We start from the raw sequence: 55,879 nt of genomic DNA on the forward strand, positions 1-55,879 counted from the left end.
GGAGGGTGCCCTCCATGCGGCCTTCCACCACGCGCTCGGTGCCGTCGGGGAGGGCCAGGGCCGCCGCGCAGGCGAAGTGGGCCGCGCGGTGCTCGTCGGCGATGTCGGAGAGCTGGGCCAGGAGCAGGTTCAGGTTGGCCTTGTCGTCGCCGTGGGCGCCGGACCAGCGCGCGGAGAAGATGCCCGGGGCGCCGTTCAGGACGTCGACGCAGAGACCCGAGTCGTCGGCCACCGCCGGGAGGCCCGTCGCGCGGGCCAGGGCGTGGGCCTTGAGGAGGGCGTTCTCCGCGAAGGTGACGCCGGTCTCCTTGACGTCGGGGACATCCGGGAACGCGTCCGCGCCGACGAGGTCGAGGTCGAGGCCCGCGTCGGCGAGGATCGCGTGGAGTTCGGTGATCTTGCCCGCGTTGCGGGTGGCGAGGATCAGTCGCTGTCGGGTCATGGACCCGATTATCCCGGGCTGCAGACCTTCCCGAGCTCGGTGGCGGCGCTGGTGATCGGGGTGATGTCAGGGGTGGCATCGCCGTTCTTCACCGCGTCGCGGACCGTCTCGACGCCCTTGGTGAGGTCCTCGACGGCCTTGGACAGGTCGGCGTTGTCCGTCGTGTCCTTGAGGTCGCCCAGCTCCGTGGAGATGGAGTTGAGGGACTCCTCGATCTGCGTGACGTCGTTGGACGCGTTGGACACGGCGTCCTGGAGCTTGCCCACCGACTTGGCGATGGCGTCGGCCGTCGTGACGCAGTCCATCGCCTTGTCGATGGCGTCGCAGCCGGTCAGGGCGAAGGTCGTCACGGCTGCCGCCGTGGCGACGGCGAGCTTTATGGTGCGGCGGCGCTTCACTTTCGGGTCCTCCCCGGGTTGCGTACGTATCGACGGGGCGCACGGTACGGCCGTGTGCCCTTCGCCGTAAAGGACGCACCCCCGGGGAGGGCAGTTGCTCAGGGGTTTCCCCTAGGGGATCTCCCGGAGAGGGGTCGCGCGGAGCTCAGAGGGTGGCGTCCAGCGCCTTGCGCTGGAGGTCGGCCAGGTCGGCGCAGCCGGCGGCGGCCAGGTCGAGGAGGGCGTTCAGCTCGGCGCGGTCGAAGGGCTCGGCCTCGGCGGTGCCCTGGACCTCGACGAAGCGGCCGTCGCCGGTGCAGACGACGTTCATGTCGGTGTCGGCGCGGACGTCCTCCTCGTAGCAGAGGTCGAGGAGGGGGACGCCGCCGACGATGCCGACGGAGACGGCGGAGACGGTGCCGGTGAGCGGCTTGCGGCCGGCCTTGACCAGCTTCTTGCCCTGGGCCCAGGTGATCGCGTCGGCGAGGGCGACGTAGGCGCCGGTGATGGCGGCGGTGCGGGTGCCGCCGTCGGCCTGGAGGACGTCGCAGTCGAGGACGATGGTGTTCTCGCCGAGCGCCTTGTAGTCGATGACGGCGCGGAGCGAGCGGCCGATGAGGCGGGAGATCTCGTGGGTGCGGCCGCCGATCTTGCCGCGGACGGACTCGCGGTCGCCGCGGGTGTTGGTGGAGCGGGGGAGCATGGAGTACTCGCCGGTGACCCAGCCCTCGCCGCTGCCCTTGCGCCAGCGGGGGACGCCCTCGGTGACGGAGGCGGTGCAGAAGACCTTGGTGTCGCCGAAGGAGATGAGGACGGAGCCTTCGGCGTGCTTGCTCCAGCCGCGTTCGATGGTGACGGGGCGGAGCTGTTCGGGGGTACGGCCGTCGATGCGAGACATGGGACGAGCCTAGCCTCCTCCGTACCGGGTCCCGGTCCGGCCGCCGGGTGCGCACGAGGGCCCGTTCCCCTGCCGGAACGGGCCCTCGTCAGCCGGTTGTCAGCTGCTCACATCATGTCTTCGATCTCGGCGGCGATGGGGTCCGCGTCGGTGCCGATGACGACCTGGATGGCGGTGCCCATCTTCACGACGCCGTGGGCGCCGGCGGCCTTGAGCGCGGCTTCGTCGACGAGGCTGGCGTCGTTGACCTCGGTGCGCAGGCGGGTGATGCAGCCCTCGACCTCTTCGATGTTGTCGATGCCGCCGAGCCCGGCGACGATCTTCTCAGCCTTGCTGGCCATGTCTTTCTCCCTGTCCGTTCTGTTCGCGGGACACGCGAATATCGGCGCACCGACGGTCCGCTTCGTCACGGTAACCCACGGTTGGCCCAACTTCGCGAGCGCATGCCGCCGTTCTGCCGAATGATGACGATCACCGGCGGCCTGCCCTCAGTGGGCTCCCGGAGCCTACCGCAAGTGGTCTACACCAGTGTGCAACGAGACGCGGCCCCGGGTTGTTCCGGGACAGGGAGGTCGCCGATGAGTACCGACAGCGCAGCAGGCCGGTCGAGGAAGGTCTCGTGGGGCGGCTTCTTCCAGGGGCTGCAGAAGATGGGCCGCAGTCTGCAGCTGCCCATCGCCGTGCTCCCGGCCGCGGGCATCATCAACCGGCTGGGCCAGCCCGACGTCTTCGGCGCCGAGGGGCTCGGCTGGGACAACGTCGCCAAGGTGATGTCCGGCGCGGGCGGTGCGCTGCTCGACGGCAGTCTCGGTCTGCCGCTGCTGTTCTGCATCGGTGTCGCGATCGGCATGGCGAAGAAGTCGGACGGCTCGACCGCGCTCGCCGCGGTGGTCGGCTTCCTCGTCTACTACACGGTGCTCCGGCAGTTCCCGAAGGACTGCCCGACGGGGACGGCCGACATCGGCGGCGGCTGCCTCGGCGCGGACGACTCCTTCGCGGGGTACACGTACCAGAACCCGGGCGTCTTCGGCGGCATCATCATGGGCCTGCTGACGGCCTATCTGTGGCAGCGGTACCACCGCACCAAGCTGGTCGACTGGCTCGGCTTCTTCAACGGCCGCCGTCTCGTCCCCATCATCATGTCCTTCGTCGGCATCGCCTTCGCCGCGCTCTGCCTGTGGATCTGGCCGCCGATCGGTGACGCGCTGGAGAGCTTCAGCGACTGGCTGGTCGGGCTCGGCGCCTGGGGTTCGGGCATCTTCGGCGTGGCGAACCGCGCGCTGCTGGTGATCGGCCTGCACCAGTTCCTGAACGTGCCCATCTGGTTCCAGTTCGGTTCGTACACGAAGCCGGACGGCACGGTGGTCCACGGTGACATCAGCATGTTCCTGGCGGGCGACCCGGAGGCCGGCCAGTTCCTGACGGGCTTCTTCCCGATCATGATGTTCGCCCTGCCGGCGGCGGCGCTGGCGATCACCCACTGCGCGCGTCCGAACCGCCGCAAGGAGGTCGGCGGTTTGATGCTGTCGGTGGCGCTGACCTCGTTCGTCACGGGCATCACGGAGCCGCTGGAGTACTCGTTCCTCTTCATCGCGCCGGTGCTGTACGCGATCCACGCGCTGCTGACGGGCGTGTCGATGGCGGTGACGTGGGCGCTGGGTGTGAAGGACGGCTTCAGCTTCTCGGCGGGCCTGATCGACTACGTCATCAACTGGAACCTGGCGACCAAGCCGTGGCTGATCATCCCGATCGGCCTGTGCTTCGCGGTGGTGTACTACGTGATCTTCCGCTTCGCGATCACCAAGTTCAACCTCCCCACTCCGGGCCGCGAGCCCGAGGAGGTGCAGGAGGAGATGGAGCGGGACAACACGAAGTAGAACCGTCCGTTCCGGGGCTTTCGGACCCCGGATCGGAGGCGCTCGAAGGCCCCTGGACCTCGCGGTCCAGGGGCCTTTCGTCACGCCTTCATCACGCCTTCATCACTATGCCCGGGGGAGAAAAATTCGCAGGTTCCTTATCTAAGTCTCACGTGCTACAACTGGTCTACACCACTCATTGGTGTAGACCACGCGGTCCAGACCACCGCGTTCCCGAGACGCCGCCGTCACCCCCTTTCCCTGTCCTCTGGCGGCGCCTTGCCTACTGGAGGAAGTTGATGAGTACGGCCACCGCCCAGGCCGCCGCTCCCGCGAAGAAGCGCGGATCCGGCCTGTTCCAGGGCCTGCAGAAGGTCGGTCGCAGCCTGCAGCTGCCGATCGCCGTACTGCCGGCCGCGGGTATCTTGCTCCGTCTCGGCCAGCCCGACGTCTTCGGTAAGGACGGGCTCGGCTGGGACAAGGTCGCGTCGGTCTTCGCCACTGCCGGTGGCGCGGTCTTCGACAACCTGCCCCTGCTCTTCTGCATCGGCGTCGCCATCGGCTTCGCCAAGAAGGCGGACGGCTCCACCGCGCTGGCCGCCCTGGTCGGCTTCCTGGTCTACAGCAACGTGCTGAAGGCGTTCCCCGTCGCCGAGGCCGTCATCCAGCCCGGCGAGGACATCGCCGCGAAGTACAACAACCCGGGTGTCCTCGGCGGCATCCTCATGGGTCTGATCTCCGCGGTCATCTGGCAGAAGTACCACCGCACCAAGCTGGTCGACTGGCTCGGCTTCTTCAACGGCCGCCGTCTCGTCCCGATCATCATGGCCTTCGTCGGCACCCTCGTCGGCGTCGTCTTCGGCCTGGTCTGGGAGCCCATCGGCAACGGCATCTCCAGCTTCGGCGAGTGGATGACGGGTCTGGGCGCCGCCGGCGCGGGCCTCTTCGGCCTCATCAACCGCGCGCTGATCCCGGTCGGCATGCACCAGTTCGTGAACACCGTCTCCTGGTTCCAGATCGGTGACTTCACCGACGCCGCCGGCAAGGTCGTCCACGGTGACCTCAACCGCTTCTTCGCGGGTGACCCGAGCGCCGGAATCTTCATGTCGGGCTTCTTCCCGATCATGATGTTCGGCCTGCCGGCCGCCGCCATCGCCATCGCGCACGCCGCCCGCCCCGAGCGCCGCAAGGCCGTGATGGGCATGATGGTCTCCCTCGCGCTGACCTCCTTCGTCACCGGCATCACCGAGCCGATCGAGTTCACCTTCATGTTCATCGCGCCGGTCCTGTACGCGGTGCACGCGGTCCTGACCGCCGTCTCGATGGCCGTCACCTGGGCCTTCGGGGTCCACGCCGGCTTCACCTTCTCGGCCGGCGGCATCGACTACCTGCTCAACTGGAACCTGGCGACCAAGCCGTGGCTGATCATCCCGATCGGTCTCGTCTTCGCGGCGATCTACTACGTGGTCTTCCGCTTCGCGATCACCAAGTTCAACCTCACCACCCCGGGCCGCGAGCCCGAGGAGGAGGTCGAGGACCTCACCAAGGCGTGAGTCCCTCCCCCGCACGCGGCGAAGGCCCCGGAACCCTCAGGGTTCCGGGGCCTTCCCCGTGTCCGTACGCGTCCGGTCCGGCGCTCAGACCTCGTAGACCGCGCCCGCCTTCGCCAGCTCCGCCGGGCCCTCGTACACCGCGCGGGCGTCCGCCAGGTTCCGCTCGCCGTCGGTCCACGGGGGGATGTGCGTCAGGACGAGCCGCCTTACCCGGGCCCGGGCCGCGTGGGCGCCGGCCTCCCGCCCGTTGAGGTGGAGCTCCGGGATGTCCTCCTTGCCGTGGGTGAAGGACGCCTCGCAGAGGAAGAGGTCCACCCCGTCGGCGAGCGCGTGGAGCTCGTCGCAGACGCCCGTGTCGCCGGAGTACGCCAGCGAGCGGCCGCCGTGCTCGACCCGGATGCCGTACGCCTCCACCGGGTGGCACACCTTCTCGGTGCGGATCGTGAAGGGGCCGAGCTCGAAGGTGCCGGAGCCCAGGGTGCGGAAGTCGAAGACCTCGCTCATCGAGCTCGGCGAGGGGGTGTCGGCGTACGCCGTGGTCAGGCGCTGCTCGGCGCCCTCGGGGGCGTACACGGGGAGCGCGTCGCAGCGGCCGCCCTCGTGCCGGTAGTAGCGGGCGACGAAATAGCCGCACATGTCGATGCAGTGGTCCGCGTGGAGGTGGCTGAGGAAGATCGCGTCCAGGTCGTACAGGCCGATGTGGCGCTGCAGCTCGCCGAGGGCGCCGTTGCCCATGTCGAGAAGCAGCCGGAAGCCGTCGGCCTCGACGAGGTAGCTCGAACAGGCCGATTCCGCGGACGGGAACGACCCGGAGCAGCCGACGACGGTGAGCTTCATAGGAGCGTGAACCTCCGTGGACGGGTGCGGTCAGGCACGCAAAGGGGAGGGGGAGGCCGTGCGGTCTGACGAGCGTAAGGCGCACGGGGGCCGGTCGCTCCTTCGTGGCGTCCCGTTGTGGGGCAACTCACGGGCTCTGTCACCGGTTCGGATGGACGGCGGGGCGCGGCGGCGCGGTGACCCGGGCGCCGGTAACGTCCTGGGGTATGGACACGTCGTGGTGGCCCGCGCTGGTCGCGGTCGTGGTGATCGCGCTGGTGGTGGCGGTCGCGGGCGGGAGGAAGCGGACCTCGGTGCGGACCCGGCCGCCGGGACGCCCTGCGGGGCGCGTCCGCCCGCCGGCCCGGAAGCCCGGCGTACGGAAGCCCGGCGCGCGGGAGCCGCGGGCGCGGGAGATCTGGTGGGCGGAGGTGCCCTTCGAGGACGGGCCCGGGTCGAAGGACCGGCCGTGTCTCGTCCTGTCCGTACGGGGGGACAGCGCGCTCGTCGCGAAGATCACCAGCAGGTACCACGACGAGCGGCCCGGGGTGATCGCGCTGCCGCCGGGGGCGGTGGGCGACGCGCGGGGGCGGCCGAGCTTCCTGGAGACGGACGAGCTGCGGGACGTGCCGCTCGGGGAGTTCCGGCGGAGGGTCGGCGAGGCGGACCCGGTCGTGTGGGACCAGGTCCGCCACCTCGCGCGCTAGGGCGTGTCAGACACGCCCTAGGGATCGGGGTCAGGCCCAGAGCTGGCCCTGGACCGCCGCGATGGCCTCTTCCGTGGTGGCGGCCGTGTAGAGACCGGTGGAGAGGTACTTCCAGCCGCCGTCGGCGACGACGAAGGCGATGTCGGCGGTCTCGCCGGCCTTGAGGGCCTTGTTGCCGACGCCGATGGCCGCGTGGAGCGCCGCTCCGGTGGAGACGCCCGCGAAGATGCCCTCCTGCTGGAGGAGTTCGCGGGTGCGGGTGACGGCGTCGGCGGAGCCGACGGAGAAGCGGGTGGTGAGGACGGAGGCGTCGTACAGCTCCGGCACGAAGCCCTCGTCGAGGTTGCGGAGCCCGTAGACGAGGTCGTCGTAGCGCGGCTCGGCGGCGACGATCTTGACGTCGGGCTTGTGCTCCCTGAGGTACCGGCCGACGCCCATCAGGGTGCCGGTGGTGCCCAGGCCGGCCACGAAGTGGGTGATCGACGGCAGGTCGGCGAGGATCTCCGGGCCCGTGGTCGCGTAGTGGGCGCCCGCGTTGTGCGGGTTGCCGTACTGGTAGAGCATCACCCAGCTGGGGTTCTCGGCGGCGAGCTCCTTGGCGACGCGCACCGCCGTGTTGGAGCCGCCGGCCGCGGGGGACGAGATGATCTCCGCGCCCCACATGGCGAGCAGCTGCCGGCGCTCCTCGCTGGTGTTCTCGGGCATGACGCAGACGATGCGGTAGCCCTTGAGCTTGGCGGCCATGGCCAGCGAGATGCCGGTGTTGCCGCTGGTCGGCTCCAGGATGGTGCAGCCGGGGGTGAGGCGGCCGTCCTTCTCCGCCTGCTCGATCATGTGGAGCGCGGGGCGGTCCTTGACCGAGCCGGTCGGGTTGCGGTCCTCCAGCTTCGCCCAGATCCGGACGTCGTCCGAGGGCGAGAGCCGGGGGAGGCGGACGAGCGGCGTGTTGCCGACCGCCGCCAGCGAGGAGTCGTAACGCATCCGGATCAGACCATGCCGCCGGCGACGGCCGGCAGGATCGTGACGCTGTCGCCGTCGGCCAGCTTGGTGTCGATGCCGTCGAGGAAGCGGACGTCCTCGTCGTTGAGGTAGACGTTGACGAAGCGGCGGAGCTTGCCGCCGTCCACGATGCGGGCCTCGATGCCCGCGTGGCGGGTCTCCAGGTCGGCGAAGAGCTCGGCGAGGGTCGCGCCGCTGCCCGCGACGGCCTTCTCGCCGTCGGTGTAGGTGCGGAGGATGGTCGGGATGCGGACCTCGATGGCCATGGCGTGGGCTCCTGTCGGAAGGACTCTTACGTGACGTGGTGGGCGCGCTGCTGGGGCCCCCGCGCGGAGGGGGGTCGTGCGTGAGGTGCGCTCGGCCGGTCGCTCAGAGCGCAGCGCGGGACGGACAGATCGCGCTGGCGAGGCGGCACAGGTCGACGTGCAGGCGTGCCACGAGCAGGGTGCTGCCCGGAGTCTCTTCGCTCACGTCGTGGGAAACCATGCGGTCATCGTATCGATTCCCGGTCCGGGTTCCGGAATGTGATCTCAGATGCTGGATGTTTTCTGACCGAGGGCCGGACCCGGCACCTGGCTGGGCACGTAGAGCACGGTGGGGGTGCCGGTCCTGGGGTGCGGGACGACCTCGGCTTCCACGCCGTAGACGGCCGCGAGGAGTTCGGGGGTGAGGACTTCCCCGGGGGTGCCGCCGGTGACGACCCGGCCGGCTTCGAGGACGTAGATCCGGTCGCAGTGGGCGGCGGCGAGGTTGAGGTCGTGGATCGCCAGGAGGTTGGTGGTGCCCAGGGCGCGGACGAGGGCGAGGACGTCCATCTGGTGGCGGATGTCCAGGTGGTTCGTCGGTTCGTCGAGGACGAGGAGCTCGGGCTCCTGGACGAGGGCGCGGGCGACCAGGGCGCGCTGGCGCTCGCCGCCGGAGAGCGTGGGGTAGGCGCGGTCGGCGAGCCCGGTGAGGCCGACGCGGGCGAGGGCGGCGTCGGCGCGGGCCGTGTCGTCGGCGGTGTCGCCCTCCCAGAACCGCTTGTGCGGGGAGCGGCCGAGGGTGACGAGCTCGCGGACGGTGAGTTCGAACTCGGTGGCGGAGTCCTGCGGGACGGTGGCCACCCGGCGGGCGCGGGCCTTGGGGCCGAGGGCGCGCAGGTCGGCGCCGTCGAGCAGGACGCGGCCGGCGGTGGGGGCGAGGGTGCCGTAGACGCAGCGCAGGAGGGTGGTCTTGCCGCTGCCGTTGGGGCCGATGAGGCCGACGGTCTCGCCGGGGCGGGCGGTGAGGTGGGCGTCGCGGAGCCGGTGCTCGTAGGAGAGGCCCTCGATCCGCAGTCCTTCGGTAGGCGGTCCCTCGGTACGCGGTCCTTCGATCCGCAGTCCGGTCACAGGGCGGCTCCTTCGGGGCGGCGGCGCATCAGCCAGAGGAAGAAGGGTCCGCCGGTGAGGGCGGTGAGGACGCCGACGGGGATGTCCTGGGGCGCGGCGACGGTACGGGCGGCGAGGTCGGCGACGACGAGGGCGACGGCCCCGCCGAGGGCGGCGACGGGCAGCAGCCGGCGGTGCGAGGCGCCGACCACGAGCCGGGCGGCGTGCGGGACCATCAGGCCGACGAAGCCGACGGCGCCGCTGGCGGCGACCATCACGGCGGTGACGAGGGAGGCGAGGAGGAAGACGGCGGCGCGGAAGCGGGCGGTGTCGAGGCCGAGGACGGTGGCGCCCTCCTCGCCGGTGAGGAGCAGGTCGAGCGGGCGGGCGAGGACGAGCAGGACGCCGGTGCCGAGGACCAGGACGACGGTGGGCAGCACCAGGGTGTCCCAGCGGGCGGAGCCGAGTCCGCCGAAGGACCAGTAGAGGGCTTCCTGGAAGTGCTCGGGGCGGCCCGCGGCGACGAGGACGAGGGTGGTGAGGGCGGTGAGGATGTACGAGACGGCGACGCCGGCGAGGACGAGCCGGGGGCCGGTCATGGTGGAGCCGCGGCGGGCCAGCGCGTAGACGAGGACGAGGGCGACGAGGGACCCGGCGAAGGCGCCCGCGGGCAGCGCGAGGGTGGTGGTGAGCCCGCCGCCGATGCCGAGGACCAGGACGAGGACGGCGCCGGCGGAGGCCCCGGAGGAGATCCCGAGCAGGAAGGGGTCGGCGAGCCGGTTGCGTACGAGGGCCTGGAGGACGGTCCCGACGACCGCGAGCCCGGCGCCGACGACGGTCCCGAGGACGACCCGGGGCAGCCGGACGTCGAGCACGATGGTGCGGTACGGGGAGGGGGCGGCGCGCCCGGTGAGGGCGTCGAGCACCTGGCCGGGCGGGATCCGTACGGAGCCGAGCGCGAGGGAGCCGACCACGGCGAGCGCGAGGGCGGCGAGCAGCCCGGCCGTGACGAGGGCGAAGCGGCGCCGGCCGGGCGCCGCCGCCGCCGGACGCGCGGGGGCGGCGGCGACGGCGGTCATCGGCCGGCGGCCGGGTGGAGCTGGGCGGCGAGCTTGTCGACGGCGGCGGGGACGCGGACGCCCAGGACGGTGTCGGACAGGGGCATGACGGCGAAGCGGCGGTTCTTGACGGCGGGGACGTCCTTGAGGGCGGGGTCGTCGAGGAGGCGCTGCTTCTTCTGCTCGACGGTGGTGGAGCCGTAGTCGTAGATGACGATGACCTCGGGCTTGCGGGCGACGACCTGCTCCCAGGCGGCGTCGCCGAACGCCTTGGGGAGGTCGGCGAAGACGTTGCGGCCGCCGGCCCGGCTGATGAGCTCGTTGCCGATGCCCTTGCCGCCGGCGGTGAAGGCGGTCTTGTCGCCGCTGTCGTAGACGAAGACGGAGACGGGGTCGAGGCCGCCGAGGCGCTTCTCGGTGGCGGCGAGGGTGGCGCGGGCCTCCTTGTTCCACTTCTCGGCCCGGTCGGGGACGCCGAAGGTGCGGCCGACCTCGGTGACCTCGCGGTAGAGGTCGTCGACGGTGGGGGTGCCGGACGGGCAGGACTCGCCGTTGAGGCGGGTGGTGATGCCGGCCTTGGCCAGGTCGTCGCGGCTGCGGCCGTCCTTGGCGTCGAAGGCGGAGGCGTAGCCGCCGTAGACGAAGTCGGGGTTGGCGGCGAGCAGCGCCTCCTTGGAGGGGTACTCCTTGGAGAGGACGGGGACGGAGTCGTACGCCTTCTTGTAGGCGGGGAGGATCGCGTCGTCGAGGTAGGCGGTGCCGGCGAGGGACTTCTCCAGGCCGAGGGCGAGGAGGACCTCGGTGACGTGCTGGTTCATGGTGACCGCGCGCTTCGGCGGGGCCTCGAAGGTGGTGGTCTCGCCGCAGTTGGTGACGGTGTAGGGGAAGCCGGGGGCGGGCTTCGCGGTGTCCTGGGTGCTCGCGGGGCCGGCGCAGGCGGCGAGCAGGGGCAGCAGGACGGTGGCGGCGAGCAGCCGGGGGCGCCGGGTCATGGCGGAGGGCCTCCTCCGGGGATTTCCACGTCCCCGATCGGTGGTGAGAAGGCGGCAGGTCAGTTCCTGGCTCCCACACGGGGTGTGGTCACAGTGGCGGGACCGCGCCGGACTCGCACCGGCTTCCTGGTTCCTGCCGCCCTGAAGGTCGGGGTCAGACTACTCGTACGCCTCGACGACCTTGACGTCCTCCTCGGTCACGACGCCCTCGACGATCGTGTACGAGCGGAACTGGAAGGGGCCGGCGGCGTCGGTGTCGGCGGTGGAGACGAGCACGTAGTGGGCGCCGGGCTCGTTGGCGTAGGTGATGTCGGTGCGGGACGGGTACGCCTCGGTCGCCGTGTGCGAGTGGTAGATGATCACGGGTTCCTCGTCCCGGTCGTCCATCTCGCGGTAGAGCTTGAGGAGGTCGGCGGAGTCGAACTCGTAGAAGGTGGGCGAGCGGGCGGCGTTGAGCATCGGGATGAACCGCTCGGGGCGGCCCGAGCCGGCCGGCCCGGCGACGACGCCGCAGGCTTCGTCGGGGTGGTCCGCGCGGGCGTGTTCCACGATCCGGTCGTACAGGTCCCGGGTGATGGTCAGCATGCCGACAGGATAAGCAGACGGGCCGCCCCGCACCGAAGACTGGTACGGAACGGCCCGGATGCCGAGACGGTGCAGGTCAGGAGCGCTTGACGAAGGCGGCGCCCTCGGGGTTGCGGGCCTTGAGCACCAGGTAGGAGACGGTGAGGATCAGGCCCCAGACGGGGGCGCAGTACAGCGAGACGCGGGCGCCCTCGTCGACGCCCATCATGACGATGACCATGCCGATGAAGAGGAGCGCGAACCAGCTGGTCCAGGGGGCGCCGGGGGCCTTGAAGGTGGACTCGGGGAGCTCGCCCCGGTCGCACTTGCGGCGGTAGCGGATCTGGCTGACCAGGATCATGATCCAGGCCCACATGCCGGAGATGGTGGCGAAGGAGACGACGTACTCGAACGCCTTGCCCGGGGCGACGTAGTTGATCCAGACGCCGACGAGCATGAGCGCGGCGGAGAAGGTCAGGCCGAGGAGCGGGGTGCCGCCCTTGGTGAGCCGGGTGAAGACCTTCGGGCCCTGGCCGTTGAGCGCGAGGTCGCGCAGCATGCGGCCGGTGGAGTACATGCCGGAGTTGCAGGAGGAGAGCGCGGCCGTCAGCACGACGAAGTTGACGATGGCGGCGCCGACGCCGAGGCCCATCTTCTCGAAGGCGGCGACGAACGGGGAGACGCCCGGCTGGAACTCGGTCCACGGGACGACCGACAGGATCATGATCAGGGCGCCGACGTAGAAGACGGCGATGCGCCACGGCACGGTGTTGATGGCCTTGGGCAGGACGGTCTTCGGGTCCTTGGACTCGCCCGCGGTGACGCCGACGAGCTCGACGGCGAGGAAGGCGAACATCACGATCTGGAGGGTCATCAGGGTGGAGCCGACGCCGTTGGGGAAGAAGCCGCCCTGGTTCCACAGGTGGGCCACGGTGGCGGTGTCACCGGCGTCGGAGAAGCCGACGGTGAGGATGCCGGCGCAGATCAGGATCATGCCGATGATGGCGGTGACCTTGACCATGGAGAACCAGAACTCCAGCTCGCCGAAGAGCTTCACGGAGATCAGGTTGGCGCCGTAGAGGATCACGGTGAAGACGAGCGCGGAGATCCACTGCGGGATGTCCCACCAGTACGTCATATAGGTGGCGGCCGCGGTGACCTCGGTGATGCCGGTGACGACCCAGAAGAGCCAGTACGTCCAGCCGGTGACGAAGCCCGCGAAGGGGCCGACGAACTCGCGGGCGTACTCGGCGAAGGAGCCCGACACCGGGCGGTACATGAGCAGTTCGCCCAGGGCCCGCATGATGAAGAAGATGACCAGACCGGCGATCGCGTACGCCAGGATGAGGCTGGGGCCGGCCTTGTGGATGGCCTTGCCGGCGCCGAGGAAGAGCCCGGTGCCGATCGCGCCGCCGATGGCGATCATCTGGATCTGGCGGGCGCCGAGGCCACGCTGGTAGCCCTCGCCGCCGTCCACGGCCCCGTCGGTGCCGTCGTGCTGCTTGTCGACCTGCACTGAGGTCATGGTGGTGCGCCTTTCTCCATGCTGATCCGCGCGACTGCGAGTGCGTCTGCCGCGGATCAGGTCCTGATCCCCCCGGATGTGGATGGAGTGCCACCGGCGGTCAGCCGGCCGAAGCGCCCTCGGGAACAGGGGTGGCGTGCCCGAGTGGTCGTGAAGATTTATCACGGGCCGGGGGGTGATCGAGGGAGATGGTTGTGGCGCGCGCCACAAAAAAATGCGGACAACAGGGATACAAGACGGCAAGGTGTTCCCTCGGATAACGAGTTCGTTATCCGGATTTGAGCGTCCGCTGAGCGAACGCCCGGTGACGGGTCCCCGTCAGGACATCAGCGTCTCGACCAATGACTCCTGAAGCGCGCCGAGCCAGAGGTACGCCATCACCATCGGCTTGCGCGGATCGCTGTCCGGCAGCCGGTAGAGCCGCTCGCTCTCCTCGTCCTCGGTGATGTCGAGCCGGGTGGCGATGGTCAGCCGCAGGTCGTTGAGGGTGCCGAGCCAGGCCCGGGACTCGTCCGGGGTCAGCTTCAGGACCGCGGACTCCTCCGGGCCCTCGCTGGCGAGCCCGTCCAGGGCGCGGACCACCGCGAGGGCGTCCTCGCGCTTGCGGGTCCGCAGGTCGTTCTCGGTGAAGCGGCGGAAGTCGGCCGCGGCGGCCCGCAGCTCCTCGGTGTCGTCCCCGTACGCGTCGGGGAAGAGCCGGCGCAGGGCCGGGTCGGAGGGGGGCTCGCTGGGGCCCTCGGCGAAGAGGGCGGCGAGCGGGTCGGCGTCCGCCCCGGGCTCGTCGCCCGGACCGATCAGCTCCAGGAGCTGGACGGCGAGCGAGCGCAGGATGGAGACCTCGACCTCGTCGAGGGCGACGGCCGCTCCGCCGCCCGGGACGGCCTCGAAGTGGCCGGCCATCAGCCGCGGTCCTGGGAGAGCGTCGCCCACAGTCCGTAGCCGTGCATCGCCTGCACGTCCCGTTCCATCTCCTCGCGGGTGCCGCTGGAGACCACCGCGCGCCCCTTGTTGTGCACGTCGAGCATCAGCTTGTGCGCCTTGTCCTTGGAGTAGCCGAAGTACGTCTGGAAGACGTAGGTGACATAGCTCATCAGGTTCACCGGGTCGTTGTGCACGAGGGTGACCCAGGGGACGTCGGGCTCGACGACCGCGGAGACCTCCTCGGCCGACTCGGTCCGTTCGATCTCGATAGGCGCGATGCTCACTTACCCCATGCTGCCACCCGGGACCCCCCGTCGCACAAACGGGCACCCGGGAACAGGGCTATTCGTCAAACTGACGAATACTGCGCTAGCATCGTCGTCATGAACGCTGCGGACCTTGGGCTCCCGGTGGACGTGCCGTCGACCGCGCTCTTCACCGACCAGTACGAGCTCACCATGCTCCAGGCGGCCCTCCGGGCCGGCACCGCCGACCGGCGCTCCGTCTTCGAGGTCTTCACCCGGAGGCTGCCGGAGGGACGGCGGTACGGCGTCCTCGCCGGCGTCGGCCGGGTCCTGGACGCCGTCGAGAACTTCCGTTTCGACCCGGCCGTCCTCGGCTTCCTGCGCGAGCGGTCGATCGTCGACGAGCCGACCCTCGCATGGCTCGCCGGATACCGCTTCTCCGGCGACATCTGGGGCTACCCCGAGGGCGAGGTGTACTTCCCCGGCTCCCCCGTCCTGCGCGTCGAGGGCTCCTTCGCCGAGTGCGTGCTCCTGGAGACGGTGATCCTCTCGATCCTCAACCACGACTCGGCCATCGCCGCGGCCGCCTCCCGCATGTCGGCGGCGGCCGGCGGGCGGCGCCTGATCGAGATGGGCGCCCGCCGCACCCACGAGCTGGCCGCCGTCGCCTCCGCCCGCGCCGCCTACGTCGGCGGCTTCGACTCCACCTCGGACCTCGCCGCCGGCTTCCGCTACGGCATCCCGACCGTCGGCACCTCCGCGCACGCCTTCACCCTGCTCCACGACAGCGAGCGGGACGCCTTCCGGGCCCAGGTCGACAGCCTCGGCCGGGGCACCACCCTCCTCGTCGACACCTACGACGTGGCGGAGGCGGTCCGCACCGCCGTCGAGATCGCCGGGCCCGAGCTCGGCGCCGTCCGCATCGACTCCGGCGACCTGCTGCTCGTCGCCCACCGGGTCCGGGCCCAGCTCGACGAGCTCGGCGCCCGGGACACCAGGATCGTGGTCACCTCCGACCTCGACGAGTACGCCATCGCCTCGCTGGCCGCCGCGCCGGTCGACGCGTACGGGGTGGGCACCCAGCTCGTCACCGGCAGCGGCCACCCCACCTGCTCGATGGTCTACAAGCTGGTCGCCCGCGCCGCCTCCGCCGACCCGAAGGCGCCGCTCACGCCGGTCGCCAAGAAGTCGCTGGGCGGCAAGGCGTCCGTCGGCGGCCGCAAGTGGGCCGCGCGCCGCAAGGACGCCGACGGCGTCGCCGCCGCCGAGGTGATCGGCACCGGCCCGGTCCCCGACGCGCTCGCCGCCGACCAGCTCCTGGTCGAGCTGGTCAAGGGCGGCGAGGTCGTCGCCCGGGAGCCCCTGGAGGCCGCCCGCACCCGTCACATCGCGGCCCGCGCCGGGCTGCCGATGTCGGCGATCCAGCTCTCCCGCGGCGAGCCGGTGCTGCCGACCGAGTACCTCTAGAGCGACGCCGGCAGAGCACGGGGACGGCCCCCTCCCGATCCGGAGGGGAAGTCTCTAGGCTCGTCCCATCCCTTCCGACCACCCGAGGACACCCGCCATGCACCGCGCACTGATCGTCGTGGACGTACAGAACGACTTCTGCGAGGGCGGCAGCCTCGCGGTGACGGGCGGCGCGGACGTCGCCGCCGCCATCACCGAACTCGTGGGCGAGGCCGCCGGCGCCGCCTACCGGCACGTCGTCGCCACCCGGGACCACCACATCGACCCCGGGGCCCACTTCGCCCCGGACGGCGAGGCCCCGGACTACGTCAGCTCCTGGCCCCGGCACTGCGTCGCCGGCACCGAGGGCGTCGGCTTCCACCCGAACTTCGCCCCCGCCGTCGCCGGCGGCGCGGTGCAGGCCGTCTTCGACAAGGGCGCCTACGCCGCCGCGTACAGCGGCTTCGAGGGGCAGGACGAGAACGGGGAGACGCTGGCGAGCTGGCTGCGCGAGCGGGAGGTGACCGAGGTCGACGTGGTGGGCATCGCGACCGACCACTGCGTCCGGGCGACCGCCCTGGACGCGGCCCGCGAGGGCTTCCGCACCCGCGTCCTGCTCGACCTCACGGCCGGCGTTGCCCGCGAGACGACCGAGCGGGCCCTCGTGGAGCTCCGCGAGGCCGGGGTGGAGCTCTCCGGCGTCCCCGTCGTGGGCTAGGGACTCGCCTTCTCGGGCGGCGGGAGCCCGCGGCAGGGTTCCGGCGCGGGAAGGGCCGGTCAGGCGGCGGGGGCCCGCGGCAGGGTTCTCGCCGGGTGCCACAGCTCCTGGGCGGCGCCCGGCGCGGATCTCCACAGCAGCCCGTCCGGGTGGTGCAGGACGGCCGTGATCTCGTCCGGCGTGGGCGGCTCGGCGTTCCCCCGCAGGTAAACCGACCGCAGGCCCAGGTTTCGGAGCCTGGTCAGGGCCCTGGCGCGGTTCGCGGCGTGGACGAGGAAGCGTACGTGCGCGCCGTCACCGGCCGGACTCGGCAGTCCTATCGCGACCACCACGCTGCCTCCCGGCAACTTGCAGAACCCTCCACCGGGCATGCGGAACCACTCCCCCGTGAGCCGACTGTCAATAAGGAGTCCATGAGAACTCGGTCAGCTGCACCTAAACACGATCGGCCGCCGCCCGCTAGAGGGCGACGGCCGATCATGCTTTGACCTGCGGTTTTACCGAATCGCTAGTGGATCAACGAGTCGACGGGCCCACCTGGACCGTGACCGTCTGGCCGTTCTTCGGCTCCTTGACGACCTGGATCTTGGTGTTGGTGTCAGTGACCTTGACGCCGGCGCGCTCGGTCTCCGGGTACCAGTACGTGCCCTTGCGGTCGTCGAAGACCGGGTTGCCCGGCTGCGAGCGGACCCAGGTGGGGACGTCGGCCTTGTGCAGACGGAAAGCGTCCGTCCGGTACGTTCCGAAGGTCGAGTCGTACGCCTGGACGCGGTTGCGCATCAGGGTGCCGTCGTTGAACTTCAGCGGCGTCGGGTGGGCGTCGATCGGAAGGATCAGGCCCTCGCCCGGGTGGGCGGAGGTGTTGTTGTCCTTCTGGGACAGGTCCCACTTCCAGATGAGCAGACCGTTCTGGTACGGGTAGTGCTCGACCCAGCTCGCCCTGTCACCGGTGAAGCCGAAGTTGTACGGGCCGACCTTCAGGGTGGCGTCGTACGAGACGTACTGGCGGTTCTCCGCGATGTAGTACTGCTCGTACTCCTTCGTGAAGCCCTTGCCCATCCGCGTGAAGCCCTTGGCCGTCCAGCCGTTGTCGCCGTTCTCCGCGTTGTCGGAGAAGACGGTGGCACCGTCGGCGGTCAGCGTGATGGCGTCGGCCGCGAAGCCCTTGAGCGCCAGGCCGCCGTCCGTCTGGTAGCGGAAGCGGAGGTCGAACTTCTTGCCCGCGTAGGCGGCGAGGTCGAAGGAGAGCGACTTGTAGCCGCCGGAGACGCTGGACAGCGCCGGGGTGCCGGCCGCGTCACGGTCGATCGGCTTGCCGTCGGCCGTGCCGTCCAGGGCGGTCCAGTTGGCGCCGCCGTCCGTGGAGACCTCGGTGTAGAGGTAGTCGTACTCGGCCTCGATGTCGTACCAGCCCTTGTAGGACAGGGTGGCGGACGACTTGCCGGTCAGGTCGACCGGGCGGGTGAGGGTGTTCTTGAGGTCGTCGCCCATACCGCTCCACCACTGGGTCGCGCCCTCGGCGGGGGCGACGATGTCGGTGGTGACGGCCTTCTTCGGCAGCTCGACGAGGAGCGCCTGCGGGTTCTTGGTGTTGTACTCCGACACGCCCAGCTTGTGGGTGGTCTTCGACGCGCGCTGCTCGTTGCTCACCTTGGTGTAGTTGAGCCAGCCGAGCTGGAGCTTGTCCCAGGAGTTCATGTCGCCCGGCATGTCGCCGATGGAGTCCTTGCCCAGGCCCAGCCAGGAGCCGGAGGACATCAGCGACCAGTAGCCGGTCGAGTTCTCGCCGCCCGCGGTGTCGTACAGGTCCGGCAGGCCGAGGTCGTGGCCGTACTCGTGGGCGAAGACGCCGAGGCCGCCGTTCTCGGGCTGCATCGTGTAGTCGCCGACCCAGATGCCGGTGTCGCCGATCGGGGTGCCGCCGGCCTTGTTGTTCGCCGGGCCGGTCTTGCCCGCGCTGGTGCCGTAGGCGTACCAGCGGTGCGCCCACAGGGCGTCGGTCGCCTGGGCGCCGCCGCCGGCCGACTCGTCCTCGCCCGCGTGGACGATCTGGAAGTGGTCGATGTAGCCGTCGGCCTCGTTGAAGTTGCCGTCGGCGTCGAAGTCGTAGCGGTCCCACTGGTCGTAGGACGCCAGGTCGGCCTTGATCTGGGCGTCGGTCCTGCCCTTGGCCTTCTGGTCGGCGACCCAGGCGTTCACGCCGTCGCGGACGGTGTCCCACACGTTGGCGCAGTTGGTCTGGCCGCAGTAGTTGGAGCCGTAGCGGGCCTCGTTGTACGGGACCTTGACCCAGTCGGAGACCGTGCCCTCGACCGAGTAGCGGCCCGACGAGGTGCGCTCGTAGTAGGTCTTCAGGGAGTGCTTCTGCTGACCGGTCTTCTTGTCCTTGCCGGTGCCGAAGTACAGGTCCTGGAAGTGCTTCTGGTTGTAGTCGGCCTGCCACTCGGTCGAGTTGTCCTTCGACCGGTCGGGCTCGGCTATCTCGTTGTGCAGCGGGCCGGGCGTGCCGCCGAACTTCGGCTTCAGCTCGTCCGTGTCGTCGTCCTTGCGGTCGACGAGGGTGGTGGTGTCCACCTGGTCGCCGAACTCGACCAGGATGGTGAAGATCTTGTCGGTCTTCTCGCGGCCGAGCTCGACGTACTTCTTCGCGTCGAGCTTGACGACCTTGGAGCCGCCGCGGTTCTCGACCTTGGCGTCGCCCTTCAGGACCTGCTCCAGGGCGGCCTTGCGCTGCTGCGCCTGCTGCTTGCTGAAGGGGCCGTCGAGGTCGTGGTCGACCGTGGTCTTGTCCGGACCGTGGCCGTGGTCGTGGCCCGGGGCCGGGTCGTGGCGGACGTCCGCCGCGGAGACCTTGCCGTTGTCGTTCGCCCACGCGGTGCTGAAGGTCGAGGCGGTGGCGGCGGTGGCCGCGAGCGCCACGACGACCGCGGACGCCCGAATCGCCCGTCGTCTGTTGGTCACTTGGTGTCGTTCCTCCCCGGCGCCCACGCCTCGGGACCAGGAGGTGGGGTGTCCCGTCCGGCAGGGCGCGCGTCACAAGTGACGACATTCGACCGGAGAGAGCCGAGAAAAGACAGATCTTGACTTGCACACACCAAGTGCACTATGCGGGTGTCGAAATCCGATATGCGGACGGTCGAGCAGGGTAAGGGAAAGGAAAATCACGGTACTTCGGCCGCTCCGGGCCGGCTTCGGACCTGCTCCGGGCCCGTCCGTGCCACCCGTGCGCCCCCCGTGCTCCGGCACCATGTGTCAGGTCACGGTTGCCCGTCGTTCCGTCCGGGCATCGAGCGTCGTAGAGTCGACCGGTAGTCCGGAGGGGGCGGTCCGTCATGCAGCGTCCGAACGCAGCGCAGTACGCCTACGGTTCGGCCGTCGTGGTCCTCGCGACCGCCGCGCTCCTGCTCCTGACCGGCGCCACGGGGCCGCCCGGCATCGCCGCGGCCTGTCTCGCCGGACTGCTGCTCGGCGTTCTCGTGGCGGTGACGATGCCGGGAGCGGCGCGGCCCGTCAAGACCCCCGACAGCCCCGACAGTCCCGGCACCCCCGGCGCCCCCGGACAGGGTTCCGGGAACGACGCGGTCCGGGCACCGGCCGCGCGGGTGGGCGCGGGAGCCGATACCCGGACCGGTGCGTGACAGCCCGTCCGTCCGCCGGAGGCTACTGCTGCACGGTGACGACCACCGTCTTCGCCGCCTTGTCGTGCAGGCCCTGCTTGTAGGGCTTGTCGACCAGGATCAGGATCAGGATGAGCAGCGGCCACAGGCAGGCGCAGCAGACCAGCGCGGGCAGCCAGAGCACGACGGCACGCAGCAGCGACTGGCTCATCGGGGGCGTGGAGCCGTCGTTGAGCATGGCCACGCGCAGCTTCATCAGCCGCTTGCCGAGGGTCTGGCCGTTCTGCGCGGTGAGCACGGTGTCGTACGCGACGAAGGCGACGATCGTGAGCAGCTGGAAGACGAGCGAGCTGCCGCCGGTCAGGGTGTCCTCGAAGTCGGCGCCGTCGCGGGTGGCCCGGTCGTAGATGTCGAACGGGATGCCGATGATCGCCAGCGGCACCGCGACGATCACCCAGTCGATGAGCCGGGCGAGGACCCGGCGCCCGGTCTCGGCGAGCGGCGGCATCCCGGAGAGCGGGTCACCGCCGCCGTAGCCCCCGCCGTAGCCGCCGTACGGGGGCGGGGGCGGGTACGGGGAGTCGTACGGGCTCCCCGGCGGCGGACCCCCGGGGGGCGGGGACCCCGGAGGCGGGGAGCCCGGCGGTGGGGAGCCCGGTGGCGGTCCCTCGGGCCGTTTGCGGAACGGGTCGTCGTCGGGGGGCTGGCCGGGCGGCGGCTGGTCGGTGCTCATGGGGGCATCGCATCCCGGCCACCGGGGGCCCGCAACGGATGGGCCCCCGTTCGAGGGACCTGACCCCCCGGCAGGTCGGCGTCAGGCCCTGGCAGGTCGGCGTCAGGCCCTGGCGACGAAGGTGCCGGCCGCCTTGTCGTGCCAGCACTGGCGCCACGGGCGGTCGAAGACGCACCAGAGCACGTTGAGGACGCCGATCACCAGCAGGCCCAGGAAGGTGTACAGGAACCAGCGGCGCAGCGACCGGCCGAAGGACGGCGGCTCGTGCGCCTCGATGTCCCTGACCTGGATCCCGCACAGCTTCTTGCCGAGCGTCCGGCCCCACTTGGCCGTGGGCAGCGCCTCGTAGAGCACGCCGAGGACGAGCAGCAGGCCGAGCGCGATGCCGAACTGGACCGAGGTGGTGCCGTCCACCAGCCAGACCTGCACGGTGACGCCGGACCGCTTGGCCGCGTCGATCTTCTCCTGGATGTGGTCGAGGGCGGCGGTGACGAAGGGGTAGCCCGCGCCGACCGCCATCGCGCCGAGGAGGAGGGTGTCGACGAGCCGGGCGAGGAGCCGGCGGCCGAGCCCGGCCGGGGGCGCGGACGACTGCTCGCGGACGGCCTGGAGGAAGGGGTCCTCGACCGGCGGCTTCCACGGCACGACCGGCTGCTGTCCCTGCTGGACCTGCTGGGCCTGCTGGGCCTGCTGCTCCGGGGCGGCGGGCTGCTGCGGCTGGGCCCAGGAGGGCGCGGCGGGGGCGGGGGCGGGGGCCGGAGCGGGCGCCGGAGTCGGGGCCGGGGCCGGAACCGGCTGGGGGTGCGCGTGGGGCTGGGGGTGAGGCTGGGGGTGCGCGTGGGGCTGGGGCTGGGGCTGCGGGTGAGGCTGGGGCTGTACGGGCGCGGGGGCCGGGGCGGGGGCCTCGCGGACGGGTTCGGGCGCCGGGGCCGGGGCGGGGGCCGGGGTGACCGGCATGCCGCCGAGGCGCGCGGGGGCGCTCGCGATCCGGGGGTCGGCGGCGGGCGCCTCGGCCTGCGCGGGGGCGGCCGGCCACTCGACCGGGGACCTCGGGTCGGGCACGGCGGACGCGGGCGCCTGCTCGGCGGCGGGCGCGGGCGCGGCTGCCTGGGGGGCTCCCCAGGCGGCGGCCGGGCGGTCCTGTCCGCCGACGGGGGCGGGGGCGGGGGCGGACTGCCGGGAGGCGTCGGCGCGCCAGGCGGTGGCCGGTTCCCTGACCGGGGGTTCCTCGTCGAAGAAGAGCGGCCCGGTCTCCTCGACGGCCGCCGGGGCGGGTTCGGGGGCGGGCGCCGGCACCGGGGCCGGCGCGGGGCTCGGGGCGAGGACCGGCCCGGCCGGCGTCGCCGAGGCCGGCGGGACCGGTGCGGCCTCGCCGTCCTTCGGGGCGGGGCGGCTCGTGCCGGGCACCCAGGAGCCGCCGTTCCAGTACCGGATGTATCCGGGGATCGACGGATCGGGGTAGTACCCCGCCTGCGGTACCTCGCCGCCGCCTCCGGGAGGAGTAGCCACTGCCCCGACTCCGTTCAGTCACAACGTTCCGTCACCACACTAAGGAGGCACAGTAACGAAGAACGCCGCCGAGGGAAGAAAGAGCCCGCGAGAAAGGCCGCCTTCGGGCGACACGGGCCGGAATCACTCACTCCACGTGAGGTTCGGGCCCGCAGATCGGGGTGCGGGTCGGATGTGGATCGGGCGCGGATCGGGCGCGGATCGGGCGCGGGTCGGAGTGCGGCGGGGGCCCGAAAAAACTTCCCGAAAAAAACTTCCCGAAGTCGCGTAATGGATCCCGGGGACCGCGCTCTCTCCAGGTGAAGGCCCGTCCGGGGCCCCTACGCGAGAGGCAGCAGCCATGCGGAACAACACCGAGCCCACCACCGTCGAGCGCGAGCTGGAGCTGAAGCTGGTCCTGTCCCCCGAGCGCTCGGTCCCGGTGCCGGCCCGGCTGGCCTACCGCACGGACGACCCGTACGCCGTGCACATGACCTTCCACATCGGCTCCGACCACCCGGTGAACTGGACCTTCGCCCGTGAACTCCTGGTCGAAGGGGTCTTCCGGGCCTGCGGCCACGGGGACGTGCGGATCTGGCCGACCAAGGTCGACGGCCGCAGCGTCATCCTGATGGCCCTGTCCTCCCCCGACGGCGACGCGCTCCTGGAGGCCCCGTCGGCGCAGGTGTCCGCCTGGCTGGAGCGGACCCTGCGCACCGTGCCGCCGGGCACCGAGTCGGAGCGCCTGGGCATCGACGACGGACTGGCCGAGCTGCTCGCGACCACGGTGGTCCGCGACGACCTGTGGCTGCGCGACCCGTGGCCGTCGGACGAGTCGCAGGACGGCGAGCTGTGAGCCCGTACCGCTTCCCGTGCCGCGTCCCCTGCCGGTCGGCTCAGAAGAGCTTTCCGGGGTTGAGCAGCCCCAGCGGGTCGAAGACGCGCTTGATCTCCCGCTGGAGTTCGACGCCGACCGGCCCGAGCTCGCGGGCCAGCCACTCCTTCTTCAGGACGCCGACGCCGTGTTCGCCGGTGATGGTGCCGCCGAGGGAGAGGCCGAGCGCCATGATCGCGTCGAAGGACTCGCGGGCGCGCCGGGACTCGTCCTCGTCGGTGTGGTCGAAGCAGACGACGGGGTGGGTGTTGCCGTCGCCCGCGTGGGCGCAGACGCCGATGGTGAGGGCGTACTTCTCGGCGATGGCGGTGGTCCCGGCGAGCATCTCGGCGAGCCGGGTGCGGGGCACGCAGACGTCGTCGATCATCGTGGCGGGCTTCAGCGTCTCCAGGGCGGTGAGGGAGAGCCGGCGTGCCTGGAGGAGGAGTTCGGACTCGGCCGCGTCGGCGGCGGGGACGACCTCGGTGGCGCCGGCGGCGGCGCAGAGCTCGCCGACGGCGGTGAGGTCGGCGGCCGGGTCGGGCGTGTCGAAGGCGCACAGCAGCAGCGCCTCGGTGGTCTCCGGGAGTCCCATCCTGGCCATCCGGTTGACGGCCTGGACGGTGGTGCGGTCCATGAGTTCGAGGAGGGACGGGGTGTGCCCGCGCTCCATGATCGCGCAGACGGCCGCACAGGCGGCGTCCGTGGTGGGGAACTCGGCGGCGAGGACGAGCTGGGCCGGCGGCTTCGGCTTGAGGGCGAGGACGGCCTTCACGACGATGCCGAGGCTGCCCTCGGAGCCGACGAAGAGCCGGGTGAGGTCGTATCCGGCGACGCCCTTGGCGGTGCGGCGCCCGGTGGTGAGGAGCCGCCCGTCGGCGAGGACCACATCGAGACCGAGGACGTACTCGGCGGTGACGCCGTACTTGACGCAGCACAGCCCGCCGGAGGCGGTGCCGATGTTGCCGCCGATGGTGCAGGACTCCCAGCTGGAGGGGTCCGGCGGGTAGGACAGGCCGTGTTCCTCGACGGCGCGGGACAGGACGGCGTTGACGACGCCGGGCTCCACCACGGCGACGCGGTCGACCGGGTCGATCTCCAGGATCCGGTCCATCTTGACGAGGGAGAGCACGACGCAGCCCTCCGAGGCGTTGGCGCCCCCGGACAGTCCGGTGCGGGCGCCCTGCGGCACGACCGGGACGCGGAGCTCGGTCGCGGTCCGCAGGACGTGCTGGACCTGTTCGACGGTGCGCGGCAGCACGACGACCGCGGGGGTGCCCGCGTCGCAGAAGCTCGCCATGTCGTGGGTGTAGGAGGCCGTCACGTCCGGGTCGGTGAGGACGGCGTCGGCGGGAAGCCCGGCGCGGAGTGCCGCGTGGAGGGCCGCGTGGAGCGTCTGAAGATCGTCCATGCCTCCAGCCTGGCACTCGGGGCCAACGGTGTGAACCCGCCGGGGCGGGCGGCTCGTGTGCTCTTCGTACGAGCGCGGCCGGGCGCACAGTGAGGCGCATGAGCCCCATGAAGAGCCAGAACGTGTCGCGGGTGGTGCTCGCCTCCGGGGTGGGGGCGGTGCTCGCGGCGACGGCGCTGCTGTACCTGCCGGAGATCCTGGACCGGGACGCGCCGCGGCCTCCGGGGCCCGCCGAGCGGGCGGCGAGCGCGGCGCACGCGGGGGCGCCGGCGGCGCTGCCGGACCTCGTGGCGCTGATCGGGGACCGGGAGGAGTGGCTGCGGGAGCACCCGGACGACGCGCCGTCGTGGGCGGTGCTCGGCGCGGCCTACACGGAGCGGGGTGCCCGGCTCGGGGACGTACGGGACCTGCCGCGGGCCGAGCGGGCCCTGAACCGGTCGCTGGCGGAGCTGCCGGCCGGGCGGGGGAACGTGGACGCCCAGCTGGGACTCGGGGCGCTCGCGGGGGCGCGCGGGGACTGGAAGGGCGCGAAGGAGTGGGGCGAGCGCGTCAGGAAGGCCGCGCCCCGGCGGTGGAACACGTACCCGCTGCTCATCGACGCGTACAACGGCCTCGGGGACTATCCGGCGGCCCGGAAGGCGATGGAACGCCTGGAGGAGCTGCACGGCGGGGCGGTGGTGCGGGGCCGGGCGGCGCAGGTCTACCGGGACCGGGGCTGGCGGGAGGACGCCGACGCCACGGCCCTGGACGCGGCGGCGCTGGCGGCGACGGACGCGGAGCGGGCGGCGGCGCACACCCGGCTGGGGCAGTTCGCGTGGGAGCGGGGCGAGCCGGCCGAGGCGCTGGAGCGGTACGGGACGGCGCTGCGGTTCGTCCGGGACCACGCGCCGGCGCTGGCGGGCCGGGCGCGGGCGCTCGCGGCCCTGGGGCGGACCGAGGAGGCGCAGCGGGACTGGCGGGCCGCGCTGGCCCGGCAGCCGCTGCCGGAGTACGCCCTGGAGGCCGGGGAGCTGGCCGAGTCGCTGGGCCTGGGCGGGGACGCGGCGGCGGCGTACGCGCGGCTGCGGAGCGGGAGTTGGGCCTCGCCGTCGACCGAGGTCGTGCTCGGCCTCCTGGACGCCGACCACGGCGATCCGGTGGCGGCGGTGGCCCGGCTGAAGGCCGCGTGGGCGAAGGGGCACCGGTCGGTGGCGGTGGCGGACGCGCTGGGCTGGGCGCTGTACCGGGCGGGCGAGCCGGAGCAGGCCCTGCCGTACGCCCGCAGGGCCACGGACGAGGGGCTGCGCAGCGCCTCGTACGCGTACCACCTGGGCGAGATCGAGCGGGCGCTCGGGCGGACGGGACCGGCGCGGCGGCATCTGGAGGAGGCGCTGCGGATCCACCCGTCCTTCTCCCCGCTGCACGCGCCCCGGGCGGTGGCGGCGCTCGCGGAGCTGGGCGCGCCGGACCCGGACGTGGTGCCGGAGGACGCGCTGTCGGAGGAGGAGCTCGACCGCCGGAAGGCGGCGGAGGAGAAGGAGAAGAAGCAGGAGGGGGAGAAGAAGCAGGAGGAGGAGAAGCGGGAGGAGGCGGGGTGACTGCGCGTCCGGGGCGGCCCCCGTGACCGCCCCGGACGCGCGGCCGGTCCTGGGACCTAGAGGTTGCCGCGCTTGTCCTGCTCGCGCTCGATCGCCTCGAAGAGGGCCTTGAAGTTGCCCTTGCCGAAGCCCATGGAGCCGTGGCGCTCGATCATCTCGAAGAAGACGGTCGGGCGGTCCTGGACCGGCTTGGTGAAGATCTGGAGCAGGTAGCCGTCCTCGTCGCGGTCGGCGAGGATCTTCAGCTCGCGGAGCTCGTCGATCGGCACGCGGGTGTCGCCGACCCACTCGCCGAGGGTGTCGTAGTAGGTGTCCGGGACGGACAGGAACTCGACGCCGGCGGCGCGCATCGCGCGCACGGTGGCGACGATGTCGTTGGTGGCGAGGGCGATGTGCTGGACGCCGGGGCCGTCGTAGAACTCCAGGTACTCGTCGATCTGCGACTTCTTCTTCGCGATCGCCGGCTCGTTGATCGGGAACTTCACCTTCTTGGTGCCGTCCGCGACGACCTTCGACATGAGGGCGGAGTACTCGGTGGCGATGTCGTCGCCGACGAACTCCTTCATGTTGGTGAAGCCCATGACGTCGTTGTAGAACGCCACCCACTCGTTCATCTTGCCGAGCTCGACGTTGCCGACGCAGTGGTCGATCGCCTGGAAGGTGCGCTTGGCCGGCGGCTCGACGATCGGCGCGGCGGCGGTGTAGCCGGGGAGGTACGGGCCGGTGTAGCCGGAGCGCTCGACGAGGGTGTGGCGGGTCTTGCCGTACGTGGCGATGGCGGCGAGGACGACGGTGCCGTGCTCGTCCTTCAGCTCGTACGGCTCGACGAGGCCGGTGGCGCCCTGCCCGACGGCGTGGGCGTACGCGGCGCGGGCGTCGGGGACCTCGATGGCGAGGTCGATCACGCCGTCGCCGTGCGTGGCGACGTGCTCGTCGAGGAACCGGCCCCAGTCGGTGGTCGCCTTGATGACGGAGGTGAACACGAAACGGGCGTTGCCGTTGGTGAGGACGTAACTGGCGGTCTCGCGGCTGCCGTTCTCCGGTCCGGAGTAGGCGACCAGCTTCATGCCGAAGGCCGTGGAGTAGTAGTGCGCGGCCTGCTTGGCGTTGCCGACGGCGAAGACGACCGCGTCCATGCCCTTCACCGGGAAGGGGTCGGCCTCACGCTCGGTGGAAGGGGTGTGGTCAAGGGTCTCAGTCATGGGAGCAGGGTCCCGCCGACTTGCAAGGTGCGCAATAGTTCGCTGAAGGGGTGGGCAATCTGTACAGCGACCAGCGAGTATGGCCGGGCGACTTGTACATCGTGACCATTCGGAGGGCGCTGTGGCGATCGATCATTTGGACGGCCGGCTGATCGTGCTTCTGGCACGCGAGCCGCGCATCGGCGTGCTGGAGGCGTCGCGGCGGCTCGGGGTGGCGCGCGGCACCGTGCAGGCGCGTCTGGACCGGCTCCAGGCGAGCGGGGTGATCAGGGGGTTCGGCCCGCAGGTGGACCCGGCGGCCCTGGGCTATCCGGTGACGGCCTTCGCGACGCTGGAGATCAAGCAGGGGCAGGGCGCGGACGTGCGGGAGCACCTGGCGACGGTGCCGGAGGTGCTGGAGCTGCACACGACGACGGGCCACGGGGACATGCTCTGCCGGCTGGTGGCGCGGTCGAACGCGGACCTCCAGCGGGTGATCGACAAGGTGGTGGCGTTCGAGGGGATCGTGCGGGCGTCGACGGCGATCGTGATGGAGAACGCGGTGCCGCTGCGGATCATCCCGCTGGTGGAGCAGGCGGCGGAGGGGGAGGCGGAGTAGGGCGGGGCCGGGGCCGGCCCCGCCGCACGGACCGTGATGCAAAGAAGGTGTTGCAAAGAAACCCTTGCAACACCTTCTTTGCATGTCTACGCTCGGGGCATGCCAGAGCCCGAGACGTCCCCGCCACCCCCGCCCGGCGGGGAACCCGCCCCGCCCGGCCAGGAACCCGCTCCGCGCGGCCGGAAGCCCGACACCCGCGTGCTCGACCCGCGTTCCCTGCGCGGGCTCGCCCATCCCCTGCGCATCCAGCTGCTGCGGCTCCTGCGCCAGTCCGGACCCGCGACCGCCTCCGGCCTCGCCGAACGCCTCGGCGAGTCCAGCGGCGCCACCAGCTACCACCTGCGCCAGCTCGCCGCGCACGGCTTCGTCGAGGACGACCCGACCCGGGGCAAGGGCCGGGAGCGCTGGTGGAAGGCCGCGCAGGAGGGCATCAGCTGGGACGACTCGCTGTACAGCGACCCCGACCCCGAGGTCCGGGGCGCCGCCGACCTCCTGCTGCACGAGGTGGCGTCCAGCCACACCCAGGAACTGTCCACCTGGATCGCGACCCGCCACGACTGGGACGACGCCTGGTCCAGCGCGGCCGACATGAGCGACTTCGCGCTCCACCTCCCGCCCGACGCCCTGCGGGAGCTCTCCCGCCGGATGCACGACCTGATCGACGAGTACCGCGACGCCCCCGAGGCCCAGTCCCCGGACGCGGCGCGCGTACGGCTCCACCTGCACGCGTTTCCGCAGCGCGGGGAGTGAGGGGCGGGCGGGGGCGGTGCGGGGCCGGTGTGGGGGCTGGGCCGCTGCGCGGGGCTTTCTCCCCGCCCCGCCCCTTCCCGAACCGGGGGCAAGCCCCCAGACCCCCCCGTACGGCCTTCGGCCGTGCCTTCAAACGCCGGGCGGGCTGAAATTCAGCCCCGCCGGCGCTTGAGGCGCGGGGTCCGGGGCGGAGCCCCGGTTACGGGAAGGGGCGGGGTGGGGGAAGGCCCGCGCAGCGGCCACCCGCACCCGCCACCCCGCACCCGCACCCCGCACCCCGCACCCGCCCTGCCACTCCCCGCACCGCCCCTCCCCCACCCCACCCCACGGAAGGGACCGCGAGACATGCACGCCGACATCCACCTCCTCCTGCACCGGACGACCGCCGCCGAGGCCCACCGGAAGGCCGTCGTCGCGGCCCGGCGGGCCGCTCTTCGGGACCGGCTCGGGCGGCGCCCGGCCGTCCGTGACCTGCGACTGCCCGGGCCCGGACCGACCGACCTCACGGTCACCCTCGCCGCGTGAGCGCCCCGGGGGGAGCACAGTCCGACAGGGCCGACCGAAGGCCCCTGTTCACCGTCCTGACCGCCAACTCGATCTCCATCGCGGGCAATTCGCTCACCCTGATCGGCGTCCCGTGGTTCGCCCTGGAGACCACGGGCTCCCCCGGCAAGGCCGGCTTCGTCGCCTTCTGCGCCGCCCTGCCGGTCGTGCTGTCCGCGATCGCCGGCGGGCCTGTCGTCGACCGGATCGGCCGCCGCCGGGTCGGCATCGTCTCCGACCTGGTGTGCGGGCTCGCGCTCGCCGCGATCCCGGTGCTGCACCACGCCGGACTCCTCTCCTACTGGATGCTGTGCGTGCTGATGGGTGTCAGCGGGCTCTTCCACGCCCCCGGCGAGACGGCCAGGTACGTCCTCGTGCCGGACCTCGCCGAACGGGCCGGGACGCCGCTGGCCCGGGCCGCGAGCCTGTACGACGCGGTGTCGCGCGGGGCGCGGATGGGCGGCGCGGCCGTCGGCGGCGTCCTGGTGGCGACCGTCGGCGCGGACACGGTGCTCCTCCTCGACGCTGCCACGTTCGGCGTCTCGGCCGCGCTCACGGCCGTCGGGCTGCGCCGGTTCGCCGCCGCCGCGCCGCGCCGGGACGGCCCGCCGCTCTCCGCCGCCCGCTACCGCGCGGACCTGCGGGAGGGGTACGCGTACCTCTTCGGCGACCGGCTGCTGCTCGGCATCATGCTGATGGTCATGGTCACCAACGGCCTCGCGCTGAGCTGGAGTTCGGTGCTGCTGCCGCTGCACGCCCGGGAGCACCTGGGAGGCCCGGCCGCCCAGGGCCTGCTGGTCGCCGTCTTCGCGGGCTGCGCGCTCGCCGGGGCGCTGCTCTACGGGGCGGTGGGGCACCGCTTCCCGCGCCGGGGGATCTTCACGGTCGGCTTCGTCCTCACCGGCGCCCCGCTGTTCGTGGTGGCGGCGCTGACGGGGACGGTGGCGCCGCTGCTCGTGGTGGCGGTGACGGCGGGGCTCGGCGCCGGGGTGCTCAACCCGATCCTGTCGACGGTGATGTACGAGCGGGTGCCGGAGGACCTGCGCAGCCGGGTGGCCGGCGCCAGCACCGCCGGGGTCCTGATGGCGACGCCGCTGGGCGGCCTGGTGACGGGCCTGGTCGTCGAGCGGGCGGGGCTCACGGCGACGCTGCTCGGGGTCGCGGCGCTCTACTTCGTGGTGACGCTCGCCCCCGCCGTCTTCCCGGCCTGGCGCGGCCTGGACGCGAAACCGTCCCCGGCGGGCGCTGCGGCCCCGGCGGAACCGCCGACCGCTGGGGCCCCCGCGACCCCTGCCGTCAGCAGGACGGGACCTTCGACTCCTGCCCCTGTCCCAGGGCCCGCAGGGACGCCACCGCGTCGCTGAGGGTGGAGACGGGCACGAGCCGCATCCCGTCGGGGAGCTCGGCCTCCGCGTCGGAGCACTCGTCCTTCGGTACGAGGAAGACGGTGGAGCCGTCGCGGGCGGCGGCCTGGGTCTTGAGGGAGACGCCGCCGACCGCGCCGACCTTCCCGTCCGGCGCGATCGTGCCCGTACCGGCCACGTTCTTGCCGCCGGTGAGCTCGCCGCCGTCGCCGTCGCCGTCGAGCTTGTCGACCACGCCCAGGGCGAAGAGCAGCCCGGCGCTCGGCCCGCCGACGTCGGCGAGGTGGAGGTCCACCTTCACCTGCTTCGGGTCGAGGTCGAGGTAGTCGAGGGCGGCGAGGGCGGCGGCGTCCTGGGACTGCTTCATCTGCCCGAGGTTCCGCTTCTCGATCTCGGCGTCGGACTTCCCCGGCGGGTAGACGGAGTCGTGCGGCAGCACCGCCCGGTCCGTACGGAACCAGGCGTCGGCCACGTCCCCGAGGTCCACGTCCGTGCCGGGGCCGGTGGCGAGGATGGTCGTCATCCGCAGCTGGCCGGTGGTGGGCCGGACCGGGGCGCCGGTGATCGTGATGACCTCCCGCCCCTTGTCCTTCCCGAGGACGTCGGCGGTGGACCCGGGCTGGGCGATGGCGAACGGCAGCGGCGCGAGCCCCGCCACGGCGACCAGCGCCACGACGGGCACGGCACACGCGGCGAGCACACGGGACCGGGGCATACGGGAGAGACGCGAGAGCACGCCCCCAATCTACTGGCCCGCGGTCGCGTACGGGCGCGGGCCGCCACGGGGCCGGGGGAAGCCCGCACCGGGGACCCGGAGGGCGTGCGTAGGCCCTACGTAGGCGTACAGGGGGCACCCCGGAGGGCGTACGGAGGCACGAGGGCTTGCCCCTCCCCTCGCGGGCACCAAGGCCCCGCGAGGGGAGGGAGAGCCCCGCGCCTTCGCGCGGGTGTCCCTCCCGTGGGCCCCGCCGCCGTCGCCGCTACCGCAGCGCGTCCGCGACCTCGCGGGCCGCGTCCACGACGCGCGGACCGACCCGCTCCGGCACCGCGTCGGCCAGCATGACGACGCCGACGCTGCCCTCGATGCCGGTCACTCCGACGAGCGGCGCGGCCGCCCCGCTCGCCCCGGCCTCCAGCTCGCCGTGGGTGAGGGTGAAGCCGGGGTCGATCAGGGTGCCCTGGCGGGCGGCGAGGATGGCCCGGCCGGCCGCGCCCCGGTCCAGCGGGTGCCGGAAACCGGCCCGGTAGGCCACGTGGTAGTCCGTCCAGGTGGGCTCGACGACGGCGACGGCGAGCGCCTCCGCCCCGTCGACGAGCGTGAGGTGCGCGGTCGCGCCGATGTCCTCGGCGAGCGAGCGCAGCGCCGGCAGGGCCGCCTCGCGCACCAGCGGGTGGACCTGGCGGCCCAGGCGCAGCACGCCCAGGCCGACGCGGGCCCGGCCGCCGAGGTCGCGGCGGACGAGGGCGTGCTGTTCCAGGGTGGCGAGCAGACGGTAGACGACGGTCCGGTTGACACCGAGTTTGTTGGACAACTCGGTGACGGTCAGGCCGTGGTCGGTGTCGGCGAGCAGCTTGAGGACTCTGAGTCCTCTGTCGAGCGTCTGGGAGGTCTCCGCGGTCACGACGCCCTCTCCTTCGAAGGTGAGTGACGGCGGGCTCCCACGGGGTTCGCGGCGCCGGTCCCGTCGGCGACGCACGTCAGAGGCCGCCGGCAGGAAGGGGTACACCGGCTGCGCTCCGCGGCGGCGCTGCCACGGGGCGATTGCTTTTGAGCCGGGACAGTAGCGACCCGCTCCGCTCAGCGGAAGACCTCGTCCAGAATCCGGGCGCGGGCGACCGGATGCGGACGGTTCAGGACCTTCGTCGGCCCTCCTCGGGACTTTGGCTGACAAGGACGGCTATGTCGTGCCCGTAGCGTGGAGAGAGCCGGCTGGCCGTCCGTGGGGGCCGGCCCCGGTGCCGTACCGCTTCGCACGGAACGGCCGAGAGGCCCGTACGACCGCCGTCGTACGGGCCTCTCCCCTGACCTCGGCGCATGTCCGGGCCGCCCGCGTCACCGCATCCGGGTGGCCCACTCCTGGACCTTCTTGATCCGCTCGCGGATCTGCCCGGCGGTGGCCTCCGCGCTCGGCGGCCCGCCGCAGACCCGCCGCAGCTCGGTGTGGATCACTCCGTGCGGCTTGCCGCTCTGGTGGACGTAGGCGCCGACCATCGTGTTGAGCTGCTTGCGCAGTTCGAGCAGTTCCTTGTGGGAAACGACGGGGCGGCGCTCCGCCGGAAGCTCCAGGAGGTCCGCCTCGGTGTCCGGCCGCTTGCGGCTGTGCGCGATCTGCCGGGCCTGCCGCTTCTGGAGCAGCAGCTGCACCTGGTCGGGTTCGAGCAGGCCGGGGATGCCGAGGTAGTCCTGCTCCTCCTCGCTGCCGGGGTGCGCCTGCATGCCGAACTCTGCGGCGTTGTAGAGGACGCGGTCGAAGACGGCGTCGGACTCCAGCGCCTCGAAGGGCAGCATGTCCTGCTCGCCGGTGTCCTCGTCCTGCTGCTTCTCGGCCTCGGCGAGTTCCTTCTCGGACTCGGCGTACGGGTCCTCCTCGCCCTCCTTCTTCGGCTTGTCGAGCACGTGGTCGCGCTCGACCTCCATCTCGCTGGCGAAGCCGAGGAGGTTCGGGATGGTGGGAAGGAACACGGACGCGGTCTCGCCGCGCCTGCGCGATCGCACGAAGCGGCCGACGGCCTGCGCGAAGAACAGCGGGGTGGAGATGGTCGTCGCGTACACGCCGACGGCGAGGCGGGGCACGTCGACGCCCTCGGACACCATGCGGACCGCGACCATCCAGCGGTCGGTGTTCTCGCTGAACTCGTCGATGCGGTCCGAGGAGGCGGCCTCGTCGGAGAGCACGACGGTCGCCTTGGTGCCGGTGATCTCGCGGATCAGCTTGGCGTACGAGCGGGCCGAGTCCTGGTCGGAGGCGATCACCAGGCCGCCCGCGTCCGGGATCGACTTCCGCACCTCGGTGAGGCGCTGGTCGGCGGCGCGGAGCACGTTCGGCATCCAGTCGCCGCGCGGGTCGAGCGCGGTGCGCCACGCCTGCGAGATCGCGTCCTTGGTCATCGGCTCGCCGAGCCGCGCGGCGACCTCGTCGCCGGCCTTCGTCCGCCAGCGCATGTTGCCGCTGTAGGAGAGGAAGATGACGGGCCGGACGACGCCGTCGCCGAGCGCGTTCCCGTATCCGTAGGTGTAGTCGGCGGAGGAGCGCCGGATGCCGTCGTTCCCCTCCTCGTACGTCACGAAGGGGATCGGGTTGGTGTCGGAGCGGAAGGGCGTGCCGGTGAGGGCGAGCCGGCGGGCGGCGGGCTCGAACGCCTCCAGGCACGCCTCGCCCCAGGACTTCGAGTCACCGGCGTGGTGGATCTCGTCGAGGATGACGAGGGTCTTGCGCTGCTCGCAGCGGTTGCGGTGGAGCATGGGCCGTACGCCGACGCCGGCGTAGGTGAGGGCGACGCCGTCGTACTCCTTGCTGAGCGGCCCGGCGCTGTACTCCGGGTCCAGCTTGATCCCTATCCGCGCCGCGGCCGCCGCCCACTGCTTCTTCAGGTGCTCGGTGGGGGCGACGACGGTGATCTGCTGCACGACGTGGTGGTGCAGCAGCCAGGACGCGAGGGTCAGGGCGAAGGTGGTCTTGCCGGCGCCCGGCGTGGCGACCGCGAGGAAGTCACGGGGCTGCTCCTGGATGTACTTCTCCATCGCGCCCTGCTGCCAGGCTCGCAGCTTGTTGGCGGTGCCCCAGGGAGCACGGCCGGGGAAGGCGGGAGAGAGGTGATGAGAGGAGGTGGCGGTGGTAGTCACGATCTCCGGTCACGGTTCGACGCTCGTCCAGACGCTCGTCCAGATATGACAACCGGGCCACCTTACCGGCGGGGCGGGCGGAACCTCGATCGAAACGGTGCGGGGGCGCGCCCTTTGCGACCCACCTCACGCCGGCGTCACGCGCCGCGGTCGTCCGTGTCGACCAGCGCCCGCAGGCCGTCCGTGATCTCCTCGACGGCGTCGGTCTCCCCGGTCGCCACGGCGATGACCAGGCGTTCCGCCGCATCGATGTCCGGCCGGAGCTGGACGCCGTTGATGGCGAGGAAGGTGACGCAGGACAGCCAGGCAGTCCGCTTGTTCCCGTCGACGAACGGGTGGTTCACGGCGAGCGACTGGAGCAGGGCGGCGGCCTTGGCGAGGAGGTCGGGATACGCCTCCTCGCCGAACATCGCGGCCGAGGGGCGGTGCACGGCGGAGTCCAGCAGCCCCGCGTCCCGGATGACGACCTTCTGGTCGTCGACCGCGTGCTCGGCCACGACCAGGCCGTCCTCCGTGGACAGGTAGACGCAGCTCACTTCAGCCGCTCCATCAGCTCGTGCCACTTGGCCGCCTGCTCCATGGCCGTCTTGCGCACGATCGCCTCCTGCGCGGTGCGCGCGAGGTAGTCGTCCACCGCCTTGAGGACGAGGGCGTGCATGCTGGTGCCCTCCTGCTCGGCGCGCAGCTTGAGGGCTTCCGTCTGGTCGTCACGGAGACGCAGGTTCATGGCCATGCCGGAACGGTAACGCCGCGTGGGGCCAGAGTGGTACCACTTATCCCGCCTGCCCCCGCAGCCGCGTCGCCACCCACGCCCCCGCCGCCGCGACACCCGCCATCGGCAGGAAGACGGCGGCGAAGGCGACGGGGTGCGAGGCTTCGCCGGCGCCGGCGACCGCGTGCCCGACCGCCCCGCCGCCCAGCGCCGCGAAGGCCGCGCCGCCCGCGGCGAGCAGCAGGACGTTCGAGAGCCCGTCGGAGATCTGGAGCGCCGCCGAGTTGGCCCCGGCCTCCTCCGGCGGGGACAGCTTCAGGAGCAGCACGCTCGTCGACGCGATCACCACGCCCATGCCGAGGCAGCCGAAGGCCCAGGCCACGGCGACCACCCACACCGGCACGCCCGGGAGCAGCACGGTCGGCGCGGCGGCGATCGCGGCGGCGACGAGCAGCATGCCGAGCACGACCAGCCGCTCCCGGTACGGCTCCGTCCACGGCCGCGATTGGATCCAGGATCCAAGGGCCCAGGTCAGCCCGCCGACGGCGAGCGACAGCCCGGCGAGCGTCGGGCTGAGCCCGCGCTGGGTGACGAGCATCAGCGGCACGAACGACTCGGCCGCGATGAAGGACCCCGCGGCCACGCCCCGCAGCAGGATCACGGCCGGCAGCCCGCGCGCCGCCCGCACCGTGCCGCGCGGCAGCAGCCCGCGCACGGCCGGCACGAGCAGCGCCGCGCCGACGGCCGCGGGCAGCAGCGACAGCCAGCGCAGTTCCTGTCCGGCGTACTGGAGGAGCCCGGCGCCCGCTGAGATCGCGAGGGCCAGCAGGATCCGGCGCCGGTCCCAGGCCGCGAGCGGCGCCGACGGGTCGGCGGGCCCGGACGCGGTCCGGCGGATCGCCGGGAGCGCGAGGGCGAGCGGCAGCACGACGAGCGCCGGGATCCCGACGAACACCCACCGCCACCCCAGATGCTCGGTGATCGTCCCGGAGGCGAGCGGCCCCACCACGGACGGCACGACCCAGGCCGCGGCGAACGCCGCCATGATCGCGGGCCGCAGGTGTTCCTCGTACGCCCGGCTGACGACCACGTACAGCGCGACGATCACCAGCCCGCCCCCGAGCCCCTGAACGGCCCGCCCGAGGATGAACACCCCCATGACACCCGCCGTCCCCGACAGCAGCAGCCCGACCGCGAAGGCGCTCATCCCGGCCGTCAGCGGCATGAGCGGCCCGTTCCGGTCGGACCACTGCCCGGCCACGACCATCCCGAAGAGGCTGGTCGTGAAGTACGCGGAGAAGGCGAACGCGTACACGGACACCCCGTCCAGCTCCCGCGCCGCCACCGGCATCGCCGTCCCGACCGCCGTCGCCTCGAACGCGATGAGCAGCACGACGGACACGATCCCGATACTGAGCGCGCGATGGGCCCCGTCCAGAACGGAGCCACGGGCTATCCCGCCACCGGCGGTCACGGGGCCGGCACCGGTGCCGGCCTCACGGGGTTCAAGGGCGCTCATCCTGACAGGGTAAGGGCCAAATCGTTGTATGACCCCTGTCCCGCGACGGATCCGCGCTTCCGCCTTCGGTCCTACGCCCCCTCCTCGGGCTCCGCCCTGAAGACGGGCTTCTCGGTCAGCCCGGCGTCGTCCTCACAGCCGAGCTTCCTGACGACGGCGAGGGTGACGGAGTGGAGGATGGTGAGGTTCGCTTCGCGGATGGAGGGTGTCGGGGAGTTCCGACTCGTTGAAGACGAGCGTTCCCCGGATGCGGGCGGGACGCTTCTCGGAGCCTTCGAGCCGGGGGCTGACGCACCGCACGAAGAGGTACGCCTTCTTCGGGCCGGACTGCGCCTCCACTCCCATGTCGTAGGGGTGGAGCCCTCGGGGGTGGACGTCCTCGAAAAGATCGTCGTCCGCGTAGAGACCGAAGCGGATGTCCACCCTCTCCTTGCCGGCGGGTGGATTGACCCGGCACATGGGTGGATTCAGCGTCAGCCCCTTGGCCGTCGCGTGATCCCTGACCAACTCGTCCACGCCTCGCTCCAGACCGCCCCGGGGATCGTGATCGAATCTCTTCGTCCTCAGCACCGTCTCCAGCGCGCGGGCCGCGCCCGGCGACAGCGTGTCATCGCACTGCTGCGCCGCCGACACGCGCTCTGGCTCCGGCCCCGCACCCCCGCCACATGCGGTGGCAAGAAAACACACAGCCACCCCTCCGGCAGCCCGCTTGAACGCCCACCCCACGAAAGCCCTCCTACTCCGGCAACGCCCTGAAGACGGGCTTCTCGGCCAGCCCCGCATCGCCCTCACAGCCGAGCTGCCTGACCACGGCGAGAGTGACCGAGTGGAGGACGGTGAGGTTCGCCTCGCGGACGGGGACGGTGTCGGGGAGTTTGGACCAGTTGTAGGTGAGGGTCCCCTTGATGCGGGCGTGGCGGCTGCCGGAACCCTCGAGCCGGGGGCTGACGCATTCGACGAAGAGGTACGCCTTCCCCGGCCCGCTATGCCCCTCCACCCCCATGTCGTAGGGATGGAGCCCCGCATAACGGCCATCGCCCAGGAGGTCGTCGTCCCCATAGAGACGGAAGTCGATGGCGAGCTCATGCCCACCCCGGGGGCGACCGGGACTGCACAGGGAATGCGTCGGCGTCCTCCGCCCCGCCCTCTCGTAGTCCGCAGCCAGCTCGGCTGTGACCCGCTCCAGTCCCCCTCTGGAAGCGTGCGAGAACTCCTTCGTCCCCAGTACTGTCTCCAAGGCGCGCGCCGCGCCCGGCGACAGCGTGTCGTCGCATTGCTCCGCAGCGGTGACACGCTCCCGCTCCGGCTCGCCACCACAGGCGGTGGCAAGAAGACACACGGCCACCCCTCCGGCAGCCCGCTTGAACGCCCAGCCCACGAGAGTCCTCCTACTCGGGCAACGCCTTGAAGACGGGCTTCTCGGTCAGGCCCGCGTCGTCCTCGCAGCCGAGCTTCCTGACCACGGCGAAAGTGACCGAGTGAAGGACGGTGAGGTTGGCTTCGCGGACAGGGACGGTGTCGGGGAGCTTCGCCTTCCTGAGAGTGAGCGCGCCCTGAACGCGGGCGGGGCGCTTGTCGGAGCCACGGAACCGGGGGCTGACGCAGAAGAGGACGATGTCCGCCCCTCCCGGCCCGGACAGCGCGTCCGCTCCCATGTCGTACCGATGAAGATTCGCCGCGTGCCCCCCTCCCAACGGATCGTCGTCCCTGCGGAGACGCAGCTCGATCTCGAGCCTGCCGGAATTCCCGGGGTGGTTGACCTCGCACAGGTCACGCCCATGCGTCCACAACGGGAACTTCGTGTAGTCCTCGGCCAACTCGTTCGTGACGCGTTCCAGTCCCCCCTCACCCGCCGCCGAGAATCGCTTCGTCTTCAGTACCGTCTCCAGAGCACGGGCCGCCTCGGGTGACAGCGAGCCATCGCACTGCTGCTCGGCCGTGACGCGCTCGGGCTCCGGCTTCTCCCCGGCGCAGGCGGTGGCGAAAAGAGCCACGGCCAAGCCGAAGGCGGCACTCCTCGACGCCCTCCTCGTGCACCTCCGCGTCAGCCTCACACGATCACCCCGTCTCCGGTCCATTGCCGATCTGTCCGGCGAACGAGTTGCCCTTCGCGTAGCCGACGTCCGTGGCCATATAGAGCTGCTGCTTGAACAGACTGCTCACGTCGTCCCGGTGCACGTCGACGAAGTGCCTCGCCGGAGACTCGGCGCTGTGTCTGCCGGCCGTGTAGACGGCCTCCCGTTCCTCACCGGCCTTGTCCTCCGTGGCGTCCTTGTACTCCTCGACGGACTTCTCCGACCAATCCCCGACGACCACTCCCGCCAGGGTTTCCATGGCGCCAGAGGCCGTGTCGACCGCGAGCGGAACGAGGATCGCGGCGGCTCCCGCCGTCGCGGCGACAGGTGGGACGAAGGCGACACCCGCGGCGATGGCCGTCCCCACCCCGAGCTCCACCCACGCGCCCTTCTCCGCCTGAGCCTTCTCGTAGTCCTCAATGGCCTTCTCGCCCTCGGCCTGGATCTGCCCCGCTCGCGACTCGTCCAGCAGCCCCTGAAGCTGAGCGCCCGTCCCTACGGCCGCGAGGGCCCCGCCCTCGTCGATCCGCCCACCGGCGCCGACCTGCGCCTCCAGCACACTCACCGTATAGATGCGATCCGCCGTGGACATCGTCGCGTACGCGTCCGGATGCTGCCCCAGGACGCTCAGGAAGTCGACAGCGAGCCCTCGACCGAAGTCCGGATGGCCCGCCTGGATATCAGCCGCGTCCTTCAGCGATTTACCCTCGACATCCGGTGCGTGGACGGAATCCGGAGCATGGTCGTCCAGGGCCCAACTGAGGTCGTCGATGTATCCGGCGCCCATGTTGCCCAGACTGTCCGCGAGCGCCGAGTGGTGCTTCTTGACGAACTCCGGGTCACCGCCGTACTTCTCCACGACGTCCTTCATGATCTCGGCCGTGGTCGCGTCCCGATGGAGTACAGGATTCGGGTCGTCCCAGGCGTGGCCCAGCGTCGCCGCCTCCAGGGCGTGCCCCAGCGCGTCCGGCATGTACTCCTTGGCCTTCGCGGCGTCGTCCCCGGTGACGTTGTCCGAGAAGGACGCGTACTTCTCGCTGGCGAAGTAGTCGAGATATTTCCCGACATCGTCGCCGCCCTTCCCCTTCCCCAGATCCAGCGCCCCGCCCACGCTCCCGTCCCGCTCGTACGCCGTAGGTTCGGCCGAAAAGAACTGCTTTGCCGCCTCCGGGCTGTGGCCCAGGGCCTCCAGCACGGGGATCACCGGGTCGTAGCCGTGGCCGTTGGCCCCGGACGGGTTGTACGTGCCCTGGGAGCGGGGGCCCAGCATCGTGCGGTCGGGGCGGAAGAGGTCTGGTTCCTTCGCGTGGAGCTGGGTGACGTGTTCGGCGATCGGGACGAGGAACTTCGGGTGGTAGTCGCCGTGGCGGAGGAGACCGCCGAGCAGCTGGTAGCCGTACGGACCGGTGCCGTCGGGGCGGCTGGGGAGCGGGACGCGTTCGGTGCCGAGCCTGCGCAGCTCGGCGGACCACTCCTTCGCCCACCCTTCGTCGCCGCGCGTGGCGTTCGCGAGGTTGAGGCCCAGGTTCTTCTGGAGGGCCTGGACGTCCGCCAGGCGCTCCTTGTCCCGCTGCTCCGAGCCCTGCCCGCCCGTGTCGGACGCCAGCTCGCCGAAGAACTCCAGCGCGCCCTTGGTGCCGAGCCGGTCGTAGAAGGCCCGGGAGAACACCCCCGCCTTCTGGTTGTCGGCGAGCAGTTCGTTGAGCCGCTCCAGCTCCGCGTGCGTGAGGTCCCGGCCCTTCCGGGCCAGTTCGGCGGCCCGCGCGGCCTCCTCGGCGTCGAGGCTCGTGTACGTCGGGGCGCTGAAGTCGTGGGCGTCGCCGGTGATGTTGGCGCGCAGCGCGTTCGCGCAGGCCACGTCGGCGTCGTCGCAGCGCTCGACGACGGCGTCGACGCGGCGTTTCAGGGCGGCCACCTGGGCCTGTTCCTTGCGGTGGGCCAGGTCGAAGTCCGGGTCGTGCCGGGCGCCGACGTCCTCCGCCACCGGATCACGGGCCTCCACCGACCCGTCGCCCCTCACCACCAGTCCCTGCCCCGGCGCCTCGACCTCCACGAGCTTCTTCAGCTCGTCCTGGGCCCGCTTGAACGTCTCGTAGCCGTCCTTCAGGATCCTGTGGATCCCGTCGGCCGCCTTCGCCGCGTCGGTGAACTCCTTAGCCGTCTTGTCGATGAAGGGCTTCGTGACCTCGGCGTTCAGGCCGCGCCAGTCCTCGGCCCTGGCCTGATCGGCCATCGTCCGGCGCGCGTCCTCCGCGAGGTCGTCCAGCTTGCGCTTCATCTCGGACCAGCGGTCCGCCGCGTCCTTCATCCGGGCGAGCGGCGCCCGGTACACGTTGTCGAAAGTCAGCACGGTCCCGTCCGCTCCCCGTCTACGTGAAGTACTCGCTGATCTTGGACACGGACAGGGACGCGGCGATCTCCACGTCGTCCTTCGCGTGCGAGGCCACGCTGTAGTCGAGGTGGTTGGAGATGTGGGCGACCGCGTGCAGCAGGGTGCGGAGCTGGAAGCCCCAGGTCTCCTGGACGGTCGCCAGCGCCGAGCCCGTACGGAAACCGTGGACGGACAGCGCGGTCGCGCCCTCCGCGCTGTCCATGCGCGCGTGGTTGCCGTCCCTCGCCAGCCGGCCGTGCAGCTCGTACGCGGCGTGGCCGATCGCGCCGAGGTGGTCCTGCTTCACGGAGAGGTCGACGCCGGGGCTCCAGCGCCCCTGGTCGGCCGGCAGCCCGTTGAGCCTCATCGCGGCGCCCTTCGCCTGGGCCCACTCGTCCTCGAACGACACGATTCCCCCCGTTCGCCTTTGAGGAGGCGGAGTTTACGCATGCACACGGGCACGCACAGACGTACGCGTCGAATTTCGGACGGAGCCGGTACGTCACGGAACCACGCCCGAACAGGCCGTTTCCTTCGCCTGGTTGAACGTTTACTCCCGCTATCGGCCAACCCCGTCTGCCCCGAATCCATCAGGTCTCCGACCGCCTTTCATGAACGCCATGTGGCAGCCGTGTTGCGGTCCCGTGGCGCGCCTCCGTTCCCCCTTGAGGCCCTCCCCCGAGCCCCCTAACGTCGTCGTTGTCGCCACACCGACACGACCGTGTGCCCGAGTGGTTCAGGGGCTCGTCTGCAAAGCGAGTGACGCGGGTTCGAATCCCGCCACGGTCTCCACGCACCACGCACCATGCACCACGCACCACGCACCACGCACCACGCACCACGCACCACGCACCAACCACCTTGTGCCCGACGTACACGAGTCGGGTGAGCGCGACCCCGGAGGACTGAGCGCGGGGCCTCTCCGCCGCCTCGGTAGGCTCGTCACGGCCCCCGCCGTCGCGGTGGCCGCGAGCGAGTACGGCGGGGGGACGGACGAGTGGGAGCGGCGCGCGCGCACGAGGGTGCCGGCACCGGGACGTCCGGGCGCATCGGGCCGTACCGGCTGATCACCCGGCTCGACCCGCCGGGCTCCCCCGCCCTCCCCTGCCGGCGGTTCGTCGCGCGCGGCGGCGACGGGGAGACCGTGCTCCTGAGCGTCGCGGCGCCCGGGGCCGATCCCGGGGCGTTCGCCGCCGAGGCGGAGGCGGCGCGGCGGCTGCCCGCGCCCTGGTTCGAACCGGTCGGGCGGGTGTCGGGAGCCGGTGGGCGGCAGGCCGGCCAAGCGGCGTGGTACGCCTCGCCGTTCCGGCCCGCGCTTCCGCTGCCCGTCGCGCTCGCCGTGCACGGCGGTCCGCTGCCGGAGGCGACCGTACGGGCGATCGGCGCGGCACTCGCCGAAGGGCTGGCCGCCGCGCACGCGCAGGGCGTCACCCACGCCGGGATCTCCCCCGCCGCCGTCCTGCTCACCGCCGACGGGCCCCGCCTCTGCTGCCACGGGGCCGTCCGCGCGGCCGGACCCGACGGCGTACCCCGCTCCGGGCTGCCGGGGCTCGACCCGGGCGCGCTCGCGCCCGAGCAGGCCACCGGGGGCCGGCCCCGCCCGCCGGGTGACGTGTTCGCGCTCGGCGCCGTCCTCGCGTACGCCGCCACCGGCCACACCGTCCCGGAGAGCGCCGAACTCCCGCCCGCCCTGCGCGCCGCCGTCGTCTCCTGCCTCACCCGCGACCCCGCGCACCGCCCCACCGCCGCCGCCCTGCTGTCCGCGCTGGCCCCGCCCGCCCCGCACGCGACCGTGCTGAACTCCGCAGCGTCGCTCCTCGCGCCCGGCTGGCTGCCCGGCCGGGTGGTGGCCGCGCTCGCCCGCCAGTCCGCCGAACTCCTGGCGGCGGAGACCCCGCCGGAACCGGTCGCCCCGGCAGCCCCCGTCCCCGACGCGGCCCGGGAGGCGGCCTCGCCCGCGCTCCCGTCCCCGGCCTTCGACCCCGCGCCCGGCCCCGCCCTCGAGGCCCGCCACTTCGCCGCGCTCCCGACCGCGCCGGCCGCTGCCACCCCCACACCCCACCCGACAGCCGTCCCCGCACCCCACCCGCCGGCCACCCCCACACCCCACCCGGCGACCACCCCCGCACCCCACCCGACAGCCGCCCCCGCACCCCACCCGGCGACCACCCCCGCACCCCACCCGTACGACCCCCGGCGGACCTGAACCCGATGTTGTCGCCCCTGGCCCATGACGATCCCCCCGCGCTCGGTACGTACCGGCTGCTCGCCCGCCTCGGTTCCGGCGGCATGGGCACGGTCTACCTGGCCCGCTCCCCCGGCGGCCGTACGGTCGCGCTGAAGACGCTGCACGCCCGGCTCGCCGCCGATCCGGTGTTCCGGGGGCGGTTCCGGCTGGAGACGGACGCGGCCCGGATCATCGGCGGGCGGCACGGCGCGGCCGTCGTCGACGCCGACCCGCTGGCGGACACGCCCTGGCTGGCCACCGAGTACGTCCTGGGGCCGCCGCTCGACCGGGCCGTGAAGCTCGGCGGGCCGCTGCCCGAGCCGACCGTCCGGGCGCTGGGCGCCGCGCTCGCCGGAGCGCTCGGGCGGCTGCACGCCTCGGACGTGGTGCACCGGGACCTGAAGCCCTCGAACGTCCTCGTCACCGCGTACGGGCCGAAGATCATCGACTTCGGCATCGCCCGCGCGGCCGGCGACGACCGGATGACCCGCGCCGGGTCGGCCGCCGGCACCCCCGCGTACATGTCCCCGGAGCAGGCGGCCGGGCTCGAACACACCCCGGCCGGCGACGTGTTCGCCCTCGCCGGGGTGCTGCTCTTCGCCGCCACCGGGCACGGCCCGTTCGGCACCGGCACCCCCGCCGACCTGCTCTACCGGGTCCGGTACGCCGAGCCGGACCTCACCGGCCTCCCGCAGGGCCTGCTGCCGCTGCTCGCCGACTGTCTGGCGAAGGATCCGGCGGCCCGGCCCACCACGGACGCCCTCACCGCGCGACTCCACGACGGGCGGGGCGAGTTCGCCGACCACCTGCCGCCGGTCGTCCTCGCCGACATCGCGCGCCGGGCCACCGACGTCTGGCTCCCGCACCCCGACCGTCTCCCGGCCCCCGAGGAGGACCCGTACGCGGCGGAGACCCGGCCCTCCGCGCCGGCCGCCCGCAAGCCCTCCCGGCGGCGCTTCCTCGCGCTCGGCGGCGGCGCCCTGCTCGCCGCGGCGGGTGCGGGCGGGGCGCTGTGGGCGACCCTGGAGCCGGAGCGACCGGCCGGCTCCCAGCTGCCGAAGGCCCCGCTGCTCGGCGACGCCCCCGACTCGCTCTGGAACACGAACCTGCTGCTGCCCGAGGCGGCCACGGAGCGCGGCTTCCCGCTGGTCGCGGGCGACCGGGTCGCGGTGCTCGCCGGGCTCGGCGTCGCCTTCGCCGACGTCGGCACGGGCGAGACGACGGGCGTCTGCACGGTCGACACCGTCTGGCGGACCCTCGCCACCGACGGCCGCGAGGTCTACGCCGTCCCCCGGAAGCCGGAGGCCGACCACCACGAACTGGCCGTCCACACCATCGACACCGGCCGGTACGCGCTCCGCGAGCCCGGCGTCCGGGTCCGGGGCCTCAACGCCAACATGGCGACGACCCAGCTCGGCTGCGCCGCCGACGGGATCGTGTACCTCGCCGGAGCCACCGGCACCCGGGCCGACTTCGGCGAGGCGGCGATCGCGGCCGTCGACGTCCGCACCGGACGGGAGCTGTGGCGCACGCGGCCCGTCGACCCCCGCGAGGACACCCCGCCGTTCATCGGCGCCGCGGTCCGCGACGGGCGGCTCGTCGCCTTCGAACGCTCCGCCGACATGCAGAACTTCTCCGCGCCGCTGCTCGTCGTCCGCGACGCCGGCACCGGCGCGGTCCGCTGGAAGCGGACCGTCCCGTGGGGTTCCGAGGCGCCCTGCCTGGACGACACCCACGTCTACGCCGGCGGCCCCGACCTCGTCGCGTACCGGCTGGCCGACGGCAAGGAGGCGTGGCGGCTCCGGGGCGTCGGGAGCGACCCGTACGCGCCGCCCGTGCTCCGCGAGGGCACCCTCTACACGGTGTCGGAGCAGGGGGCGCACGCCGTCGCGGCCGACTCGGGGAAGGAGCGGTGGCGGGAGCGAGCGCCGCGGGACAACCCGCCCGTGTACACCTCGGAGCAGTACCTCGCGGTGGGCCCCGGGCACCTCTTCTACCGCACCCGCCTCGGCCTCGCCGCGGTGGACCTGGAGACCCGGGGCCGGTCCTGGGTGTACCAGACGGAGGCCGACCACCTCGTCGAACTCCCGGACCGGCAGCGGATGTTCGGCATCGGCGCCGGCTCGCTCCTCGCCCTCCCCCTGAACTGAACCGGGTCCCGATCCGCCTTTCCCGTCACACCGTTTCCCGCCACACCTCTGAATCCCTCACAAGGACGTGACCGACCATGAACCCCCTCGGCTTCGGCGATCCGCTCCGGCTCGGGCCGTACCGCCTCGTCGGCGTGCTGGGCGAGGGCGGCATGGGCAAGGTGTACCTCGCGGCCGGGCGGGACGGCGGGCCCGCCGCCGTCAAGGTGCTGCGCCCCGAACTCGCCCACGACCAGGACCTCGTCCGCCGCTTCGTCCGCGAGGCGCACACCGCGGCGGCCGTCGAGAGCCGGGGCGTGGCCCGGGTGCTCGGCGCCGAGGTGGAGGGCGGACGGCCGTGGATCGCCACGGAGTTCCTGTCCGGGCCCACCCTCGAAGAGGCCGTCGCCCGGTACGGGCCGCTGGACGAGCCGGCGGTACGGCTCCTGGCGGCGGCGCTCGGCGAGACGCTGCGGGACGTCCACGCGGCCGGGCTGATCCACCGGGACGTCAAGCCCGCCAACATCGTGCTCACCGCCGACGGCCCCCGCCTGATCGACTTCGGCATCGCCCGGCCGGAGCACGGCCTGACCCTCACCACCACCGGCCAGATCCCCGTCACGCCCGGCTACGGGGCGCCCGAGCAGGTCCTCGGGCAGCGGGTGACGGGCGCCGCCGACGTGTTCTCGCTGGGCGCGGTGCTCGTGTACGCGGCCACCGGCCGGCGCGCCTACGACGGGCCGCACGTGGCGGCCGTGCAGTACGCGGTCGTGCACGAGCGGCCGGAGCTCGCCGGGCTGCCGCCCGCCCTGCACCCGCTCGTCGCGCCCTGCTTCCAGCACGACCCGGCGCTCCGCCCGGCGCCGGAGCGGATCGCGGCCGCGTTCGCCCCGGGGACGGGCGCGAAGGGCCGGAACGGGCGGAAGGAGCGGGAAGTGTGGCGGCGGGGGCCGCTGCACGAGGAGGCGAAGGCCCGGGAGACGGAGATCCGGCGGCTCACCGCGGCCACCGTCGTCGCCGCCCCCGGGGCCGCCGGCGCGCGCGGCCCGTCCCGGCGGCGGTTCCTCGCGGCCTGGGGCGCGGGCGGCGCGCTGCTGCTGGCCGGGGGCGGCGGTGCGGCCTGGTGGCTGGGCGGCCGGGAGGCGGCGGAGCCTCCGGCGGCGGGCGACGCGCCGGACGCGGCGCTCCTGGAGGGGACGAGCGCGGGCATCCGGCCCACGCCCCTGTGGGGGCCGCTGGACGTCGCCGCGTCGGGGCCCCTGCCGGCGCCGGTGGTCCTGCGCGACGTGGTGGTGTTCGCGGCCCGGGACGGCGGCCTCACGGCGCTGAGGGTGGTCGACGGCACGGCGAAGTGGACCCACCGGGATCTGTCCGCCCGCGCCGGGCAGCTGACGGTGAACGAGGACGAGTTCGCCTGCGCCGACGCGTCCGGGCGCCTGTCGGTGCGGAACGCCTCCACCGGCGAGGAAGCCTGGTCGGTGGCGGACGCCGAGGTCGGGCTGCTGCTCGCCGCCGCGCCCGAGGGCGTCTACTTCCTGACCTCGACGGGGAAGGTGCGGGCCGTGGACACGGCCGGGCGCCGGATCCGCTGGACGGTGGAGTCGGCGGAGGACCCGTCGGGCACCGACGTCCCGCTCGCCGCCGTCGGCCCCGGCCGTCTCGCGCTCTCCGGCACGAACGGCGACCTCACGGTCCTCGACACGGCGGACGGCCGGACGGCGTGGAGCCTGCGGGGCAAGTCGTCCAAGGCCCTCCAGCCGGTGATCGAGGGCGGCACGCTCTACGCCGGCGGGAAGGCGCTCGGCGCGTACGCGCTCGCGGACGGCGCGCGCCGCTGGGAGGACGAGGGGTACGGGGACTGGGGTCCGCCGGCGCTCGACCCCGACGGCCTGACCGCGGTCAGCGGCGGTCTCGCGTACCGGTACGAGAAGGACGGGTCGCGCAGCGAGCTGTGGATCGTCACCCTGGTCAGCCCCTACGCGTCCGATCAGCAGCCGGTCGTGCAGGGTGACTGGATCTGGGTGGTCGAGGGCAATGACAACGAGGCGGGCGTCTCGGGCCTCTCCAAGTCCGCCAAGGACCGCGTCTGGACCTATGAGCGGGAGAACCCGGGCCCCTGGGCGGTGGCCGCCGCCGGGAACCGGGTCTTCCTGCTCAGCAGGGGCAGGATCGTGGCCCTGCCCACGGCCTGACCCGCCCGGTCTCCCGCACGGCCCGGCCCTGCCTCGTCTCCCGCACGGCCCGCCCCGCCCCGCCCTACGGCGTGGCGGCCACCGCCGCCTGGGGCCGGATGGGCAGCCGGTTGACCGGCCGTCCGGTGGCCGCGCGGACCGCCGCCGCCACCGCGGCCGGGGAGGTGACGACGGGCACGGCGCTCGCCGCCTTCGCCCCGAAGGGGGCGACGACGTCCCGCTCCTCGACGAGCTTGACGATCCGGATGTCCGGGGCGTCCAGCGAGGTCGGCAGGGCGTAGCCGGTGAGGTCGGGGTGGCGGACCAGGCCGCGGGCGGTGCGGAGGTTCTCGGTGAGGGCCGCGCCGACGCCCTGGGTGACGCCGGCCTCGATGCGGGTGGCGAGCTGGGCGGGGTTGAGGATCCGGCCGACGTCCTGGGCGACGGCCATCTCCACGACCCGGACCGAGCCGAGCTCGATGTCGACGTCCACGACCGCGCGGATCGCGCAGAAGGCGAGGCCGACGAAGGCGTCGCCCTGCCCGGCCCCGTCGAGCGGCTCGGTGGGGTGCGGGCGGCACTGCGCGGTGGCCCACAGCTCCTTGCCGTTCATCTCCTCGGCGACCGTCGTCGACAGGACGCCGTCGTACGAGGTGATCTTGCCGTCGTTGATCTGGAGCAGTTCGGTCGACATGCCGAACTTGTGGGCCAGCGGCTGGAGGAGCTGGGTGCGGACCATCTTGGCGGCGCGTTCGACGGCGCCGCCGGAGACCCAGGTGTGCCGGCCGTGGGTGGCGGCGCCGGCCGGGGGCTGGTCGGTGTCGACGGGGGCGACGTGGACCTCGTCGACGCCCAGGGTCTCCTGGACGATCTGCCGGGCGAGCGTGGTGAAGCCCGAACCGGTGTCCACCGCCGAGCAGATGACGGTCGCGACGCCGTCGAGGACCCGGACGGTGGCCGTGGAGACCTCGTCGGTGCCCTCGGCGCCGAGCATGTGGACCATGCCGAGGGCGTACCCCACGCCCCGGCGGACGGCGCCGGGTTCGCCCGCGCCCTCCGGGCCGCCGGGCAGCAGCCAGTCCTCCTCGGGGGTGTCCTTGGGGAGCGCGGGCAGCGGGAAGTCCCGTACGGCCGCGAGGAGTTCGGCGACGGGGGCGGGGCAGGTGACGGTCTGGCCGGTGGGCAGCAGGTCGCCGGTGGACATGACGTTCCGCATGCGCAGCTCGGCGGGGTCGACGCCGAGGCGGCCGGCGAGCTTGTCCATCTGCGCCTCGTACGCGGCGCAGACCTGCATCGCGCCCTCGCCGCGGACGTGTCCCGAGGGCGGGTTGTTGGTGCGGACCGCCCAGCCCTCGACGAAGGCGTGCGGGACGACGTACGGGCCGCAGGCGAAGGCGACGGCGGCGGCCAGGGACTCGGAGGAGGAGTCGGCGTAGGCGCCGGCGTCGAGGAGGATCTGGGCCTCGACCTTGACCAGCCGGCCCTCGGCGTCGGCGTGGTGGCGGTAGCGCAGCAGGGTGGGGTGGCGGTGGGCGTGGCCGAGGAAGGACTCCTCGCGGGTGGCGGTGAGCTTCACCGGGCAGCCGGTGCGCAGCGCGAGCAGGCCGAGGGGGATCTGGAAGCCGGGGTCCTCGCGGTCGCCGGTGGCGCCGGGCACGCCGGTGACGACCACCTTGACCTGGTCCGGCGCGAGGCCGAAGCAGGCGGCGGCGAGGTCGCGGTCGGTGTGCGGGTCGGTGGAGGCGGTGTACAGCTCGACGCCGCCGTCGGGGCGGGGCACGGCGAGGCCGGCCTCGGCGCCGATGGGGGCGGGGTCCTGGCGGCCGACCCGGTAGAGCCCTTCGACGACGACCTCGCCGGTGGCCTCGGGGTCGCCGAAGCTGAGCGGGATGTGCCGGATCAGGTTGCCGTCGGGGTGGAGGGGTTCGGCGGCGAACGCCTTCTCCGGGTCGGTGACGGGCTCCAGGAGTTCGTACTCGACGAGGATGGCGGCGGTGGCGAGCCGGGCGGTGTCGGGGTGGTCGGCGGCGACGGCGGCGATGGCCTCGCCGTGGTGGCGGACCAGGCTGTCGGCGAAGACGGGCCGGTCGGCGACGCGCCGTCCGTAGGTGGCCGTGCCGGGCACGTCGGCGGCGGTGACCACGGCCCGGACGCCGGGCATGGCCTCGGCGGCGGAGGTGTCGACGGAGACGATCCGGGCGTGGGCGTGCGGGGAGCGCAGGATCGCGGCCCACAGCAGGCCCTCGGCCCAGAGGTCGGCGGCGTACGGGAAGGTGCCCTCGGCCTTCGCGCGGGCGTCGGCCTGCGGGAGGGAGGCGCCGAGTCCGAGGACGGGGGCCTCGGGCTCCGGGGCGGCGCCGGCGGCCTCCGCGAAGGGGAGCGTGGGAATGGCGGTCGTCGCGTCGCTGCTCACGCCCTGCCTCCGTCGTGCTGGTGCGGGATGCGGGGCGAGGCGTCGTCCTCGCCCGCGGTGGCGTGCTCGGCCGCGGCGGCCCCGCGCTCGGCGACGACGTCCTCGACGGCCTTGAGCACGCCCTTGTAGCCGGAGCAGCGGCAGAGGTTGCCGGCGAGGGCCTGGCGGGTCTCCAGCTCGGTGGGGGCGTGGTTGCCTTCGAGCAGGTCGTGCACGGTCATGCACATGCCGGGGATGCAGAAGCCGCACTGGACGGTGCCGCAGCGGGAGAGCGCCCGCTGCACGTCGGACGGTTCGCCGTCCGACGCGAGCCCCTCGACCGTGCGCACCTCGGAGCCGGCGGCGGTGGCGGCCGGCACCAGGCAGGAGGCGACGAGCCGGCCGTCGACCTGCACGTTGCAGGCCCCGCACTCGCCCTGCGAGCAGCCGTCCTTGGCCCCGGCGAGGCCGAGGCGCTCGCGGAGCACGTAGAGCAGCGACTCGCCGATCCAGGAGTCCGTGACGGGCCGGTCGGCGCCGTTGACCCGCAGCACGTAGGAGGTGTGCGGGTGCTCGTCGCTGTCGACGGAGGTGTACGAGGGCACCGGGGCGTCCGGCACGGCCTCGGGCTCCACGGCGGCGGCGTCCGCCACGACGGGCTCGGGCTCGGGCGCGTGCTCGGGCGCGTGCTCGAACTCGGGCGCGTGCTCGGAATCGGACCGGGGGTCGGGCTCCGGCTCTCCGGCGTACTCCCCGACCGGGGCCTCGGCGGGCTTCTCGACGGCCCCGGGCACCGCCCACGGCGCCGGCGCGCCGCCCGGCAGGGTCGGCGGGGCCTGCTCGTACGACACGTGCTCGGGCACCTCGACGGGCACCTCGACGCGCGCCTCGGCCGGCACCTCCGCGACCGGTTCGGCGACCGGTTCGGCGATCTGCTCCGCGACCGGCTCCGCGACCGGCTCGGCGACGGCGTGCCCGCCCGCGAAGTCGTGCGACGGCGCCTCCGGAACCGGCGGGACCTCCCACTGGCCCGTCCCGCCGCCGAAGTGCCACTCCGCCGTCGCGTGCGGGTCGTGCTCCACGTACGGCCGCGCCACGGGCCCGCCGGCGGACTCCTCGCCGTACCCGTGCGGCAGCGACTCGGGTCCCTCCGTGAAGGGACCCGGCTCGGGCGCGAAGAACTCCACGCCCTCGCCGGCCCGCTCCGCCTGGTGCAGCGGCTGGAGCGGCACGATCATCGGCGGCGTGTACCCGTGGCCGGGGGCCTCCAGGGGGACGCCGTCCAGCATGAACTCCGGCGGCAGGTGGACGAAGGCGGTCGCGCCCTCGTCGTACCCCTCGCTCTGCGGGATCGGCTCCCAGCCGCCCTGCGCGGTCTGGGCCGCGGTCTCGTGCGGCTCGTGGTTGCTGGTGCTCACGACAGGGCCCTCCCCAGTGCCCGGCGGGCGAGTGTGGCGACGGTGCGCCTCAGGTGCAGGACGGCGGGCGGCAGCTGCTCGTCGCCCGGCGGATCGGGGATGCAGGCGGCGGCCACGTACTCGCCGAAGGCGGTCAGCGCCTCCGGGGCGAGCCCCCGGTCGTTGTCCCAGTCGACCAGGGACGCGATCCAGCGCTCGGCCTCCAGCGGGCGCAGCGGCATCGGGGCGACCGCGCCGACGGCGCAGCGGACCCCGCGCCGGGCCGGGTCGAGGACGACGGCGACGGAGGCGGTGGCGCGGGCAGGACCGGTGCGGCCGGTGGCCTTGAGGAAGACCTGGGGGGCGTGCAGCAGCGGCACCCGGACGAAGGCCACGAGCTCGCCGGGGGCGAGCAGGTCGCGGCCGGCGAGGAGGTGCGAGACGGGGAGCTCGCGGCTGCCGAGCGGGCCGACGACGACGAGGTCGGCCTCCAGGGCGGCGAGCACGGGCAGCGAGTCGCCGGTGGGCGCGGCGGTGACGACGTTCCCGCCGAGGGTGCCGGCGTTGCGGATCTGGGGCGGTCCTGCCGCGCGGGAGGCGGCGGCGAGGGCCGGGATGAGGGCGGCGAAGTCGGGGCGGCCCATGCGGGCGTGGGTGAGGCCGGCGCCGAGGAGGGCGTGGCCGTCCTGGTACTGCCAGCCGCGGATCTCGTTGATGCGGCCGAGGCCGACGAGCCCGGCGGGGCGGAGCTGGCCGCGGTTGACGGCCGCCATCAGGTCGGTGCCGCCGGCGACGGGCACGGCGGCCGGCATGGCGGTCAGCGCGGCCACGGCCTCGTCGAGCGAGGCGGGCAGCGTCACGGACTGCGCCGTCTGTGGTGCGTGCGTGGTCAACCCGCTGCCCCTTCCCGGTTGTCCCGGTCCGTCCCCGACTGTGCCCGGCCGCCGCGCCTGCGAGCGGGCGCACGGCGCGCCTGTGTGTGGGCGTACCGTACGTGCTCACAGGCCGGACGTGGCAACTCTGGCACATCTTCCGAGCCGTCCGGAGCGAGGGGCCGCGCGCGCCCCCTCCCGCCGGGGCGTCCGGGACACCCGGGACGCCCGGGTTGTCCGCAGACACCCCCGGACGCCCCGGGACGTCCTGACAGAGAAGGTAACTCCCGTTTCGCCGCTCCCGGGTGACCCCGGGACGCGAGGTGGCTCACACGATCGGGGGCGGCCCGTCGATCGGGCGGCCGAGGAGGCCGGGGCGGCGCTGCCAGGGGGCGGGGCCGCCGGGCGGGCGGTAGGCGACGCCGAGGGCGTCGAGGCGGCGGTAGTGGGTCTCCATGCGGCGCAGGAAACCGGCCGTGTCGCGGTCGGCGGGGGCGGGCAGCGCGGACCAGGCGACCTCGGCGAAGGCGGCGAGGCGGGGGAAGACCTGGTAGTCGACGCGGGCCCGGTTCTCCATCACCTCGGTCCACACGTTGGCCTGGGTGCCCAGGACATGACGGGCCGCCGCCTCGGAGAGGCCGGGCGGCACGGGCTCGAAGCGGTGGACGTCCTCCAGGGTGCGGACGAAGCCGATCGGCACGGGCTCGTCCTCCCCGCCGTCCTGCCGGTGGTCGAGGTAGACCTGCTGCTCCGGGCACATGACGACGTCGTGCCCCGCCTCGGCGGCGGCGATCCCGCCGCCGTAGCCGCGCCACGACGACACGGCCGCGCCTTCCGCGAGGCCGCCTTCCAGGATCTCGTCCCAGCCGATGAGCCGGCGGCCCCGGTCGGCGAGCCAGCGGTCGAAGTGGCGGATGAACCAGGACTGGAGCCCGTCCTCGTCGCCCACCCCGAGCTCCCGGATGCGGGCCTGGGCGGCCGGGGAGTCCTTCCACTGGTCCTTGGGGCACTCGTCGCCGCCGATGTGGACGAAGGTGCCGGGGAAGAGCGCCAGGACCTCCTCCAGGACGCCCTCGTAGAAGCGCAGCACCTCCTCGGTGGGGGCGAGGACGTTCGGGTTCACGCCCCAGGTGTCCCAGACGGTGAGGGCGGCGGTGTCGACGGCGTCGGTGTTGCCGAGCCAGGGGTAGGCGGCGATGGCGGCCTGCGAGTGCCCGGGGATGTCGATCTCGGGGACGACGGTGATGTGCCGCTCGGCGGCGTACGCGACGATCTCCCGGATGTCGTCCTGGGTGTAGTAGCCGCCGTGCGGGGTGTCGTCCCAGAGCGGGGAGGCGCGGTGGCCGCGCTTGGAGCGGGCCCGCCAGGCCCCGACCTCGGTGAGGCGCGGGTACCGCTCGATCTCGATCCGCCAGCCCTGGTCGTCGGTGAGGTGGAAGTGGAAGACGTTCAGCTTGTGCGCGGCCATCAGGTCGAGCAGCCGCAGCACGTCCTCCTTGGCGGTGAAGTGCCGGGACACGTCGAGGAGGAGACCGCGCCAGCCGAAGCGGGGGCGGTCGGCGACCTCGGTGTAGGGCAGCCGCCAGGTCCGGCCGGGCAGCGGCGCCCGCCGGTACGCGTCGGGCCCGAGGAGCTGGCGCAGCGTCTGGGCGCCCCAGAAGAGCCCGGCGGGCCCGCCGCCGTCGAGGAGGACGCCGTCGCCGGTCACGGAGAGCCGGTAGCCCTCGGGGCCGTACTCCCGCGCCGTCTCCGGGGAGAGCCGCAGCCGGACGGCGCCGGGCCCCTCGCCGTCGGGGAGGGGCAGGCCGGTGGCGGCGCCGAGGACGGAACGGAGCCAGCGGGCGGTGGCCCCGGTGCCGGGTCCGGCGTCGAGGGCGGTGGTCGCGTCGAGCGGGAGCAGGCCCTCCTGGTGGACGGCCGTCAGGGGCTCGGGGATCAGGTCCGTATCTGCCATCACGTCAGTCCTTCACCGCCCCGCCCAGTCCGGAGACCAGGCGGCGCTGTACGAGTACGAAGAAGACGAGCACCGGGATCGTCATCACGGTCGACCCGGCCATGATTCCTCCCCAGTCGTTCTCGTCGGGCTTGAAGAAGACCAGCAGCGCCATCGGGAGGGTGGACTGCGAGGTGTCGCTGATGAGGAACGACTTGGCGAAGAGGAAGTCGTTCCAGGTCGAGATGAACGAGAAGACGCTCGTCGCCACGAGTCCCGGCAGGACCAGCGGGAAGAGGATCGTCCAGAGGAAGCGGGCGTGGCTCGCCCCGTCGATGCGGGCCTGCTCCTCCAGGGCTTCCGGCACGGCCCGGACGAAGCCGCGCAGCATCCAGACGGCGAACGGCAGCGAGAAGGCGATGTGCGGCAGGACGAGCGAGCCGAGGGTGTTGAGGAGCCCGGCGTCCCGCATGAGGAAGAAGAGCGGGATGGTCAGCGCCTCGACCGGCACCATCTGCGCCACCAGGAACATGATCAGGAGGGTGGTGCGGAACCGGAAGCGGAAGCGGGTGACCGCGACCGCCGCGAGGAAGGCGATGACGGCGGAGGCGAGCACCACGGCGGTCGCCACCATCAGGCTGTTGAGGAAGTAGCGCCCGAAGTCCTGCTGTTCGAAGACGCGCCGGAAGGAGTCGAGCGACGGCGCGAGCGTCCACGGCCGGGGCTCGGTGGACTGGATCTCGCCGGCCGGCTTGAAGGCCGAGAGGACCATCCAGTACAGCGGGAAGGCGACGACGACGGCGGTGAGCAGGGCCGCCGCCTCGGCGAGCAGCCGCCCGGGGCGGCGGACGCCGGGTATCCGGAAGGTGGTCACAGGTCCTCCCCCTGGCGGCGCAGCAGCCGCAGGTACACCAGGGTCACGGCGAGCAGGAGCAGGAGCATGACGACGCCGATCGCCGCGCCCAGGCTGTACTGGGAGGAGGCGAACGCCTGCTGGTAGGCGTAGACGTTGAGGACGAGGTTCTGGCCGGCGATGCCGCCTCCGTTGGTCATCACGTAGATCTGGGTGAACACCTTGAAGTCCCAGATGACGGACTGGATGGTGACGACGGCGAGGATCGGGCGGAGCAGTGGCGCGGTCACGGTGCGCCAGATCCGCCACTGGGACGCGCCGTCGAGGGCGGCGGCCTCCAGGACCTCGGTGGGGACGGCCCGGATGCCGGCGTAGACGGTGACCATCACGAAGGGGAACGAGCACCAGACGACTTCGAGGAGGACCAGCGCGAAGGCGCTGTACCGCCCGTAGGTCCAGGAGAAGTCGCCGAGGCCGAGGAGCTTGTTGACGGGTCCGAAGTCGGCGTCGAAGAGGAAGACCCAGACGGTGGAGCCGGTGACGGCGGGGGTGGCCCAGGCGCCGAGCGCGGCGAGCATCAGGGCGAGCCGGGGCAGCGCCCGTACCCGGGTGAGGAGGACGGCGAGGGCGCAGCCGACGGCGAGGGTGCCGGCCACGCAGGCGGCGGCGAAGACGACGGTGGCGAGCAGGACCTGCCGGAACTGCGGGTCGGTGAAGAGGGCCGTGTAGTTGCCGAGGCCCTGGAAGGAGGTGGGTTC

Annotated in this window: 53 protein-coding genes, 1 tRNA gene and 1 riboswitch (2 of these 55 cut by a window edge); of the genes, 16 read left to right on the forward strand and 38 right to left on the reverse strand. The window is 72.8% G+C overall.

Going from position 1 to position 55,879, the window contains the following annotated elements; all coding sequences use genetic code 11:
• From rdgB to ACIGHB_RS26330, 4 genes are all read right to left on the reverse strand, one after another.
• On the reverse strand, positions 1–442 hold the 5' portion of the coding sequence (rdgB, locus tag ACIGHB_RS26315) for an RdgB/HAM1 family non-canonical purine NTP pyrophosphatase (RefSeq protein ID WP_399916333.1). The gene continues 167 nt to the left of window position 1, outside the view; 442 of the gene's 609 nt are visible here — the first part of the coding sequence; it begins with the start codon at positions 440–442; its stop codon lies off the left edge, out of view.
• 8 nt (positions 443–450) lie between these two features.
• Positions 451–840 (reverse strand): hypothetical protein, encoded by a 390-nt coding sequence (locus ACIGHB_RS26320; RefSeq protein ID WP_360312083.1) that lies wholly within the window; start codon positions 838–840, stop codon positions 451–453.
• 145 nt (positions 841–985) lie between these two features.
• The gene (gene rph, locus ACIGHB_RS26325) at positions 986–1,717 is read right to left on the reverse strand and encodes a ribonuclease PH (RefSeq protein ID WP_360312081.1); all 732 of its coding nucleotides are present in this window, start codon (positions 1,715–1,717) and stop codon (positions 986–988) included.
• Positions 1,718–1,824: 107 nt separating this feature from the next.
• Positions 1,825–2,058, reverse strand: coding sequence for a glucose PTS transporter subunit EIIB (locus ACIGHB_RS26330; protein ID WP_109498534.1), 234 nt, complete (start codon positions 2,056–2,058; stop codon positions 1,825–1,827).
• 237 nt (positions 2,059–2,295) lie between these two features.
• Between ACIGHB_RS26330 and ACIGHB_RS26335 the strand changes: the two genes are divergently transcribed.
• Together ACIGHB_RS26335 and ACIGHB_RS26340 are read left to right on the forward strand one after the other, a co-directional pair.
• Positions 2,296–3,594: a PTS transporter subunit EIIC gene (locus ACIGHB_RS26335; protein WP_360312079.1), complete on the forward strand. Its 1,299-nt coding sequence runs from the start codon at positions 2,296–2,298 to the stop codon at positions 3,592–3,594.
• Between the two features lie 278 nt (positions 3,595–3,872).
• Positions 3,873–5,126: a PTS transporter subunit EIIC gene (locus ACIGHB_RS26340; RefSeq protein WP_360312077.1), complete on the forward strand. Its 1,254-nt coding sequence runs from the start codon at positions 3,873–3,875 to the stop codon at positions 5,124–5,126.
• Positions 5,127–5,210: 84 nt separating this feature from the next.
• Here the strand turns inward: ACIGHB_RS26340 and ACIGHB_RS26345 are convergent, their stop codons facing one another.
• Positions 5,211–5,963, reverse strand: coding sequence for an MBL fold metallo-hydrolase (locus ACIGHB_RS26345; protein ID WP_399916337.1), 753 nt, complete (start codon positions 5,961–5,963; stop codon positions 5,211–5,213).
• A gap of 206 nt (positions 5,964–6,169) precedes the next feature.
• Between ACIGHB_RS26345 and ACIGHB_RS26350 the strand changes: the two genes are divergently transcribed.
• Positions 6,170–6,649 carry a type II toxin-antitoxin system PemK/MazF family toxin gene (locus ACIGHB_RS26350; RefSeq protein ID WP_399916339.1) on the forward strand — a complete coding sequence of 160 codons (480 nt, stop codon included), beginning with the start codon at positions 6,170–6,172 and terminating at the stop codon, positions 6,647–6,649.
• Positions 6,650–6,679: 30 nt separating this feature from the next.
• Here ACIGHB_RS26350 and ACIGHB_RS26355 read toward each other — a convergent pair whose 3' ends face one another.
• The 10 genes from ACIGHB_RS26355 to clpS all read right to left on the reverse strand — a co-directional run bounded on the left by ACIGHB_RS26355 (position 6,680) and on the right by clpS (position 14,344).
• Entirely contained in the window at positions 6,680–7,630 is a 951-nt protein-coding gene (locus ACIGHB_RS26355) for a cysteine synthase (protein ID WP_360312071.1), read from the reverse strand.
• Between the two features lie 5 nt (positions 7,631–7,635).
• Positions 7,636–7,914 carry a MoaD/ThiS family protein gene (locus ACIGHB_RS26360; protein ID WP_376602743.1) on the reverse strand — a complete coding sequence of 93 codons (279 nt, stop codon included), beginning with the start codon at positions 7,912–7,914 and terminating at the stop codon, positions 7,636–7,638.
• Between the two features lie 103 nt (positions 7,915–8,017).
• Entirely contained in the window at positions 8,018–8,134 is a 117-nt protein-coding gene (locus ACIGHB_RS26365; protein ID WP_360312067.1) for a putative leader peptide, read from the reverse strand.
• Positions 8,135–8,178: 44 nt separating this feature from the next.
• The gene (locus ACIGHB_RS26370) at positions 8,179–9,021 is read right to left on the reverse strand and encodes an ABC transporter ATP-binding protein (protein ID WP_399916342.1); all 843 of its coding nucleotides are present in this window, start codon (positions 9,019–9,021) and stop codon (positions 8,179–8,181) included.
• Positions 9,018–10,079, reverse strand: a complete 1,062-nt coding sequence (locus ACIGHB_RS26375) for an iron ABC transporter permease (RefSeq protein WP_360312065.1) — start codon at positions 10,077–10,079, stop codon at positions 9,018–9,020. The genes ACIGHB_RS26370 and ACIGHB_RS26375 overlap by 4 nt, the downstream gene beginning before the upstream one ends.
• Positions 10,076–11,050 (reverse strand): ABC transporter substrate-binding protein, encoded by a 975-nt coding sequence (locus ACIGHB_RS26380; RefSeq protein WP_399916345.1) that lies wholly within the window; start codon positions 11,048–11,050, stop codon positions 10,076–10,078. The genes ACIGHB_RS26375 and ACIGHB_RS26380 overlap by 4 nt, the downstream gene beginning before the upstream one ends.
• Positions 11,051–11,089: 39 nt before the next feature.
• Positions 11,090–11,232: riboswitch (cobalamin riboswitch) on the reverse strand.
• Positions 11,210–11,635 carry a Mov34/MPN/PAD-1 family protein gene (locus ACIGHB_RS26385; RefSeq protein ID WP_399916347.1) on the reverse strand — a complete coding sequence of 142 codons (426 nt, stop codon included), beginning with the start codon at positions 11,633–11,635 and terminating at the stop codon, positions 11,210–11,212. (Overlaps the previous riboswitch by 23 nt.)
• A 76-nt stretch (positions 11,636–11,711) precedes the next feature.
• Positions 11,712–13,139 (reverse strand): amino acid permease, encoded by a 1,428-nt coding sequence (locus tag ACIGHB_RS26390; protein WP_399916349.1) that lies wholly within the window; start codon positions 13,137–13,139, stop codon positions 11,712–11,714.
• A 318-nt stretch (positions 13,140–13,457) separates the two neighbouring features.
• On the reverse strand, positions 13,458–14,039 hold the full coding sequence (locus ACIGHB_RS26395) for a DUF2017 domain-containing protein (RefSeq protein WP_360312057.1): 582 nt from the start codon (positions 14,037–14,039) through the stop codon (positions 13,458–13,460).
• A complete protein-coding gene (gene clpS, locus ACIGHB_RS26400; RefSeq protein WP_282695576.1) occupies positions 14,039–14,344 on the reverse strand; it encodes an ATP-dependent Clp protease adapter ClpS in 306 nt (101 codons plus the stop codon). Before clpS ends, ACIGHB_RS26395 begins: the two co-directional genes overlap by 1 nt.
• 99 nt (positions 14,345–14,443) lie before the next feature.
• Here clpS and ACIGHB_RS26405 point away from each other — a divergent pair, with 99 nt between their 5' ends.
• Together ACIGHB_RS26405 and ACIGHB_RS26410 are read left to right on the forward strand one after the other, a co-directional pair.
• Positions 14,444–15,772 (forward strand): nicotinate phosphoribosyltransferase, encoded by a 1,329-nt coding sequence (locus ACIGHB_RS26405; protein WP_360312055.1) that lies wholly within the window; start codon positions 14,444–14,446, stop codon positions 15,770–15,772.
• 97 nt (positions 15,773–15,869) lie between these two features.
• On the forward strand, positions 15,870–16,469 hold the full coding sequence (locus ACIGHB_RS26410; protein WP_399916352.1) for a nicotinamidase: 600 nt from the start codon (positions 15,870–15,872) through the stop codon (positions 16,467–16,469).
• A 59-nt stretch (positions 16,470–16,528) separates the two neighbouring features.
• Here ACIGHB_RS26410 and ACIGHB_RS26415 read toward each other — a convergent pair whose 3' ends face one another.
• Positions 16,529–16,840, reverse strand: coding sequence for a hypothetical protein (locus ACIGHB_RS26415; RefSeq protein WP_360312051.1), 312 nt, complete (start codon positions 16,838–16,840; stop codon positions 16,529–16,531).
• Between the two features lie 145 nt (positions 16,841–16,985).
• Positions 16,986–19,430 carry an immune inhibitor A domain-containing protein gene (locus tag ACIGHB_RS26420; protein WP_399916354.1) on the reverse strand — a complete coding sequence of 815 codons (2,445 nt, stop codon included), beginning with the start codon at positions 19,428–19,430 and terminating at the stop codon, positions 16,986–16,988.
• 371 nt (positions 19,431–19,801) lie between these two features.
• Between ACIGHB_RS26420 and ACIGHB_RS26425 the strand changes: the two genes are divergently transcribed.
• Positions 19,802–20,107 (forward strand): hypothetical protein, encoded by a 306-nt coding sequence (locus ACIGHB_RS26425; RefSeq protein ID WP_399916356.1) that lies wholly within the window; start codon positions 19,802–19,804, stop codon positions 20,105–20,107.
• Positions 20,108–20,129: 22 nt separating this feature from the next.
• Here ACIGHB_RS26425 and ACIGHB_RS26430 read toward each other — a convergent pair whose 3' ends face one another.
• On the reverse strand, positions 20,130–20,819 hold the full coding sequence (locus tag ACIGHB_RS26430; protein WP_399916358.1) for an RDD family protein: 690 nt from the start codon (positions 20,817–20,819) through the stop codon (positions 20,130–20,132).
• Positions 20,820–20,921: 102 nt separating this feature from the next.
• Positions 20,922–22,328, reverse strand: coding sequence for an RDD family protein (locus ACIGHB_RS26435; RefSeq protein ID WP_399916360.1), 1,407 nt, complete (start codon positions 22,326–22,328; stop codon positions 20,922–20,924).
• A 340-nt stretch (positions 22,329–22,668) separates the two neighbouring features.
• Between ACIGHB_RS26435 and ACIGHB_RS26440 the strand changes: the two genes are divergently transcribed.
• Positions 22,669–23,163: an SsgA family sporulation/cell division regulator gene (locus tag ACIGHB_RS26440; RefSeq protein ID WP_360312041.1), complete on the forward strand. Its 495-nt coding sequence runs from the start codon at positions 22,669–22,671 to the stop codon at positions 23,161–23,163.
• 40 nt (positions 23,164–23,203) lie between these two features.
• Here the strand turns inward: ACIGHB_RS26440 and ACIGHB_RS26445 are convergent, their stop codons facing one another.
• The gene (locus tag ACIGHB_RS26445; RefSeq protein WP_399916364.1) at positions 23,204–24,592 is read right to left on the reverse strand and encodes an FAD-binding oxidoreductase; all 1,389 of its coding nucleotides are present in this window, start codon (positions 24,590–24,592) and stop codon (positions 23,204–23,206) included.
• Positions 24,593–24,690: 98 nt separating this feature from the next.
• Between ACIGHB_RS26445 and ACIGHB_RS26450 the strand changes: the two genes are divergently transcribed.
• Positions 24,691–26,169, forward strand: a complete 1,479-nt coding sequence (locus ACIGHB_RS26450; RefSeq protein ID WP_399916366.1) for a tetratricopeptide repeat protein — start codon at positions 24,691–24,693, stop codon at positions 26,167–26,169.
• A gap of 56 nt (positions 26,170–26,225) precedes the next feature.
• Here the strand turns inward: ACIGHB_RS26450 and hppD are convergent, their stop codons facing one another.
• On the reverse strand, positions 26,226–27,371 hold the full coding sequence (hppD, locus tag ACIGHB_RS26455; protein WP_360312035.1) for a 4-hydroxyphenylpyruvate dioxygenase: 1,146 nt from the start codon (positions 27,369–27,371) through the stop codon (positions 26,226–26,228).
• Between the two features lie 121 nt (positions 27,372–27,492).
• Here hppD and ACIGHB_RS26460 point away from each other — a divergent pair, with 121 nt between their 5' ends.
• The 4 genes from ACIGHB_RS26460 (at position 27,493) to ACIGHB_RS26475 (ending at position 30,626) form a co-directional block, all read left to right on the forward strand.
• A complete protein-coding gene (locus ACIGHB_RS26460; RefSeq protein WP_360312033.1) occupies positions 27,493–27,969 on the forward strand; it encodes an Lrp/AsnC family transcriptional regulator in 477 nt (158 codons plus the stop codon).
• Positions 27,970–28,068: 99 nt separating this feature from the next.
• Entirely contained in the window at positions 28,069–28,719 is a 651-nt protein-coding gene (locus ACIGHB_RS26465) for a helix-turn-helix domain-containing protein (RefSeq protein ID WP_399916368.1), read from the forward strand.
• Positions 28,720–29,064: 345 nt separating this feature from the next.
• Positions 29,065–29,244, forward strand: coding sequence for a hypothetical protein (locus ACIGHB_RS26470; protein WP_399916370.1), 180 nt, complete (start codon positions 29,065–29,067; stop codon positions 29,242–29,244).
• The gene (locus ACIGHB_RS26475; RefSeq protein WP_399916372.1) at positions 29,241–30,626 is read left to right on the forward strand and encodes an MFS transporter; all 1,386 of its coding nucleotides are present in this window, start codon (positions 29,241–29,243) and stop codon (positions 30,624–30,626) included. The genes ACIGHB_RS26470 and ACIGHB_RS26475 overlap by 4 nt, the downstream gene beginning before the upstream one ends.
• On the opposite strand, the gene ACIGHB_RS26480 is transcribed toward ACIGHB_RS26475, so the two are convergent.
• The 11 genes from ACIGHB_RS26480 to ACIGHB_RS26530 form a co-directional block, all read right to left on the reverse strand.
• Entirely contained in the window at positions 30,559–31,341 is a 783-nt protein-coding gene (locus tag ACIGHB_RS26480; RefSeq protein ID WP_360312154.1) for a S16 family serine protease, read from the reverse strand. The two genes, ACIGHB_RS26475 and ACIGHB_RS26480, sit on opposite strands and share 68 nt — an antisense overlap.
• Before the next feature lie 265 nt (positions 31,342–31,606).
• Positions 31,607–32,248, reverse strand: a complete 642-nt coding sequence (locus tag ACIGHB_RS26485; protein ID WP_189847334.1) for an IclR family transcriptional regulator — start codon at positions 32,246–32,248, stop codon at positions 31,607–31,609.
• A 431-nt stretch (positions 32,249–32,679) separates the two neighbouring features.
• On the reverse strand, positions 32,680–34,473 hold the full coding sequence (locus tag ACIGHB_RS26490; RefSeq protein WP_360312152.1) for a DEAD/DEAH box helicase: 1,794 nt from the start codon (positions 34,471–34,473) through the stop codon (positions 32,680–32,682).
• A 134-nt stretch (positions 34,474–34,607) separates the two neighbouring features.
• Positions 34,608–35,006, reverse strand: a complete 399-nt coding sequence (locus ACIGHB_RS26495) for a type II toxin-antitoxin system death-on-curing family toxin (protein ID WP_388878348.1) — start codon at positions 35,004–35,006, stop codon at positions 34,608–34,610.
• Positions 35,003–35,203, reverse strand: coding sequence for a CopG family transcriptional regulator (locus ACIGHB_RS26500; protein WP_388878351.1), 201 nt, complete (start codon positions 35,201–35,203; stop codon positions 35,003–35,005). Before ACIGHB_RS26500 ends, ACIGHB_RS26495 begins: the two co-directional genes overlap by 4 nt.
• Before the next feature lie 40 nt (positions 35,204–35,243).
• Positions 35,244–36,701: an MFS transporter gene (locus ACIGHB_RS26505; protein WP_399916375.1), complete on the reverse strand. Its 1,458-nt coding sequence runs from the start codon at positions 36,699–36,701 to the stop codon at positions 35,244–35,246.
• 132 nt (positions 36,702–36,833) lie between these two features.
• Entirely contained in the window at positions 36,834–37,334 is a 501-nt protein-coding gene (locus ACIGHB_RS26510; RefSeq protein WP_399916377.1) for a hypothetical protein, read from the reverse strand.
• Positions 37,335–37,437: 103 nt separating this feature from the next.
• Positions 37,438–38,079, reverse strand: a complete 642-nt coding sequence (locus ACIGHB_RS26515) for a hypothetical protein (RefSeq protein ID WP_399916379.1) — start codon at positions 38,077–38,079, stop codon at positions 37,438–37,440.
• A 10-nt stretch (positions 38,080–38,089) separates the two neighbouring features.
• Complete coding sequence (locus tag ACIGHB_RS26520) at positions 38,090–38,695, reverse strand: hypothetical protein (RefSeq protein ID WP_399916381.1); 606 nt, start codon at positions 38,693–38,695, stop codon at positions 38,090–38,092.
• Positions 38,696–38,759: 64 nt separating this feature from the next.
• Complete coding sequence (locus tag ACIGHB_RS26525) at positions 38,760–41,126, reverse strand: hypothetical protein (RefSeq protein WP_399916383.1); 2,367 nt, start codon at positions 41,124–41,126, stop codon at positions 38,760–38,762.
• A gap of 19 nt (positions 41,127–41,145) precedes the next feature.
• Positions 41,146–41,556 (reverse strand): hypothetical protein, encoded by a 411-nt coding sequence (locus tag ACIGHB_RS26530; protein WP_399916385.1) that lies wholly within the window; start codon positions 41,554–41,556, stop codon positions 41,146–41,148.
• Between the two features lie 308 nt (positions 41,557–41,864).
• On the opposite strand from ACIGHB_RS26530, the gene ACIGHB_RS26535 reads away from it, so the two are divergent.
• The 4 genes from ACIGHB_RS26535 to ACIGHB_RS26550 all read left to right on the forward strand — a co-directional run bounded on the left by ACIGHB_RS26535 (position 41,865) and on the right by ACIGHB_RS26550 (position 47,695).
• Positions 41,865–41,939, forward strand: a tRNA-Cys gene (locus ACIGHB_RS26535).
• Between the two features lie 205 nt (positions 41,940–42,144).
• Positions 42,145–43,353 (forward strand): serine/threonine protein kinase, encoded by a 1,209-nt coding sequence (locus ACIGHB_RS26540; RefSeq protein ID WP_399916387.1) that lies wholly within the window; start codon positions 42,145–42,147, stop codon positions 43,351–43,353.
• A 5-nt stretch (positions 43,354–43,358) separates the two neighbouring features.
• The gene (locus tag ACIGHB_RS26545; RefSeq protein WP_399916389.1) at positions 43,359–45,524 is read left to right on the forward strand and encodes a protein kinase; all 2,166 of its coding nucleotides are present in this window, start codon (positions 43,359–43,361) and stop codon (positions 45,522–45,524) included.
• Positions 45,525–45,601: 77 nt separating this feature from the next.
• The gene (locus ACIGHB_RS26550; RefSeq protein WP_399916391.1) at positions 45,602–47,695 is read left to right on the forward strand and encodes a PQQ-binding-like beta-propeller repeat protein; all 2,094 of its coding nucleotides are present in this window, start codon (positions 45,602–45,604) and stop codon (positions 47,693–47,695) included.
• A gap of 64 nt (positions 47,696–47,759) precedes the next feature.
• Here the strand turns inward: ACIGHB_RS26550 and ACIGHB_RS26555 are convergent, their stop codons facing one another.
• From ACIGHB_RS26555 to ACIGHB_RS26580, 6 genes are all read right to left on the reverse strand, one after another.
• Positions 47,760–50,087, reverse strand: coding sequence for a xanthine dehydrogenase family protein molybdopterin-binding subunit (locus ACIGHB_RS26555; RefSeq protein ID WP_360312003.1), 2,328 nt, complete (start codon positions 50,085–50,087; stop codon positions 47,760–47,762).
• Positions 50,084–51,484 (reverse strand): 2Fe-2S iron-sulfur cluster-binding protein, encoded by a 1,401-nt coding sequence (locus tag ACIGHB_RS26560; RefSeq protein WP_399916394.1) that lies wholly within the window; start codon positions 51,482–51,484, stop codon positions 50,084–50,086. Before ACIGHB_RS26560 ends, ACIGHB_RS26555 begins: the two co-directional genes overlap by 4 nt.
• Positions 51,481–52,356 carry an FAD binding domain-containing protein gene (locus ACIGHB_RS26565; RefSeq protein ID WP_360311999.1) on the reverse strand — a complete coding sequence of 292 codons (876 nt, stop codon included), beginning with the start codon at positions 52,354–52,356 and terminating at the stop codon, positions 51,481–51,483. The genes ACIGHB_RS26560 and ACIGHB_RS26565 overlap by 4 nt, the downstream gene beginning before the upstream one ends.
• A 307-nt stretch (positions 52,357–52,663) precedes the next feature.
• Positions 52,664–54,289: a beta-N-acetylhexosaminidase gene (locus ACIGHB_RS26570; protein ID WP_399916397.1), complete on the reverse strand. Its 1,626-nt coding sequence runs from the start codon at positions 54,287–54,289 to the stop codon at positions 52,664–52,666.
• Between the two features lie 4 nt (positions 54,290–54,293).
• Positions 54,294–55,142, reverse strand: a complete 849-nt coding sequence (locus ACIGHB_RS26575) for a carbohydrate ABC transporter permease (protein ID WP_360311995.1) — start codon at positions 55,140–55,142, stop codon at positions 54,294–54,296.
• A protein-coding gene (locus ACIGHB_RS26580; protein ID WP_360311993.1) for a sugar ABC transporter permease crosses the window boundary here: on the reverse strand, positions 55,139–55,879 show its 3' portion. Its footprint extends 213 nt past the window's final position; 741 of the gene's 954 nt are visible here — the last part of the coding sequence; its start codon lies off the right edge, out of view — the gene reads right to left on this strand; the stop codon is at positions 55,139–55,141. Before ACIGHB_RS26580 ends, ACIGHB_RS26575 begins: the two co-directional genes overlap by 4 nt.

Origin of the sequence: Streptomyces sp. NPDC085460, from assembly GCF_044541975.1 — a bacterium.
Taxonomy (GTDB): Bacteria; Actinomycetota; Actinomycetes; order Streptomycetales; family Streptomycetaceae; genus Streptomyces.

What these genes read in the sequence shown, in the direction of transcription:
- rph (WP_360312081.1), bottom strand. Translation starts at nt 1,717, where the DNA reads ATGTCTCGCATCGACGGCCGTACCCCCGAACAGCTCCGCCCCGTCACC.
- ACIGHB_RS26330 (WP_109498534.1), bottom strand. Translation starts at nt 2,058, where the DNA reads ATGGCCAGCAAGGCTGAGAAGATCGTCGCCGGGCTCGGCGGCATCGAC.
- ACIGHB_RS26335 (WP_360312079.1), top strand. Translation starts at nt 2,296, where the DNA reads ATGAGTACCGACAGCGCAGCAGGCCGGTCGAGGAAGGTCTCGTGGGGC.
- ACIGHB_RS26340 (WP_360312077.1), top strand. Translation starts at nt 3,873, where the DNA reads ATGAGTACGGCCACCGCCCAGGCCGCCGCTCCCGCGAAGAAGCGCGGA.
- ACIGHB_RS26345 (WP_399916337.1), bottom strand. Translation starts at nt 5,963, where the DNA reads ATGAAGCTCACCGTCGTCGGCTGCTCCGGGTCGTTCCCGTCCGCGGAA.
- ACIGHB_RS26350 (WP_399916339.1), top strand. Translation starts at nt 6,170, where the DNA reads ATGGACACGTCGTGGTGGCCCGCGCTGGTCGCGGTCGTGGTGATCGCG.
- ACIGHB_RS26355 (WP_360312071.1), bottom strand. Translation starts at nt 7,630, where the DNA reads ATGCGTTACGACTCCTCGCTGGCGGCGGTCGGCAACACGCCGCTCGTC.
- ACIGHB_RS26360 (WP_376602743.1), bottom strand. Translation starts at nt 7,914, where the DNA reads ATGGCCATCGAGGTCCGCATCCCGACCATCCTCCGCACCTACACCGAC.
- ACIGHB_RS26365 (WP_360312067.1), bottom strand. Translation starts at nt 8,134, where the DNA reads ATGGTTTCCCACGACGTGAGCGAAGAGACTCCGGGCAGCACCCTGCTC.
- ACIGHB_RS26375 (WP_360312065.1), bottom strand. Translation starts at nt 10,079, where the DNA reads ATGACCGCCGTCGCCGCCGCCCCCGCGCGTCCGGCGGCGGCGGCGCCC.
- ACIGHB_RS26380 (WP_399916345.1), bottom strand. Translation starts at nt 11,050, where the DNA reads ATGACCCGGCGCCCCCGGCTGCTCGCCGCCACCGTCCTGCTGCCCCTG.
- ACIGHB_RS26385 (WP_399916347.1), bottom strand. Translation starts at nt 11,635, where the DNA reads ATGCTGACCATCACCCGGGACCTGTACGACCGGATCGTGGAACACGCC.
- ACIGHB_RS26390 (WP_399916349.1), bottom strand. Translation starts at nt 13,139, where the DNA reads ATGACCTCAGTGCAGGTCGACAAGCAGCACGACGGCACCGACGGGGCC.
- ACIGHB_RS26395 (WP_360312057.1), bottom strand. Translation starts at nt 14,039, where the DNA reads ATGGCCGGCCACTTCGAGGCCGTCCCGGGCGGCGGAGCGGCCGTCGCC.
- ACIGHB_RS26405 (WP_360312055.1), top strand. Translation starts at nt 14,444, where the DNA reads ATGAACGCTGCGGACCTTGGGCTCCCGGTGGACGTGCCGTCGACCGCG.
- ACIGHB_RS26410 (WP_399916352.1), top strand. Translation starts at nt 15,870, where the DNA reads ATGCACCGCGCACTGATCGTCGTGGACGTACAGAACGACTTCTGCGAG.
- ACIGHB_RS26415 (WP_360312051.1), bottom strand. Translation starts at nt 16,840, where the DNA reads ATGCCCGGTGGAGGGTTCTGCAAGTTGCCGGGAGGCAGCGTGGTGGTC.
- ACIGHB_RS26425 (WP_399916356.1), top strand. Translation starts at nt 19,802, where the DNA reads ATGCAGCGTCCGAACGCAGCGCAGTACGCCTACGGTTCGGCCGTCGTG.
- ACIGHB_RS26430 (WP_399916358.1), bottom strand. Translation starts at nt 20,819, where the DNA reads ATGAGCACCGACCAGCCGCCGCCCGGCCAGCCCCCCGACGACGACCCG.
- ACIGHB_RS26440 (WP_360312041.1), top strand. Translation starts at nt 22,669, where the DNA reads ATGCGGAACAACACCGAGCCCACCACCGTCGAGCGCGAGCTGGAGCTG.
- ACIGHB_RS26445 (WP_399916364.1), bottom strand. Translation starts at nt 24,592, where the DNA reads ATGGACGATCTTCAGACGCTCCACGCGGCCCTCCACGCGGCACTCCGC.
- ACIGHB_RS26450 (WP_399916366.1), top strand. Translation starts at nt 24,691, where the DNA reads ATGAGCCCCATGAAGAGCCAGAACGTGTCGCGGGTGGTGCTCGCCTCC.
- hppD (WP_360312035.1), bottom strand. Translation starts at nt 27,371, where the DNA reads ATGACTGAGACCCTTGACCACACCCCTTCCACCGAGCGTGAGGCCGAC.
- ACIGHB_RS26465 (WP_399916368.1), top strand. Translation starts at nt 28,069, where the DNA reads ATGCCAGAGCCCGAGACGTCCCCGCCACCCCCGCCCGGCGGGGAACCC.
- ACIGHB_RS26470 (WP_399916370.1), top strand. Translation starts at nt 29,065, where the DNA reads ATGCACGCCGACATCCACCTCCTCCTGCACCGGACGACCGCCGCCGAG.
- ACIGHB_RS26480 (WP_360312154.1), bottom strand. Translation starts at nt 31,341, where the DNA reads ATGCCCCGGTCCCGTGTGCTCGCCGCGTGTGCCGTGCCCGTCGTGGCG.
- ACIGHB_RS26500 (WP_388878351.1), bottom strand. Translation starts at nt 35,203, where the DNA reads ATGGCCATGAACCTGCGTCTCCGTGACGACCAGACGGAAGCCCTCAAG.
- ACIGHB_RS26505 (WP_399916375.1), bottom strand. Translation starts at nt 36,701, where the DNA reads ATGAGCGCCCTTGAACCCCGTGAGGCCGGCACCGGTGCCGGCCCCGTG.
- ACIGHB_RS26545 (WP_399916389.1), top strand. Translation starts at nt 43,359, where the DNA reads ATGTTGTCGCCCCTGGCCCATGACGATCCCCCCGCGCTCGGTACGTAC.
- ACIGHB_RS26550 (WP_399916391.1), top strand. Translation starts at nt 45,602, where the DNA reads ATGAACCCCCTCGGCTTCGGCGATCCGCTCCGGCTCGGGCCGTACCGC.
- ACIGHB_RS26570 (WP_399916397.1), bottom strand. Translation starts at nt 54,289, where the DNA reads ATGGCAGATACGGACCTGATCCCCGAGCCCCTGACGGCCGTCCACCAG.